The organism is Kitasatospora sp. NPDC057512, assembly GCF_042802135.1.
In the GTDB taxonomy this organism is placed as follows: domain Bacteria; phylum Actinomycetota; class Actinomycetes; order Streptomycetales; family Streptomycetaceae; genus Kitasatospora.
Window position 1 is genome coordinate 1 of sequence record NZ_JBHVET010000004.1, and the last position, 41,922, is coordinate 41,922.

Consider the following 41,922-nt stretch of genomic DNA (forward strand, 5'->3'; position numbering starts at 1 on the left):
GGGCAGGGGAGTCAGGGGACGTAGAGGCTCCGGGCGCCGGTGGCGCTCTCGTCGTCACCGGCGCTGATACGGCCGAGCTCCTCTCCGTCGCAGTCCGGACCCGAGTAGAGGGTCACGGCCGTGTCGGTGTTGTTGTCGACGATGCTGGAGTCCTCCAGGGGGTAGCAGCCGGAGGGGTCCGTGTAGACCTCCGCGTTGTTGAGGTAGAGGTTTCCGGTGGCCGCGGCGGCCGGGCCGACGGGCAGGACCAGGGCGGCAGCGGCCATCAACGGGACGCCGAGAGCGGCGCGGCAGGTGATTCTCATACCCTGCGCATATCCATTCCGGGCCGGTGCCGTGGCCGGGACGCGCAGGCGTCGCCCCTGGAAGGCGGGCCCGCTGGGCCGAATGCCGCGCGCCCTACCCCCTCCTCGTGCCGCTGCCGTACAACCTCCGCGGCGCCCTCGGCACGGTACGACGGTCTCCGCCTGGTGGCCTGACCGCCGCCGTACCCGCCGTACCCGCCGTCGTACCCGCCGCGGGTTCAGCCGAACAGCTGCCGCCGGCTCAGTACCTCGTCGGCGATCCCGTAGGCGACGGCCTCCTCGGCGGTGAGCACCTTGTCCCGGTCCATGTCCGCGCGCAGCGTCGCCACCTCGTGGTGGGTGTGCCGGGCCAGGACCTCCTCCACCTGCGAGCGGATCCGGACCATCTCCTTGGCCGCGAGGCTGAGGTCGGACACCGTCCCCTGCCGGCCGCCGCTGGCCGGCTGACCGAGCAGTACCCGCGCGTGCCGGAGCACGAAGCGCCGCCCCGGGTCCCCGCCGGCCAGCAGCACCGCCGCCGTCGAGGCCGCCTGGCCGACGCAGAACGTGGAGATCGGCGTCTGCACGAACGTCATGGTGTCGTAGATCGCCATCAGTGAAGTGAACGATCCGCCGGGCGAGTTGAGGTAGATGGAGATCTCGCGCTCCGGGTTCTCCGACTCCAGGTGCAGGAGCTGCGCGATGACCACGTTGGCGACGCCGTCGTCGATCTCGGTGCCGAGGAAGACGATCCGCTCGTTCAGCAGCCGGCTGAAGACGTCGTAGGACCGCTCGCCCTGCGCGGTGCGCTGGACGACGTAGGGAACCGTGTACGAGCCCATGTCACAGCCCCGTCCGTCGGCGGGAGGAGGCCGGGCGGATGTCGGCGACCGACTCCACCACCCGGTCCACGATCCCGTACTCCCTGGCCTGTTCGGCGGTGAACCAGCGGTCCCGGTCGCCGTCGCGCGCGATCGTCTCCTCGCTCTGCCCGGTGTGCTCGGCGGTGATCCGCTCGATGGCCCGCTTGGTGAACTGGAGGTTCTCCGCCTGGATCTCGATGTCCGCGGCGGTGCCGCCGATGCCGGCCGAGGGCTGGTGCATCATGATCCGCGCGTTCGGCAGCGCGAACCGCTTGCCGGGCGAGCCCACGGCGAGCAGGAACTGGCCCATGCTGGCGGCGAACCCCATCGCCAGCGTGGAGACGTCGTTCGGGATGAGCCGCATGGTGTCGTAGATGGCGAGCCCCGCGCTGACCGACCCGCCGGGGCTGTTGATGTACAGGCCGATGTCGGAGCGCGGGTCCTCCGCCGACAGCAGCAACAGCTGTGCGCACACCCGGTTCGCCGACACGTCGTCGACCTGGGTGCCGAGGAGGACGATCCGCTGGGCGAGCAGCTGCGCCGCGAGGTGGTCGTCGAAAGGGCTGGGCGGGGTGTCGCCCTCCCCCGCGCGGGGCGGGGGCGTGGTGAGTGGAGCCATCTGCTCTCCCTGGTCGGGACGGAGTCGCCGTCCACTCCACTGTCGACCCGCGAGCGCTCCCCGACGCCGTCCTTCTGCCCGCCGCAGATTCGCCGCGGGCAGAGCCGGGCCCCGACCCGCGTCAGCGCGCGTAGGTGCGGAACCTCGCCTTGCGCAGGCGGTACCACCGGGCGACCGGATCGCCCGGCCAGTCGTCGCCCGGTCCGCGCTGGACCAGGTCCTCGATCCGGGCGGCGACGGCCGGGACGGCGGCCGGCATCTCGGCGACGGCCGGGGTCTCCTCGGCGGCCGGCCGCAGGTCCGCCACCGCCGAGCGCACCCCGGCGGCCGCCGTGCCGACCAGGACCACCAGCAGCCACGGGAAGGAGCGCCGGCGCCGCTCCCACGCCCGGCCCCGGCCGCCCTCGCCCGCCTGCTCCCACAGTCGGGCGCAGGCCGCCGGCTGCGCCGCGGTTCCCTCGGTGCCGACCCCGGGGCGGTGCCGTTCGACGCCGGCGCCTGGCGGATCCACTGGACCTGGGGCCCGGGCACCGGCGCTGGCCGCCCCGAGCACGACGGCCAGGGGACGATGCGGTGCTCACCGTGCTGCTCATCGGCCCCCACCGTTGCCGCCGCCACGCTCGCGCGGCGCCGCTGCGGCGTCCGTGCCGCGGCACAGGCCTCTGCTGACGGAACCTTTCAAGTACCAGGTCAGCGCGAGCGGCTGAGCAGCTCGGCCGTCTCGGCCCGTCGGTTCCAGGCGATGACGGCCAGCGGCACCATGAAGATGAACGGGGTCCCCGCGTTCTCGCCGTGCATCGCGGTGAGCTGGGTGACGAACGCGAACGCCAGGAAGACGATCAGTGCCGTCGCGGCCGGCCCGGCCAGCCGGCGGACCAGCAGGCCAACCGCTCCGGCCAGTTCCACCAGCCCGGTCAGGTACATGAACCAGTGGCCTGCCCCGATGGCGTCGAAAACGGTCGTGGCGGCGGGGAGCGCGAGCAGCTTGGGCAGCGCGCTGGCCAGGGCGAAGAAGAGCGCGAGCAGGATCCGCAGCGTCCAGACCACCCGGACCACGGCCGTGCTGGACTTCGTGGAGGTGGCGGTGGCGGTGGCGCTGGTCGTGGTGGCGGCGGTGGCGGTGCTGGACATTTCAGGTCTCCCTGGTCGGCTGTCGTTGCTTTCTCAGGTTTGACCGCCGCTACCGCCTGAACTCATCGCTCTCGGGAGGAAAAGTCTTCCGGCAGCCCCACCTCCAGTGCCGGCGGCTCGCCGCTGACCCGCGCCACCCCGGCCTGCGTGCCCACCGCTACCACGCCCTGCCCGGCCACACCGGCCACCGCGTCTTCGACTCCTACGTCGAGAACGGCGCCGACGCCTGGCGGATCTACCGGACCTGGGGCCCGGGTGCCGAGGCCGACCGCCAAGTGCACCACGGCCGGGACGACGCGGTGCTCACCGTGCTGCTGATCGGGCCGCACCGCTGACGGCCGCTTCCGCCGCTGGGCCCACGTGTGTAGAGGGCGGGCAGCGGGTCGTCCGCGTTCGGGGTGTGGAAGGCGTCGTGGACGGCCCGTTCGACGTGGTGCAGCAGCGCCTCCCCCCCGGTGGCGGGCGCCCGGCAGCGCGCCGAGGCGCTGCTTGTCCGCTGGAGGAGCTGAGAACCCTCATCCCCAGGTCACGGGGTCAGCGCGGAAGAAGCCCGCTGACCCGGGCCCGGGTGAGGGTGGAGACGCGGTCGCGGGTGCCGAGCTTCCGGTAGATCCGCTCGATGTGCTTGTTGGCGGTGCGGGTGGTGATGCCGAGGCGTCGGCCGATCGCGGCGGCGGTGAGCGCGTCCGCGAGGAGAAGGAGGACGGCCGCCTCACGCGGCGTGAGCCCCGCGTCGGCGGACGGGGCCTGTTCCTCGGTCACCTCGCCGCCGGAAGACGGGGCCTGCCGCATGGCATGCCACTGGGACAGCAGTTCCCACTGCCGGTCGACAGCGTGGAGCAGCGGCTGGATCCGGGTTCCGTAGGCGCAGTCCGAGGCGGTGAACGCGCCGTCCGGGCGGAGCAGCACGTACCCGCGTACGGGGGAGTGGGTGCCCGGCAGTGGGATGCCGAAGGCGAAGCGGCGGCCGGGGGCGAACCTGCGGACGTCCCGTAGATCCAGTGCTCGGCCGATCTCCTGCGCGGTGAGCGGTACGGTGCCGGGCGTCGTCGCGTAGTAGTCGGAGAAGGGGCGTCCGGTCCTGATCTGACGGCACGCCCTCTCATCGGTGAGCGCGGTGGCCGCGCCGCCGCCGGTGGCGATGGTCATGGGCCCCGCGTCCATGCGCCAGTCCCCTTCTTTGAACACGACGATCTCGGCATCGCACGCGCTCAGCAGTTCGGCCAGGACGAGCTCGTGGAGCGCGGAAGGGTCCCGCTCGTGCAAGACCGTCAGGGCCAGGTCGTGCATCCGCCGGTAGAGGCGCGCGGTATGCCGGGCGTTGTCGGGCACTGTCCCTCCTGGCGTCGGCGTGCACGGCACAGGCAGGTGGCGGTGTCAATACGCAGAACTGCCACTGGGGGGAGCCTGCCCCGGCCTGGCAGGCTTACACGAGGACGAAAAGTACGTACACAACATTCACTGAATCCGTGTGGAACACCCGTTCCTCGAAGAGGAGTCCGAGAATGAAGTCGAACACCCGTCGTCTGGGCCGAGCCACCGCGCTGGCCGCCGCCGTCGGAACCGCCGTCGTCTTCGCCGCCGGGCCGGCCTCCGCCGCCGGCGGGTACTGGAGCGGTCAGTGCGACAACGGCAGGGCGTGCATCGCCCTCGCCAAGGGCGGGGCGACCCCGGTCTGGAACCTGGACGGCTGCGGCGTACACCCGATCCACGACTACTACCGGTTGGGCCAGGCCCACGGCAACACGTTCGTCGTTCACTACGAGAACCTCCGGACGGACACCGTCTTCGCGTGGCAGACCCGGGGGCTGGACCGGGATGTCCTGGTCACGTCCGTGGACGTGCAGTGCTGAGGTAGAGGGCCGGGTGGGGTCAGCGCCAGTCGAGTCCGAGCGCAGCGAGCTGCTCCGACCGCTCACCGGCCGGCTTCGCACGCCGGCTCTCGGCGTCCGACAGGAACACCCCGAGCTTCACCTCCGCCGTGCCGCCGCCCTCGGGGACCGGCTCGACGTGGCCGCGGGGCACGGTCGCCGGTCCGGTCCGCGCCTTGTACCGGGCGAGCGCGGCCAGGCCGCAGTCGAAGGCGCCCGGCTTCCCGGCGCCGGCCTTCCTCGCCGCCGCCCCCGTCGCCTCGGCTGGCCCCTCCTCGGCCGCCCCTTCCTCGACCGACCCCCTCGCCGCCGACCCTTCGAGCAGCCCGCGGGCGGTGACCGCGGCCGGGTCGCCGGGCACGTCCGGGTCGGAGCCGGCCGCGTGCACGACCAGGAGCTCCGGGTCCAGGGTCCGTACGTTCCCCGGCACGACCAGCCGGAACGCCCCCGGTACATCCAGGCGCCGACCGGCGGCCCGGGGGAGGGATGAGGTCGAGCCGGCCCGCCGACCCTGCGGCCTGCCCCTCTATCTCCAATGACCATTGTTCCTAGAATGGCCGCATGGAGCACATCGAAGCGATCGCCGCCCTGCACGACCCCGTGCGCCGCCGCCTCTACGCGTACGTGGCGGCCCAGGGCCGCGAGGTGGGCCGGAACGAGGCGGCGGAGGCCGTCGGGGTGGCGCGGACACTGGCGGCGCACCACCTGGAGAAGCTGGTCGAGGCCGGGCTGCTGGAGAGCGGCAGCCGCAGGCTCACCGGGCGGTCGGGGCCGGGGGCGGGGCGGCCGGCGAAGGTGTACACGCGGACGCGCGCCGAGCGGGTGGTCTCGCTGCCCGCGCGCGACTACCGGACGGCCGCCGAACTGCTTGCCGAGGCCGCCGAGCGGGCCGGGCTGGACGACGGGCTGCGCGCAGCCGCGCGGCGGCGGGGGGAGGCCGAGCGCGGAGCGGCCGCGCCCTGCGGGGGGCTCGACGAGGCCGTCGCGCTGCTGGCTGCCCGCGGGTACGAACCCCGCCTGGAGGAGGGGGCCATTCGCATGCGCAACTGTCCCTTCCACTCCGTCGCCGAGCGCTTCCCGCCCCTCGTCTGCGGCATGAACCTCGCCCTCCTGGAGGGACTTATCGGCGCGGACGGCGCCCTCCACGCCCGGATGGACGCCCGGCCCGGGGAGTGCTGCGTGGTGGTCGAGCCTTCTAAAAACAATATTGATTGACATAGAAAGAAGGCCCGTGCTGGGATGGCGCCATGACCTCCCACCACCTCGCCCAGTTCAACGTCGCCACGCTCCGCCACCCCGTCGACGACCCGCGCATCGCGCCGTTCGTCGACCTGGTCTCCCCGGTCAATGCCGCCGCCGACACCGCCCCCGGCTTCGTCTGGCGGCTCGCCGCGGACGGGAAGGACGACGCGACCGCCCTGCGCCCGGCGGGCGAGGACGTCATCGTCAACATGTCGGTGTGGGAGAGCCGGGAGGCGCTGTGGGAGTTCACCTACCGCAGCGGGCACCTGGAGGCGATGCGGCGGCGGCGTGAGTGGTTCGAGCGGAACGTCGAGGCGCACCTGGTCCTGTGGTGGGTCCCGGCCGGGCACCTGCCGGACGTCGACGAGGCCCTGGAGCGGCTGGCCGACCTGCGCGCGAACGGCCCCTCCCCGCGCGCCTTCACCTTCAACTCCCCCCGCACTCCGGACGGAGCCGCACCACACCCGGGCGCGTGAGCGGGCCGCTCCCGCCGACCTGGGGGCCGGTCCCGCGGGCCACTCCTCCGCCACCGCCGAGTGCACCCGCCCGGGCCGCCGCCTGCCCCGTCGAAGTGGGAGTTGGTGGCCGCGCTGGTCTGCGTTCCGGCGGATCCGTGGTGGGAGGACCAGGTGCTGCACGCGAAGTTCTGCCCGGCGAAGGGGTGCCGGGCGTGAGGCTCCCCGGTCCCCGCGGTGGACCGGGGGCCGGGGGTCAGCCCGGGATCAGCCCGGGATCAGGCCGTCGTCGCCGAGCATCCCGCGGACCTCGTCCATGGACGCATCGGATGCGGGCAGGATCAGCTCCGAGGGCTCCAAGGCGTCGTCCGGCAGCGTGGTTCCCAGGCGGCGTACGGCCTCCAGGAGGGCCCCAGAGTCCTCCGGAAGCCTTCTTCGTCGCCGTCCCCCATCTCCGCGAGCAGTTCGTCGTCGAGCTTGTTCAGCTCGGCGAAGTGGGCGTCGGCCGGCTTTGCTTGGCCCTCGCCCATGATGCGCACGATCACGGTGGTCTCCCGTCTGTGGGTGATGATCCCGGTCGGAGTGGTTGGATCGTTGCTCATCCCCGGACCACCTCGGCGGCGGCCGCGCGTTTCCCTGGACAAGGGCGCGTTTCCCCTGGACAGAAGGATCCGTACCGCACTGCTGCACCGCGGTCCCGACCCGCGATCCGACCTGGCGGCCCGGGACGCCCCGGCGGCTACGCGCGGTCGGCCGGCGCTCTGTGCGGTGGCCGTTCCGGTTCTGTTTCGGAGCGGAGCGGAACGGCTCCTGGTGGCCGAGGCTGATCTCGACTGTGCTCCCGTCGGCGAGTTGCAGGGTCTCCTTGTGTTCGCGCGGCACGTCGAGGTGCCCTTCCCGCTCGCGGTACCGGGTGGCTGCGGCGAGGTTTCGGGCCTCTTCCTCCGCGTGTGTCACCTTCGCGGCCGGCTTCTTCGGGCGGCCGGTCAGTTCCGGTCGGCGACGCCGGCCTCCAGGATGGAGACCACGGCGAACAGCGAGAAGCAGACGGCGCCGAGGCCGACCAGGACCCGGGCCGCGACCGTCACGTCCGGGTCGGCCGACTCGAACAGGAACGCCGACATGAACAGGCACAGCAGTGTGGTGCCGACCGGGACCAGCGCGGCGCGGCCGGCCGGCGGCGCGGCACGGCGCCAGCCGAGGGCGAGCAGCAGCACCGCGCTCAGCACCGTCCAGCACAGCAGACCCAGCCCGATCTGCACGTACCCGGTGGCCAGTTGACCGGGCCGGGGGTCCAGGGCGACGACGACCAGGCCCCCGGTGATGTCCATGGCGCCGAGCACGGCGGCCGGGACGAGCCACCAGACCCGCTCCCGCCGGGTGTACGTGTTCCGGATCTGCCGCAGCAGGGTGATCACCAGCCCGATCAGGGCGGTGCAGACGATCGCCTGGTCGACCACCACGTGCCCGGCCGTGAAGCGCCCGTCCGAGTCCCCGCCGCCCCCGTTGGCCAGCATGACGGTCGCCCACGCCCAGGCGGCGGCGGCCGCAAGGACCGGGACCACCACCAGCGCCCGGGCCGCAGACCGGCCGAACGGCGCGGGCGAGCGCGGCGGGGAACCCTCCGGCAGGACGGCGTTCTGCCCGATCAGCGTGAAGCGGGTGGCGACCGCGGCCACCGACGAGACGCACACGCAGACCAGGCCGATGCCGAGGACCACGCTGCCGGCCACGAAGTCGGCCACCGGCCGGTGGCTCTCCGCCAGCAGGCCCAGCCCGTAGCCGACGGCGGCCCCGGCCACCGCGAAGCCGAACGCCGGGTAGCCGATCCGGTCCAACGCGCCGAAACGGCCGATCAGTTGCCGCGCGACGGTCGCCGCGACGGCGAACAGGCAGAGACAGACGGCGGCCAGGAAGACCAGCGTCAGGCCCGCGACCCGGGCACTCGGCCCGGTGGAGCGCGCGAGGACGTAGCCGCCGAGCGCGGCCGACACCGCGCCCATGAGCAGCGGAATCGCCCGGAGCAGCACGCTCATTCCGTGGTTCACCAGGTCTCCTCGTTCCCTCGCGCTCGCCGGTTCCGGGCGGCAGTCAGTGTTCAGCCCGCCGGATCTCCGGCCGGGACCCCGGCGGCGGGTGTCCACGGATTTCGTCCGATCGGCTCACGGCTGCTCCGTCCCGGCTGTTTTGACCTGCCGGCGGTCACGGTGGTAGCCACCGCCGTCGTCCTGGGCGGGGAACGGGGCGAGGCGGTCGTCGACGCCTACCGCGAGATCACCGCCGCGTGGACGGCGGCCGGAGTCCGGCACTGACCCACCGACGGTCGGCCGAGCGAGACCCCGGCCGTCGCCAACGCCGGCTCTTTGCTGCTCGTTCTCGGTGGCCGCGAGCGTGCCGTCGTCCTGGTCCTGGGACGCCCGTTCGGCGCCGTCCGGTACCGGTCCCGCGCGGCTGCCATGCCTCCCGGGACCAAAGGAGGGGAAGCTGCCGCCGTCGTTCTGCGTCGGCGGCTTCGACGAGCGGTTGCCCTTGCGGCGCTCAGTCGTGAATCGACCAGGTGTCCCCCGGTAGCCAGTGGGAGAGGTCGTCGAGAGCCTCGGCCGGGTAGAAGATCGGCCGGGTGAGGAGCCGGTCGCCTTCCCGCTGCACGTTGACCGTCACGCCCAGGGACCGCGAGGCGGGCACGCCGGCGCTCATGTAGGCGAGCTCGGTGTCCGGCGGCCGCTGCTCGGCACGCTCGGTCATCCACCGCTCCACCACAGAGGGCACCTGCCCGACCAACGGCACGCCGTCCGCGAGGACCTGGGGCCCGCACAGGGCGTCGACCACGACACCCGTGAGCCGCTTGCCGTCGTAGTACAAGTGGAGACCGAACTCGCGGTAGGTGGCCTCGACGAGCTCCCAGGCGTTGCCACGGCCCGTGAACCTGCGGTGCCCGGCGTCCGCCGTCATCCCGCTGACCGTGTCCTCGACCTCCGCCGCACGCATCCCGAAGCGCAGCGGTCCCACGCTCACGTACAGGTCCAGCGCCCACTGCGGCCGCTCGTCGTCCGGCACCACGTGCCACCATCCCTTGAACATGATCACGGACCCTACGCGCGACCACCGACACCGACTGACCACCGCCACTTCCGCCGGTAGAGCCGTGGTGCCGGTTCCTGGTGCCGCGGTTCTGCTCGGGGCGCGGTCCACGGTGATCCTCACGGACGCGGGTGACGGTCCTGCGGTCAGCACGGTGCGGGATGTGCACGAGGAGGGCAGACCCGTTGTGGGACGGTCGGCCCGAAGACCGCTTCCCAGGACATCGGTGATCGTCTCCCGCGGCGGCCGTGAATTCGGTGGCCGGCGGTCGCGGCGGCGGCCAGACTCCTCCCTCATGGACCAGTTGATCGATGATCTCCTCAGGGAACTGGACGCAGACAGCAGCGAGGTAGCCGAGGACGCTCAGCATGCTTTGATCGCGCTCGGGCCACGGGTGGTCGTGCCCTTGATCAACACTGTCCCGCTGCTTGGCTTCTTCGGACAGCTGTGTGCCGTCGAGGTCTTCAACGCACTGGCCGATCCCCGGTCTGTGGGCGTCCTGATCGACCTGTCGGGAAGCGAGAGCCCCACCGTTCGGCAGTGGGCCGCCGAAGCGCTGGGTGATCTTGGGGATCGTCAGGCGGTGCCGGCTCTGCGAGCGGGGTACGAGGGATGGAAGGTTCGCAACGAGGACCCGGACGAGTCAGAGGGACAAGCGCTGCGGGACGCATTGACGCAGCTGGGGGCGCGGGAGCCGGTCCTCCCGCCGAGGGTGGTCGAACTGCAGGCGGGCGGAGATGGATCCGGCCGGTACTGGCAGAGTGCCCATCTTGCAGAAGTCATCAGGGAGTTGGCGGCTTCCCACCAGGCTGTACTGTATGTTCAGCTCTGGCGGGTCCGAGGTGACGGCGGGCTCTACTGGGCCGGCTCCCCGGAGATTTCCTGGAGCGTCGACCGGCTGCGGCTGTGGGAGACGACGGTGGAGGAATGTCGAGACTGGGCCTTGCTGGCAGTCGGCGACGTCCGGCCGACGGAGGATCTGGTGTTCATGATCAGCTGGATTGACTCCTCCGATCTCTGACCGATCGGATACCGGCACAGCGAGACAGCTCCGTACGGTTCGGTCCGACTAGAACTCCCAGTAGCGGGTGTCGATCAGCCGCTCGGCGTACGTCGCGACCGGCTGGTGGACGGCCACGGTAGCCACCGCCGGACTGCTGGAGGGCTGGGGCCGGATCAAGGAGGCGATCGAAGCGACCCGTGCCCGGATGGTGGCCGGGCACCCGTTGGCGCTGGAGTTCTACGCCCGGCTGCTCGCCCGGCACGGCGGGGCCGAGGAGGCGTTCACCCTGCTGGCGCCGCACGTCGACGACTGGTCCTTCGCCGAGGCCCTGGTCGACGTCGCCGGTGTCGCCGGCCGCAACGACGAGGTCGCCAAGCTGCTCAACTCCTGGGTCCGGGCCGGCCACCGCTGCGACGGTCCGTGGTGCTGCCGTGGCCTCGACCCTGACACGGCGATCGGCCTGCTCACGACGATCCGCGAGCGCCAGGGCCGCGTCGACGAGGCCGTCGCCCTGCTCCGCGGCCGGGAGACCGCCTCGGTCAACGGCCGCGACCTGCTGGCCGACCTGCTGGCCCGGCACGGTCGGATCGAGGAACTACGCCTCCACGCGGCGACCGAGCGGCACCACGGGCACGCCGCGCAGCGGCTCGCGGAACTGCTAGAGGTAGACGGCGACGTCGAGGGCGCGATCGCCGTCTACCAGCCGGACGGCCGCGCCCGCGGCCCAGGACCCGAACTCGGCCTTCGGGCTCGCGCGGCTCCTGGCCCGGCACGGCCGGGGCGGCGAGGCGATCGACGTGATGCGCGCCCAAGCCGACGCCCGCAACGGCGACGACTGGATCCTCCACGCCCTGGCCGAGCTCTGCCTCGACCAGGGCCGCCCGGAAGACGCTCTGGCCCACCTCGACGACGTCGCTGCCCGCCGTGGCGGCGAGGAGGAGTGGGACCTGTTCCGGGTACGGCTGCCGCTGATCGCCGCCGGCGCGGGGGTCGACGAGGCGCTCGAACGGGCCCGGGCCCACCCCGAGGGCGGCACCTGGTACGCGGCCGAGCACATCGCCAAACTCCTGGCCGGTGCCGGACGCACCGAGGAGGCCGTCGCCGTCCTCGAACAGCACCCGACCTCCAACAACTCCCTCCACGCCGAGCTACTCATCGACCTCGGCCGCATCGAGGACGCCGTGCGGGTCCTCCGGCAACCGAGGACCGGACGGACCGCGCCCGCCCGGGACGGGGCCTTCTTCGCTGAACCCCCGTTCTCCGGCCGCGGCCGTCAGGTCCGGCAACCGGGCTGACCCCGCGGTCTTGTCCGGTGGGGCTTCCCGCCCCGCAAGCTCCTCTCCTGTGCCTGATGACATCCCTGTTCCCGACGACCTGATCGCTCTGCAGCTGGCGGCCCGGGCCGCGCAGCGCGCGGCCGAGGAGTTCACCGCCGAGATCGCTGCGGAGGCCCGTACAAAATTCCCCGCTCCGGAGCAGTGGCTGGAGCGGCTGTGATGGCCGGCCGACCCGCTGGCGGGTGGCTTGCAGGACGGGCCCGCCGCCTCGTTCTGGCCTCCGGACCTCACCGAGCGGCTCCGGCAGCTGCGGGAGGAAGCCGCCACCGCCTGGACGAAGGCGGGTGAGCATCCGGCCTTCGGCGAGGCCAGGGCCGCCGGCCGGTACCCGAAGTTCCTGACCGCGCTGCACAAGCGCCTCGGCGAGGCCGAAGCGGCGACCGCCTGAGCGGAGGCCCGCCCGCCCGCAGCTGCCTCGCCCAAGTCCCGCCGCGCCCGGACACCTGGACCCGAGATGGCATGTCCGCAGCCGAAAAAACCCAGGTCAAAGCCCTGGCCACCCGCCGACCGGCGGGTCTAGCATTCCCGCCACGGCAGCCCCACCACAGCACCACCGGGCCGCCGAGCAGAGCAGCCGCGCCACCCCGGCGCAGCTGGCCTCCCACCGGCCGGGCCCGCGGAACACCCCCCCCTGTTTCCCGGGACCCGGCCGGGCTGCGCTCCGTTCCTGGACGCTCGGACGGGAGGCGCGGGTCTACGGGGCGGTGTGCCTGCGGCGGCGGGCTCGGGCGGCCTGCTGCATCTCGGCCTCGGCCAGGTGCCGACGGCCGGCGGCAAGGTCTCGGCGGACCTGTTCTTCCACGGCAGTGAACGCCTTGTAGTAGGCCTCGTCGTACGCCTCGATCAGCTGGTAGGTCCACATCCCCGGGACGACGTCCCGTCCGAGGAGCTCCCGCTCGACCAGACCGGCCTGCTCCTCGTGCCCGGCCCGGCGCAGCATCCGCACCGCCTCGGCGAGCATCCGGTCGGCGCCGCCAGTCATGTGGTGCACCGAGTCCAGGTGGCCGCGGGCCCGCTCGGTGTACTCCAGCGCCTTCGTCGGCATCCCCAGCGCCGCCACGGTCGCGTCGTCCACCCCCGGCGGCCGACGGTGCGCCTCGTCCCGTTCTTAGGTCCCGACGTCGTCTGCCACCGATACCTCCCGACGTGCTCGCCCGACCCCCCTCACCGTCGTCCGGCCGGGGAGTAAGCGCATACGGGAGAGGGCCGACCGGCGGTCAGGCCGCCGGCTCCTGAGTGGTGTCCGGGCGGGCGGCCTGCTTGAGCTTCATTTCAGCCTTGTGCCGGTTCTCGGCATCGCCCCAGTACGAGTGGGAGTACAGCACGGCGCCGACCGCGCCCCGCTTCTCGGCCTTTCCAACCTCGCCGCCACCCGCTACGTCCTGTCCGCACACCCGGAGAAGAAGAACGGCCCCATCGCCCCGTAGAGCTACGACCGTGGGGACCGACAGGGCAGCGAGGCGGCGGCGGACCGTGAGCGTGAGCAGCAGCCACTACGTCGAGTGGCGCCTGCCTGGCTATGACCCGATCCTGGAGTTGGGCGTGGCGCCCGCGTGGCTCCAGGTCAGCGAGCAGATTCCGACTACAGCACGGGGAACGATCATGGCCAACGTCACATGCTTTTCGGTCCACCCAGAACCACAGTCCATCCCGCCCGATGGGACGGTCTTTTTCTCGGTAGGCCCGGATGATCGTTTCGGCGGCGCCGCGATCACGGCCACTGTCCAGGCGGGCTCAGGCTCGGGAAAGACCGTGTTTGCCGAGGTGATACAGATGGCCACGCGGAGTCAGATCGACTTTCCTGGACCTGCGACGAGCCACTTCCTCGACATCGTCGTCAGGAACAACGGTCACGTCAGCGACGGCGCCGCGACCATCGACTTCTACGACGTTTTCATCGCCTCTATCACTCCGTAGCTCGCTCCGGCGGTGGTTTCAGATAGTGGCACCACCGGTCCGCCGGCCAGCGCAGCCACAACTGCGAGCCGCGCTGCGGGTCGGCTACGGCTACCCCGGCGACGCCGAGCGCCTGGACGCCGCACTCGCCGAGCAGCTGCTGCGCCGCGTGCCGGTCGACCGACTCGACCAGGTCGACCAGGTCCCCGCCGTCGTGGACCTGGTCGCGGTCGCCGAGATCGTCGCCGCCTACCGCGGCCGCGTGCTGCTCGCCGCCGACCCGGAGACATCCGACGCCGTCGACCAGGCCGTCGCCGACCTGCTGGCGCGGCAGGGCGCCGAGTGACCGACCAGCACCAGCAGCCGGACCCGGCAGACGCCGTGGGTCACCGACCGCGCCGCCCAGTGCGCCAAGGAGCTCGGCGCCACCGAGGCACTGGAAGCGCTGCGCGCCGAACTCGCACACCGGCCGCGGCTCGGCCGCCCGATCCGCACCGTCACCGAGGGCGGCCAGCAGGTCGAGCTGTACTCCACCCGGATCGAGGGCGACCGGGCCGAAGGCCGGCCCGCGCTCAACGTCGTGCACGCCTACGCCCCCGTCCCGCCCTGGCCGCCGACCGTGCGGATCGCAGCCGTCGTCCCCGAAGGCCCGCCGCACCCCGCGCTGTAGAGCCGGGCCGGCGGGCCGCGCCCGCTACGCTGCTGCCGGTGTCCGCCGGACCCGAGACGCACAACCGGGGCCATCACCGGCGGGCGCCGTCGCCCCGCCGGCGGCCTGGGACAAGGCTGAGACACCCCTGTCCCAGCACGCCCGGTATGCCCGATTCGCTAGGACGGTCCCACCCCTAAAACCTCAGGTCATGACGCTCTGCGTCCGGACCTGGGACAGGACGGGACAGCCGACCGCAACCGGCCGGCCTTCGTCAGGTCTGCCCGGAACCGGACCAGCGGCGGGTGCTCGACGGCGTCCGGGTCGGCCCGCGGGTCGTAGACGGCGAGCCCGGCCGCCCGCACCCGCTCGGCGATCCGAAGCCACTTCCGGTGGTCCGCCTCGGAGGTGAGCACCGCGTGGTCCGGGTGGAGCTCCAGCAGCCCGTTCTCGGAGCAGACGGCGGTCAGGTACTCCTTGCCGCGCATCGCGAACATCGCCAGCCCCGCCTTGCCGGCGTGCTCCAGGGCCTCGACGAGGAGGGCGTAGACCTTCTGGTATTCCCGACCGCGGTGGCCGAGCTAGTGCTGCTCCGCAGAAGTTCGTGGAGGGGTGTTGATCAGGCGGCCTTGAGTGGGGTGCCTTCGCAGGTCCAGCGGTAGGGCTTTGCGGTCTCGTTGTGCGCGATCGCGTATGCCTCCAGCTTGTCGATCAGGTCGTCTCGGTTGGCGAAGTCGCCGTGCCGCAGGACCCGGCGGGTCAGGACGGAGAAGAACAGCTCGACCTGGTTGAGCCAGGAGGCGTGCGGCGGGGTCCAGCGGACGTGCCAGCGTGGGTGCGCGGCCAGCCACGTCTTGGTGTGCTTTGCGGTGTGTGAGGAGCCGTTGTCGAGCACGACGTAGATCTCCTTGCCAGGTGGGACCGCCCGGTCGAGCTGGTCCAGGAAGGCGGTGAAGGTCACCGCGTCGTTGCGGCGGATCACCTCGGTGAGTACCTCGCCGGTGCGGACGTCCAGGGCGGCCGCGAGGGAGGCGGTGCCGTGGCGCCGGTACTCGAACTCCTGCCGGCCGGGCTCACCTGGACACGCTGGCCGCCCGGGATGGCGGCGCGAGCGGGCGGCGATCGCGGTCTTCTCGTCGATGGAGAGGATCACCGCGCCCTCGGGCGGGTCGAGGTAGAGGGCGCACACATCGGCGGCGCGCTGCCAGAAATCGGGGGTGTCCCGGCGGGTGAGCCAGCCGCGGACCTTGTGCGGCTTCAGGTCCAGATCCGCCAGGATCCGCCCGACCTGGGAGGCGGAGACCCGCGCGAAGCACGTGCCGGCCACCCGCTGGGCGATGGTCCGGTGCGACCAGGTCGCCTCCGGATGCGGCGGCGCGCTGGTGGCGGTGGCCACGATCGCCACGCGTACCTCGGGCCCGTACGATCTCGGCCGTCCCGACCGCTGGGCATCGCGCAGGCCGTCCATGCCGCGGGCCGCGAAGCGCCCACGCCACTTGCGCACCGTGTTCACGCTGACGTCCAGCTCCCGAGCGATGGCGCCGTTGGCGAGCCCGTCGGCCGCCGCGAGCACGATCCGGGCCCGCAACACCGCCCGCACCTCGGACTTCGCCGAAGCCACCGTCCGCACCAGCCGCCCACGGACCTCCGCCTCCAGCACCACCGCAACCGCCGTCCCCGCCCCCTGTCCGCCCCTCACGGCCAACGATCATGGCGGGCCCATGCCGCACCCGGCAGTATGGGGCCCGTGCCGAAGAACCCCCCGGAATCGATGCAGCACCATCTGCGCCAGCGCCTGAACCACCACGCCCGCGAGCGGTGGCCGCACGTGGAGGCCATCACGGTCCGCTTCCGCGCCAAATTCGCCTATGTAGCAGCCGAATTGCCCGGCGGCCACAGCCTCCCCCTGTGCCGCCTTCGCTTCACCGGCGTGCTGCACACCTGGGGTTTCGCGCTCTACCTCGCCAGCAGCGACAGCTACAAGGACAACTTCCTGCCCAGCGGACTGCCCGCCGGCTCCCCGGAGGAAGCCCTCGACTGTGCAGGCGACCTCTACCTCAGCGGATCAGTCATCTGATCAACACCCCTCCACGAACTTCTGCGGAGCAGCACTAGTAGGTGCGGTCGAAGAAGATCGGGTCGACGTCGGCGAGGTCGACGAAGTCGGCGATGTCGATGGTGCGGGAGCGGCCGGGGGAGATCTGCTCCAGCTCCTCCGGTTCCACGACCACGTACTCGCCGTCGGTGACCTCGTAGCCCTTCACGACGTTGCCGTACTCGACGTCCTTGCCGGTGCGCTCGTTGACGCGCTTGTCGCGCACCCGGTCACCGGTGCCGCGTTCCAGCTGGTGGAAGCGCACGTCGTGGGACTGCGTCGCGGTGTAGAGGGCCACGGGCAGGGTGACCAGCCCGAACGTCGGCGCCCCCGGCCACATGGGTCGGGCCACCTCTGGCCCTCCCTCCTCACAGCCGGACCGGCCGCCGCCGGCGGGCGACGGCCCCTACTACGAGCGTGCCCTCCCGGCGCGCACCCGTTGTTCGGCCGGCCGGAGTGGCTCAGGGCAGGGCCGTGGCAGGCAGACATCGTCCAGGCTGTGCAAACGCTGCCGAAATGCAGCTATTCAGGATGAAAGAAGCTCACTGAAGAAATCGAGCCGGATCCCTCACCTATGGCGTCACATCGAGACGCACGAGCGCGCCGATCTCGACGAGTTGGTCCGGCAGCGCCAGATCGGAGACGCCCATGACCGTGCTGGTGGGCCGGTGCTCCCCGAAGTACTCGGCGTGGAGGCGTGCTGTCGTGTCGAAGTTCTCGCGCAGGTTTCTCACCAGAACCGTGGTCTCGACTATCTGGCTGCGCTCTGCCCCGAACCGCTTCAGTACCAGGTCCAGATTCTCCAGCGTGGTGCGGACCTGCAGTTCGAAGTCGCCGGCGCCCACGAAGTTGCCGTGACGGTCATGAGACAGCTGCCCCGACGCATAAACCGTGTCACCGACCTGAACGGCCTGACTGTACCCGTACAACGATTCCCACGGCATGCCGAACCCGAATGTCTTCATCTGAGAACTCATGACTCACTCACTCCCTTGATACAGCTTGTGGGCCAGTTGCAGACAGGGCCCTTATGCGCAGAAGTTACGGGGCCGTGGAAGTGATGCTTGTCCAGTAGGGCCGTCGAAATATTCTCTGTGTGCACAGAATCGGCCGTGCGGGCGCCGGTGTGACGCATGGAACCATCTCCTCCGCCCTGATGAGCTCCGCCCCGGGGCGGCCGGTGAGTTTCGCCCCGCCGACCTCACCGCCGCAGGTCACGGCAGTGGCCCGCCGCCCCCAGGCAGAGAGCGACGGGCCACCGGGCCGCACGGCTACGACTGGAACTCAGCGCTCTTCACGCCGTAGAACGTGGCGTTCTCCGGCCAGTTCTACTCCAGATCAAGATGCTGAAGCGGCAGATGTTCGGCCGGGCAGGCCTGGACCTCCTGCGCAAGCGCGTGCTCCTCGCCGCGTGACCGCCACCCGCCGCTGGCACGGGCGGTGACCGTTCCTCGGTTTGGCACGGAAAGTGATCCAGAACCTGGATCCGAGTCAGCGGCCCGCACCGGATCATCGTCCTGCGGGCCCACCTTCTCACCCCTGAACGCCTGGATCGCCTCGCCGACCTGCGCGAACAGACCGCCTGCCACCTTATCCTGATCGCCGTCACCCCGCACGCCCGCGACGTCAGGCAGCTCACTGTCCAGCTGAAGGAAGCGGGCCTGGCTGGCGACCTGCAGCAGGTCACCGATACGACCGGGGCCATCGACCTGTTCGGCCCGCCCTCCCAACGCCGTTGGGGCCCACCCCCTCGCGACCACGTCCGCCATCTGCCGCCCCTGCCCGCCAGCGGCGTCACCCGATTCCGCGCCGACCTGCGCCGCCACCTCGACCTGGCCGACCACCACCACCACGCCGACAGGCAGTACCGTGCCGGCTTCCTCGCCGCCGGTACGTGGCTCAATCGCCCCACGCACACAGCCGGAGCAGACACCGCGCTCCCACCCCGCTCGTGGGACGAACCCGCACAACTGCGACTGTTCCTGGCCCGCCTCGCCGTCACCGGCCCCAGCCGTCGCCACACCCTTGCCCGCTTGCGGGGCGCCCAGGCGGGATTCCTGCGCCACGGAGTCTTGCTCGACCTCCCCGAGGGCCTTGCCCACCTGGGCGGACCCGGCATCACCACAGTTCCCTTCACCCCTCGCATCGCCCACCAGATCCGCACTCAGGTGCTCAACCCCGTCCGCGCAGCGGCGCTCACCGCACTCCTGGTGACCGGAACCTCCACGGCCTACCTTGGCCACGTCCCGATCGGAGGGGTGAGCCCCAATGGAAGTCGCCTGGCCGTCAACCCCGACGCACGTGCCACCGTCGGCGAACCGCCAGGCCCCGACACTCTCTACGCCGTCCCGCCGAGGGCCAGGCCCTTCCTCCTGGCGGCTGTTGACTACCGCAGGCGCGAGTCACGCACCGACGACACCTCCATGCTCTTCACCAAGTGCTTCGGGCACCGCCTCAATGCCCTCACCCTGGACGGCGGCATGCCAATTCCCGCCCTCGTCCATCCCCATCCCGGCAGGGACTGGCACGAACACGCCCGCTGCCACCGCCTCACCGAACCTCTGCCCCGACCCGTCCGGTGAACCCGCCGCCCGCCGCCCACATTGAGGATTACCGGTGATCGACCAGCCCACCACCGACGAACTCCGACTCGACATCCCCCGGATCCGTCGCCGCGCCGCCGACTGCGGGCTCAGCGACGACGACCTCACCCAGATCACCGGTATCAAGCCCTCCCACTTTGAGGGCCAACTCGACCTGCACACCCTCAGCGCCGCCCGCCTCCTGCACTTGGCAGCCGCCCTCGACACCGCGCCACAGAACCTCCTGCAAGACGCCCCCGAACCTGAGCCCACCACCCCACCGATCCCACCACGCTCCATGCGGCACTCCTGGACGGCACTCGCCACCAACCCGGTGCACTCGCCGCAGCCCTCGGCTGGGAACCCGGCCGTCTGCGGCGCGCCGTCAGTGTCCTGCACCGCCATCTCCAGAACTCGCCCACCAGCCCCCAACGGCTCCAACGCACTCACGAGTCCATCCAACTCACTTGCACACCCGGTTTATTGACTGACCAACAGCGCGAAAAGGCCGATGTCGCCGGCTACGCCCCCAGCGCCCTTACCCCCGCGGAAGCCGCCGCGGTCCTGCGCCTGCTGCACCACCACCTCGCTGGCTAGTGTGGACGGTCACGTAATTCCCGGCTCTGTCGAAGATCTTGTGATCAGACCCGTGTCCGCCGGGTGACCTGACGTGTTGCCACTGGTGTGGTTCGCGAAGTATTGAGGCCGTTCTTCCCCATCTATCTGCTGTTGTAGTCGAGTTCGTTCAGCAGTCGGCAGCAGAGATCGTCCTTCACGCCTATGCGCGTGCGGCTGGTGGTGTGTGCCCACGGTGCCGGAGGTCGTCGCGGCGCGTACACGGTCGCTATGTCCGTCGTCTGGCGGATGCGGCGATCGGAGGTCGGCCTGTGGTCGTCGAACTGCTGGTCCGCCGCTTCCGCTGCCTGAACACCGCTTGCGCTGCGGTGACGTTCGCAGAGCAGATCGAGGGGCTGACCACCCCGCACGCCCGCAAGACCCCGCCGCTTCGGTCGGCCCTGCTGTCCATCGCCTGCACGCTCGCCGGCCGTCCCGGTGCACGCCTTGCCGCACTACTGGGCATCCGAGTCGCGAAGGACACCCTGCTTCAGCTGCTTCGCTCAATGCCCGAACCTCCAGTAACTCCGGTGCGAGTGCTTGGGGTTGATGACTTCGCGCTCCGCAAAGGCGAGTCGTATGCCACCGTATTGGTGGACCTGGAGGCACGTCGTCCGATCGACGTGCTGCCGGGCCGGGAGGCCGAACCCCTGGCGGCCTGGCTGGCCGAGCACCCGGAGGTCGAGATCATTTGCAGGGACCGGGCCGGCGCCTACGCGGAAGGTGCCAGCACCGGTGCACCGCAAGCCGTCCAGGTGGCCGACGGCTGGCACCTTTGGCGGAATCTGGCGGAGACGGTCGAGAAGACCGTCGGCTCGCACCACACCTGCATCCGTTCCGCGTTCGCCACGACTTGGCCCGTAGAGCCGAGCCCGGCCGACGACGCCCGGCCCTTCAACCCTCCGGACGGGATACGCGATGTCCTCGGCCACCCGCGGCGCCTGGTCGCCCGCACCAGGGAACGCTACACGGCAGTACAGGAACGGCTGGCCGAGGGCAAGTCGCTGGCCGCGATCGGCCGGGAGCTACGGCTGGACCACTCCACCGTGCGCCGCTTCGCCCGCGCCAGCGGAATCGACGAGCTGCTCGTCAAGGCGGTCAACCGGCAGTCCATCCTCGACGAGTACAAGCCCCACCTGCACCAACGCTGGAACGAGGGCTGTCACGACATTCCCCTGCTCCACCGTGAACTCCGGGAACTCGGCTTCCCCGGAGGCGTCCAGACCGTCCGCCGCTACCTTCGCGAAGCCAAGCAGCACGGCCTCCCGGCGTCATCTCGGCCCGCCCCGAGGCCCCGCCGAGTCGTCCGCTGGATCATGACCGACCCAACCCGCCTCCGCGCCGACGACGCCCAGGAACTCAAAGAGATCCGGGCCGCCTGTCCGCACCTCGACGCCGCGACCGGACACGTCCGTGACTTCGCCGCCATGCTCCACGACCGATGCGGCGACCTACTGCCCGCTTGGATGACCCGAGTCCTCGCCGACGACCTACCCGCCCTCCACTCCCTGGTCGCCGGCCTCCGCCGCGACCAGGAAGCCGTCGTCGCCGGACTGTCCAGTACCTGGAGCTCGGGCCAGGTCGAAGGTCATGTCACGCGAATCAAGCTCCTCAAGCGCATGGCCTACGGACGAGCCAACCTCGACCTCCTACGCCAACGCGTACTCCTCGCCCCATGACCGTGCGACAGCGCACGTCCACAACACCCTTCAGATGTGGGCAGTGAGGCCGGTGACAGGGTCGTAGGAGATCAGCATCGGCATCCCCGGGTCATACCGGACAACCTCGCCGGTCAGCAGGGCCAGTCGTTGACTGGCCGTCGCCACCTCGACCAGGAACCGCAGCACGGAGGCCACCCCCGCCCCGTCGACGACGTCCTCGGGCCAGACGGAGAACTCGATCTCCTCCTCGTCGCAGGGCAGGGCAAAGAACCACACAGAGCCCAAGCGGGCCCGGAAGGAGAAACTCGTCCCCCGGCCCTCAGGCTCGTCTGCCCAGACGCGGAAGAGGTCGGCGAAGTCCGGACGCACGGGATCGAGCTGGGGGTAGGGGTGCTCGACCTCGGTCTCGTCGGCTACAACACGCAGGCGTTCGAGGACCGCGATCCACTCGCCGCGGGTCGTGTCGAGGACCCGAATGTCCCTCAGGCTGCCGTCGACATGGAAGACATCGCACATCCACGGCTCGGGCAGGCACCGAGCGCGGGTACCGTGCTCACCGGCGTGGACGTCCTCGTGCGTCAACTCGACCTGCCGCCTCGCGTTCATCTCTCCCATGACACCAAGGTAAAACGTCGCTACTTCAGGGAAGGACCTGCCCCAGCCGGTTCAGGGGTGGTGATCACCTATCCCGGGTCCTGCGTCATCACAAGATCTTCGACAGGGCCCGTAATTCCCCAGGTGCCGGGTCAGTGTCACCAGCAAAATGGGGTGGAAGATGCCCTCCAGACAGGCGAGGATCTCTCACGACTCGCCGACGAAGGGGCAGCCATGGACGACGAGGCGCCGAGGGACCTCATCTCCCTCGCTGATGACGAGGGGAACAGCGTCACGGTGAACATTCTGGGACGTAACCCCAGGTGGACGGCCGGACTCGACGCTGAGATCGTCGTCAAGACGCCCTTCGTGTCCGGCCGTATCGACCTTGCGTTGTATGTATCGAGGCTGAAGGGATGGGCCGACGCGCTGGATCGGCTCGATGCTGGCGAAGACGCGGCCTGGATGGAGATGAGTCGCGGGCCGTCTATCTTCATCCAGCTTGCCGGTGAGCGTGACTGCCCGGAAGTGGTGGTGGAGGACGAGTCCGGGTCCATGGTCACCGTGCGGGTCCCACTCATCCCGCCGGACAACTGGATTGCTGACCACCGCCAACGTCTGCGCCAGGTGATGGACTACTGGGTTCCGATGCTGTCAGATTAGGGGCAGCACCCACTTCGTCTGCGGCCGGTTCGTTCACCGCGTGTCCGTAGCCGCGGGCTCTGGCGAGGAGCCCGCGGGGCCAGCGGGGCTCGGAGAGGGTCAGCTCTGCCCTGCTGGCAGCTTCTCGGCGGGGCTCTTGGGTCGCTTGTTCGGGCGATAGCTGGGGCCGTTCATGATCACCTGGTGGCTGGTGTTGATCAGCCGGTCCAGCAGCGACTCGGCGACGACGGGGTTGGGGAAGAGGGGATACCAGTCGCTGGGAGCCCGGTTGCTGGTGATGATCAGTGAGCGCCCCTGCCGCTCGGAGACCAGTTCGTAGAGGTCGTCGGCCTGGGCCGTGCTCAGCTGCCGCATGGCGAAGTCGTCCAGGATGAGGACGTCGGGTCGGATCAGCTCGCGCATCCGCTTGTCCCAGGTTCGGTCCGCGTGGCCGCCGGCGAGCTCCGCCAGGACCCGGCTGGTCTTCGCGAAGCGGACGTTCGCGCCCTGCCGGACGGCGAGGTGGCCGAGGGCCTGGGCGACGTGTGTCTTGCCGACTCCGACGGGCCCGAACAAGATCACCGACTCGCCGGAATGGAGCCAACGCAGGGCGGCCAGGTCGCGGATCTGGGCCGCGGGCAGCTTCGGGGAGGCGGCGAAGTCGAATTCCTCCAGAGTGACCTGCTGCTCGAACTTCGCCTTCTGCAAGCCCCGTTGGAAGGCGACCGTCTCGCGGCGGGTGATCTCGTCCTGGCAGAGGACCTGCAGGAAGTCCAGGTGACCGAGTTCACCACCGTGGGCCTGGATCAGCCGTGCGTCGAGGGTCTCCAGCATCCCGGACAGGCGAAGGGCCTTGAGCGACTCGCGCAGGGCGGTGTCCATCACGCTCATCGAGCGGCCTCCTCGGCGTCGTCAGCGTGGCCCGGGGTGCCCTCGGGCTCGCCGGAGATCTGGGAGGGGATGCTCGTGGCGAACAGGCCCTCGGGACCGTGGAGGAAAGCCGCGGCCCCGGCGTCGCCGGTCTCCGGCTCGGGGTCGGTCTCGGTGCCCGCGATCAGGATGCCCTTGATGGTGCGGTAGGAGGGGTCACCGACCGTGATGGCCTTGGTGCAGGCGGCCTCCAGCCGCTGGTCGCCGTACTTCTTTCGCAGCCCGAGGATCCCCTGGGCCGCACGGAGCCGGTAGAGCGCGTTGACCTCCAGCAACTGGTTGATCACCTCGCGGCAGGCGTCGCCGACCTCGGAGGACTGGCTGCGGCACCAGATCGGCGTCTTCATCTGGAAGGCGATCTTCTCCGGCGGGTAGTCGCCTCTGTCGGTGCGTTTGCCCTGGTCGAGTGCGGCGTGGGTCTTGACCAGCTCGCCCTCGTGGAAGACCTGGACCAGGGTGGCGGTGGAGCGGACGTCGACCTTGCGGCCGATCAGCCTCCATGGCACTGAGTAGAGGGTGCGGCCGACCTTGATGTGGATGTCGGGGCCGACTGCGGCGGTGGACCAGCGGGCCAGCACGAACGGCTTGTCCGGCACCGGCAGCAGGGCCTTGGCCTCCACCGCCTCGAACACCGACAGCGGACTCGCGCCGCCCAGCGGTCGGCACTGCCTGCGGCCGGCAGTGCCGGTCGACCAGGTCAGGGCCTCGGCCTGCATCTGCTCGACCGAGGTGAACTCCCGCCCGCTCCAGAACGAGTCGCGGACATAGGGCATCGGCCGCTCGACCCGCGGCTTGTCCTTCGGCTTCGCCGCCCGGGCCGGGTCGACCAGGGTGCCGTAGTAGGCCGCGAGCTCGGCATACGACTTGTTGATCTTCGGATCGTAGAGGTCCGGCCGGTCCACCGCCGTGCGCAGGTTGTCCGGCACCAGCCGCCGCGGGACACCGCCGAAGAACCGGAACGCTTCGACGTGGGCCTGGGTCCAGGCGTGCTGGTCCATGTGAACCACCGGTCGGACGAACATGTGCCGCGAGCAGGGCAGCACCATCACGAACGCCCAGATCCGGTGCCGCTTGCCGGTCGACGGGTTGATCCACTGCCCCAGGAAGCCGTAGTCGATCTGGGCCTCCGAGCCCGGCTCGACGTCGTCCCGCAGCACCGTCACCTTCGACCGGGCCGACTCGTCCGGGAGGTTCTCGGTCACCCACCGGCGGAACGTCGACAACGACACCGCCAACTTCCCCTCGTCTCTGAGGCGTTGATGGATCGTGGTCACCGTGGTCGTCTCCAGCAGCCCCTTGACCAGGTCGCGGTGCGGCTCGATCTCCGCCCACGTGACCTGGTTCAGCCGGCGCCGGGCCAGTTCCGGGAACCAGCTCTTGATCAGCTTGCCCCAGTCCGCCTCGCTCATGGGCAGCCCACCCGGGACCATCCCGGACGCCTCCGCCGGCGCCAGATACTTCCTGATGGTCTTGCGGTCCACCCCCAGTGAGGCCGCGAGCTGGTTCTTCGACCGGCCTGCGTACCAGTGGACGTAGATCTCGACGATGTCGACCACGGTGAACGTTCTCCCTGCCATCCAGAGTGTCCGTCGACCTCTCGGCCCGTCGGTCGAGGGACGGTGACGACTCCGAGACGGTCAGGACCCTCAACCCGGCTCGGGGATGCCCAAGGGGAACCTGAACGATTCGGATGGAACCACAACTCGCAGGTCAAACCACCTGATCTGGGGTATTCGAGGCTTCCGCCGTGGTCAACTTCCCCTTGGGGACTCGTGACCGCGACCCTGGCCCATTCCGTGACCACGAAGCCCCAGAAGTGGGGGAAATCGCTGACCGTTCACAGACAGAGGTTCGCTCTGCACCTTCGCCGACCTGGCACTCCTGACCGAACGCAACCTCACCGATTCCGAGGACCACCACCGTCTCCATCCCGACCTGCTCTACGCCCTCGATGTCCTTGGCTCCGCACCGCTGCGTCCCCTCAACCCCGAAAGGCGCCGCAGCCATGGCACACACGGTGACGCATCTGCCGCGTGAGGACCACACACCCGCTGCCACCATCGGGCAGTGGCGGCCTACCTGGTAACCGGGACCAGGAAACCCGGACCTGCCCGTGCTCACCGTGGTGCACGACGACCACGCCTTCATGGCCGGCCGCGCTGACCGCCCACACCCCGGCGCTGGGCCGCATCACCGTCCACCCCACACGGCTCCGACCGCCGCCCGTCGACCGGTACCCCCGGTGGGAGGCAGCAGCCACGCACTTCCCGTCCCACGCGGACGAACCGGGCTTCATCCAGCCCACGACCGCCCGCTCGACCATAGCCAGCTGGAAGCTGCCACCCGCCGCCTGCGCCGTACGCTGCTCGCACTACCCGTCGGCGGCCGACTCCCACCCGAGCCCGACCATGCGACCGCCTTGCTCGCCCACCGGCTTCACACACGTGTCGCCCACCCGTTGCACGCCGCTGCGCTGGCACAGCGGGTTGTCCGGACGCCCCGACTTTCCGCTCCGGCTGTCCGCTGCCCCCGCCGACCGCAGCAGCGATCTTCCCGTACCGCTCTGGGCTGGCTGATCTGATCGCCGCAGCCAGCCGCTTCGCGGAGTCGGAGGGGCGGGAGGCCAGCCGGCAAAGCATGCAACCCGCCCCTGGTACAGGAGAGCCGTGGACGAAGCAGCCCGCATCTGCGGCCTGCTTGAGCACCAACTTCCCGGCAGGGGCCAAGCGCGCTCCCGCCCGCCGCGCACACGCGCTCACCCGAAAGAATGAACCGACCGGGTACGGTCCTACGCGCACCCCACTTACCTGATCCTGGGGTATGACAGAACGCTCCCAGGATTTGTGGTCCAAACTCAACATGGCGGTCACGCACATTGGCCTGACAGCGCCGGGCGCAGTGAGTGCCCAGCCTCAGGGTAGGACAACCGTCATCACGGGAAATCAGGTGCGCGCTGTCACCCTGGTGCTGTCCGGTCACACATCCGCCGCGACGGCCGCGGTGCAGGACCACTTCGGCTGGCCCGCATGGGAGGCACCCGCCGTACCCGAGCGAGACCTCGGCTGGAAGGCCGTCTTCAACTCGGCCAACCGCACCTTCGAAGGCTTCTACAACGAGTCCGGGCTGAGCGCCGACCCGGAGACCGTCCACACGCCGACGCCCGCCCGCCTCACCGACGACATGTGGCGCATGCTCGAGAAGACCGGAAGCGCCGTCATGTGCGTCGGCCTGACCGGAGAGCCGACGCTGCGGGATATCGCCTCCGCAGCCCAACGACGCGAGTTTCGCGCGGCTTTGGTCGAAGCCGTATTCCGCTGAACCGCCCCAGACAGGCCTTGTGGGTTGCCCGCCGATGACCTTCACGGGATGCGGGCGGGTGCCAACAGTTCGAGGCGCCGCGCGAGAACACTGCGGATCCTGATTGTCGAACCGGCGGATGACGTGAACAGCAGTTGCCCGGTGCTCGGCCAACTGCTGTTGTGGCCTCGTCCCGCTCGCTGGCGGACCGGACATGCTACCGGCCGAAGCTCATGAAGGCGGCCGGCGGAGGTGGGACTCTCAGGCCGCGCCGGGGAGCGAGGTGCGGCGGGGAGGACCGAAGACACGGTCGAAGGCGAGGGCGCGGTCGGCGGGGACGAGGAGGTAGGGCGCGCCGGAGCCGGCGGTGGTCCGGGGGCCGTGGGTCCCCAGGCCGAGGGCGTCGTTCGGGGTGAGGAGGTCGAGGTTGTCGAAGACGTAGTACAGCGGGAGCTGGGTCCAGGCGACGAGCTGGAGATGGGCAGTGACGGCGGCGTTCTCGAGGGCATGCCGCCTGCTTGTCCGGCTGGTCATCCGGCTCTTGCAGTCGATCAGGACGATCTGCCCCTCGCGGGCCGCGATGAGGTCGGGGGTCCAGCGAAGGAAGCTGTCGGTTCCGTGGAGGGCCAGGCGGATGGGTTCGCCCATGATTCCCTGGCCCCAGGGGCTGACATGCCAGCCGCGGTGATTGAGTTCCAGGGTGACGCGTTGTTCGTGGGCGTCACCGATCGCCTTCCTGGTGTGAAAGCTCGGCATGCTGGAAGTGTGGCGCGCTCTCGCCTTGACGAAACGGCGGCTGCTCCCGGCCCGCCTGGGTTAGGCCAGGCTCCTCCGTTGTTCGTGGAAGTCCGTGATTGTCCGCGGGTGTCCGCGTGGGTCCCATGCTGTCCCACGGTGCCCCGTCGTTACCCCTCTGAACATGGCTGGATCCAGTCCCTGCCGGTGAGCGGCTTCCCCCCGGCGATGGGGGTGAACGTGCTGGTGCGGTCCTGCGCGTTCACCCCGCGCATGTCGACGGCCGGGCTCCGGAAGCGTGCGAGGTGCCGGGTGCGATGGTGCGGGACCGCTGGAGCAGGCCGTTCGGGAGTGGCTGCCAGCTGTCGAGGAGGCCGATGGCGAAGACTTCAGCCAGGACCTGCCGGAAGGCCTGTCCTACCGTCCGGTAACCTGCTGGTCTTCCGCCCTCGCGGCACGGGTGCCGTTCTGATGAGCCTACGATGGTCACCTGCGGCGGAGGTGGCGTCAGAAACCTTATGCCGTGGGATGGTTGCTGCCTGCGATGCTGCATGGTGGCAGGGGAGAGCGGAGCGGCTGCAACTGTGCACCTGAAGGACTTCTCCGTCAGTGGGTTCCGCTCGCTGACGTTGGTCGAGAACATCCCCGTCAGCGCGCCGACGATCCTGGCCGGCCACAACGACGGTGGGAAGAGCGCGGTGCTCGCCGCCCTCGACTTCCTCCTCGGAGGGTACCGCCTGGTCGAACAGGACCGGACCTACGACAACCCGGCAGCAGCGGATGCCGCTCCGGCCCGCTGCGCCTCGACATGGGTTGAAGGCCGCTTCGCCCTGGACACCTCCGAACAGGAGATGGGCTTTGCGGCCGAGCTGAGGATCCGACGCCGAGTGGAGGGCGACAGCGCGCCCCTGCTCGAGTACTGGGCCCAGCTCCCGCGCGACTCCAGGCTGCGCGACTTCAGCTCGCTGCTCGTCCCCGCTCTCAAGGAGATGGTCGAAGTCTTCGGGCTGCAGACCGAGGGCAAGGGGCTCAAGGCAGACTTGCAGGCGGCACTGGCCGCACACGCGGCGCGGTCTCCGCAGGTCGCTGAATGGACCGCCCTGCCCAAGCAGTTGGCGCGACGCCTGCCCAGGCTGCTGTCGTTCAGCGGGAAGGACGAGAGCCCGGACCGGGCCATCCACACGGCATTGGCCGGCAGCTACCAGGCTCACCTGGAGGACGACGGTCTGCAGGGCCGCCTGCGGACGATCGAGTCCGAGGTCACCGGCCTGGTCAAGGACGACGCCGCCGACCTGTGCGCGCACATCAAGGCACACTGCCCGGACCTCGTGGAAGTCTCCGTCGAACCGGAGGTCTCCTTCTCCCACGGCTTCAAGCACGCGCACCTGCACATCTCACGCTCCCACGGCGAGCGGGTCGATCTGTCCAGGTCCGGCCGCGGCAGCAACCGCCGGATCGCCCTCGCCGTCTGGGAGTGGACCAGTAAGCTCCTGGAAGCCCCCCAACCGGACGACGACATGCCGCCCGTCCAGACGATCGTCGTCTATGACGAGCCCGACACCCATCTGGACTACACCCATCAGCGGACCGTGATGGACCTCATCCGCCGCCAGTGCACGACGGACGCCGTCAAGGTAATCGTGGCCACCCACTCGATGAACCTCATCGACGGGGTGGACATCGCCGACGTCGTTCACCTGCGCCTGGAAGCGGGCCGCACCGTCATCGAGCGCCTCGTCGACGACACGCATGAGGGCATCGACCTGCACCTCGGGCAGATCGCCTCCGCACTTGGCCTGCGCAACTCTGTCCTGCTCCATGAGCGCTGCTTCCTCGCCGTCGAGGGAGCCACCGAACAGCAGGCGATTCCGGTGCTCTTCCGCCTCTCGCAGGGGCTGTCCCTGCAGGCGGCTGGCATCGCCCTGTGGGCCTGCAACAACAACGAAGGCGCCCTCCACCTCGCCCGCTACCTCGCCGCCCAGCGCCGCACCGTCATGCTGCTGGTCGATGCCGACAGCCGCAACGTCGCCAAGTTCTTCAAAGACGACCGGCTCCGCCAGTTCGGCCTCGATCCTGCGACACAGGTGTCCTTCGTCGGCGAGGCCGAGAACTTCAACGAACTCGAGGAGCTCTTCGAGGACGAGCAGTGGGCCCGAGTGGCCAACCGCAAGTGGCCGCGCCGCGAGAGTGAGCAGCCCTGGGAGGCCGTGCACTTCAAGGCTCACCGGGGTGGCCGGAAATTCAGCAAGGACATTCTGGACATGATTAAGGATCAGGGAAGTAAGAGCCCGGACGGTAAACCTGAAATGGTCTACGAGCTGGCCACATCCCTGGGTTCCGCCTCCGACGTACCGTTGCAGCTGAGGAAGGTATTCGAGGCTTTGCGCGCCAGTGCGGGCTGATCATTTCCGGAGCCCTGCTGGAGCTGAGCGGCGCGTCGTGCCCTCATCCGGGCCTTGCGTTGTTCGCTGGTCGGGGAGGCCCAGGCGTGCCAGCCCGCCTCCTCCACCCACTGCCTTGCATGGACTCGCTCGTCGATGCCACACCACCGGCACCCGTTCGGAGCAGGGAAACCGCTACGCAAAGAGCCTTGCTCGGAAGTCATCTCTCCTCCTCTCTGGCCTCATTCTTTCCCGCCACACTGACAATCTCCTGCCCTCGCGCCCGCTGCTCACTCCCTTTCTGGCGGCGGCACAGCACTCCCGGGTTCCAGCGATTCCCATAGATCACCATTGCGGACCAAAACACCGAAGTCGGCCCGCACACCACACCCGAACGGTTACGGTCAGCGACCATGCGATTGCTCCATACCTCGGATTGGCACCTCGGACGGACGTTCTACCGAGAGTCCCTCATCGACGCCCAGCGCGCCTTCCTCGACCACCTGCTGACCGTCGTCCGGGAGCGGGAGGTGAGCGCGGTCCTCGTCGCTGGTGACATCTACGACCGGGCCATCCCGTCCCTGGACGCCGTCGCCCTCTTCGACCACGCGCTCAACAGCCTGGCCGACCTTCAGATCCCCGTCATCATGATCAGCGGCAACCACGACTCACCCCAGCGTCTTGGCGTCACGTCCCGTCTGATCGAACGAGCCGGCATCCACCTGCGCACCGACCCTGTCACCTGCCACACACCTGCAGTGCTGCACGACGTGCACGGACCCGTCGCGTTCTACGGCCTGCCCTACCTCGAACCGTTCCTGACCCGAGAGGAAATGGCAGCCGACAAGCCCACACACGAGGCCGTCCTCGGCGCCGCGATGGACCGCGTCCGCGCCGACCTCGCCACCCGCCCCTCAGGCATCCGCTCCGTCGTCCTCGCCCACGCCTTCGTCACCGGTGGCCACACCAGCGACAGCGAACGGGACATCACCGCCGGCGGCATCCCCACCGTCCCCGCCGCCGTCTTTGAGGGAATCGACTACGTCGCCCTCGGCCACCTTCACCGCCCGCAGAAAGTCACCGACCGCATCCGCTACAGCGGTTCCCCCCTCGCCTACTCCTTCTCCGAAGCCGGCTACGCCAAGACCACCTGGCTCGTCGACCTCGACGCCGACGCCAACCTCACCACCGAAGCTGTCCCTTGCCCTCGCCCCCGGATCCTGGACACCCTCACTGGGCACCTCGACGACCTCCTCAACGACCACCGGTACGAACACCTGCACGACGCGTGGTTGCACGTCACCCTGACCGACTCGCAGCGCCCCATCAACGCCATGGACCGCCTGCGCACCCGCTTCCCCGGCACCGTCCAGCTCACCTTCGAACCTGAGGACGGCGGCCCCCGAAGCAGCACCACATACACCGAACGCACCCGCCACCGCACCGAACTGGAGATCACCGCCGGGTTCGTCGACCACGTCCGAAACGGTCATGCCCCCACCCCCGCCGAACACGACCTCCTGCGCCGGGCGGTCGAGGCCACCCGCCTGAACGACACCGCGAAGGAAGCCCACTGATGCGCCTGCACACCCTTGCCCTGCAGGCATTCGGCCCCTTCCGCACCCGGCAGAGCATCGACTTCGACACGCTCTCCCAGGGAGGGCTGTTCCTCCTGCACGGCGCCACCGGGGCGGGAAAGTCCACCATCTTCGACGCCGTCTGCTACGCCCTCTACGGCAATGTGCCGGGGGAGCGCCACCAGACGGTGCTGCGCAGCCACCACGCCGACCCCGCCACGCTCACCCAGGTCGAGCTGGAGTTCAGCATGGCGGGGCGCCGCCTGAGGATCGTGCGCACCCCCCAGCAGGAACGGGCCCGGCGCGACAAAAACGGCACCACGCTGGCGCAGGCCAAGGCCAGCCTGGAGGAACGGCACGGTGAAGACAGCCTCGGCCGGGCCGTCTGGAAGCCCGTCACCTCCACCCAGCAGGAGGTCGCCCGCGAGATCGAAGCCCTGCTGGGCATGAACCGCGGGCAGTTCTGCCAAGTCGTCCTGCTGCCGCAGGGCGACTTCGCGAAGTTCCTGCGGGCCAAGGCCGAGGACCGCGCCACCGTTCTGGGACGCCTCTTCGGAACCCACCGCTTCCGTGACATCGCCCGCTGGCTCACGGACCACGCCAAGGAGACCGGTCAGCGCTGCGACGACGCCCGCAGGGCCGTCCTGCGCGACATCGACCGCATCCAGGACACCGCCGGCGCCCCGATCGTCGACTTCGTCGAGCAACCAGCCCCCACCCAGGACAGCATCGACACTACCCACCCCGCGGCACTCGCCTGGGCGCAAGCCGTGCATGACAACGCCACCGGCGCCCACCAAGCGGCTACCGCCGTACTGCGGGACGCCCGAGCGCACCACAGCACCCGGGAAAGCCGAGCCGCACAGGTCCGCATCCTGGCGGAGCGCCAGCGGCGCCACCGCACCGCCGCCGAAGCCCTCGCGGCCCTGCAAGCACAGGCCCCGGCCTTCGAGAACCTGCAGGCGACCCTGGAACGCGGTCGCCGCGCCGAGCAGGCCCGGCCCCTCATCCAGGCCCTCGACGACGCAGACCGTGACCACCAGCAGGCCCAACGTGCCGAGGCCCAGGCAAGGACAAGACTGCCCGACACGCAGCGTGACGCCACCGACGAGAACCTCACCGCTGCCGAGAATCGGCTTAAGAACGACCTCGGCCGCCTCGACGCCCTGCGCCACGATGAGCAGCGCTCCGACGACCTGGCAGGCTCCCTCGTCAAGCTCGAGGCCGAGCTGGGCCAAGCCCAGGCCGACCACGACGAGATCGCTGACTGGTTGGACCAGGCAGATAACCGACGCGCCGAGCACACCGCGCGGATCGACAGGGCCCATCTGGCGCAGATCCAGGCCGACGAACTCGCTGCGGCCTTGCCGCCCCTTGAGCGGCAACTCGCCGCAGCCCGCCGACGCGACGAACTGGCCACCGACATTGCCAAAGCTCAGGCCGACGTCGACAGGCTCAAGGAAGCCGTCATCCACAGCGCGGCGCACGCGAGAGGGATCCGCGACCGGCGCATCGATGGCATGGCCGGTGAACTCGCCAGCCGGCTGCGCCCTCAGGAGCCCTGCCTGGTCTGCGGCTCGCCAGTCCATCCCCGGCCGGCGACCGCCGCCGCCGACCACCCGAGCAGAGAGGACGAGGCCCGCGCGGAGGAGGCCTATCAGCAAGCCGACCAGGCCTGCAAACAAGCCGAACAGGACCTCGTTCGGCTCACGGCCGAGGCCACCGCAGCCCAGGAACTGGCCGACGGGCAGACGACCGCCGACCTGCAGCAGCGTCACCGCGCCGCCCAACAGACCCACAAGGACCTCCTGGCCGCCGCCGCAGACGCTGTGCCAGCGAACGAGGAACTGCGTACCTTCGACGAGACGCGCACAACCCGGACATCCGAACTCGCCAGCCTGGGCCGACGCATCGGCGACTATCGCGGCCGCCAGGAGACCCAGAGCACCGAACAGGAGATCCTCACCCTGCGCCTTTCCGACGCTCTGGCCGGATCCCCAACGATTGCCGCTCGCAGTGCAGAACTCACCGCCGAAGTGGAAGCGATCGCCCGGGCACGGACGGCGATCCAGCAAGTGGCAGTGACCGCGGGGAATCTGGAGCGCGCAGGCCGGGCCGCCGCAATCGAGATCGCCGCCGCAGGGTTCTCCACACCCGAGGAAGCCCGCCACGCCGTGATCACCGGCGCCGAACTGGCAGCGAAGGAAGGCGAACTGGACACCTGGCGGACAGCCCAGGCCACGCACACGGCGACACTCCAGGACCCGGAACTCGCCGAGGCCGCCGCCGCGGAACCGGCAGATGAGCAGGCCGCCGAGGCGGATCTCACCGCCGCCGCCGATCGGTCGGAAGCAGCGGCCATCGCCGAGAGCACCAGCCGCGCCCGCTGCCAGACGTTGCTCGACCACATCGGCGACCTCACGCAGAACATCGGGCAATTTGCACCCCTCCTGGAAGAGCACCACGTGGCCAAGCACATGGCAGACCTCGCCGCGGGGACTTCGGGCGACAACCAATACCGCATGCATCTGGAGGCCTACGTACTGGCGGCCAGGTTGGAAGAGGTGGCGAAGGCGGCCAACACCCGCCTGGGACGCATGTCCTCCGGCCGCTACCTGCTCTCCCACACCGACGCGCGCACGAGCGGACGAGGCCGCTCCGGCCTCGGCCTGGAGATCCTTGACCAGTGGACCGGCCAGACCCGTGACACTGCCACACTCTCCGGCGGCGAGTCCTTCTTCGCCTCCCTGGCCCTGGCCCTTGGCCTCGCCGACGTGGTCGCCCAGGAAGCCGGCGGCAGCCGGCTCGACACCCTGTTCATCGACGAGGGCTTCGGCAGCCTCGACGACGAGACCCTGGAGGAGGTCCTCGAGGTACTCGACGAACTGCGCTCCTACAGCCGCACCGTTGGGGTCGTCAGCCACGTTGCCGACCTGCGACGGCGCATCCCCACCCAGATGCAGGTCCGTAAGAGCCAGGACGGCTCGACCGTGAAGGCCATGGCCACCGCCCCGGCCTACTGACCTCCACAAATCGGCCCTGCCCGGTACGCCCCCGTCAGCAGGGCCGCCGAGACGACCCTTCACCACGAGCTCCTCGGCCATACGGTGCCACTGCGGTAGGACGATGCAGACACCTCCTTCACAGGCCAGGGGAGGTTCCTGCATCAACCTGCAGTGAAGCGGGCCCGGCCAACTGGACCACTTCGCAGCAGCAGAAAGAGAGGCACCACCGTGGAGACCGCCACCACCACCGAGTTGCCGGTTCCGGCGCAGCCGCTCGGCATGGTCAATCCGCTGCCGCTGCACGGGTTCCAGAAGGACGCTGTCGCGGCCGCGGTGCGTGAGGTGAAGGACGGAGGCCGCGCGACGGTGGTCGCGGCGACCGGCTCGGGCAAGACGCTGATCGCCGCCGGGTGCGCTCGGCGCTTGGCGGCGAGGGGCAGGGTGTTGGTGCTGGTTCCGACGATCGAGCTGCTGGAGCAGACGGCGGAGGCCTGGTCGTTGCGGGGCGGTCGCCGGGGGCTGGCGGTGGCGGCATGTTCGCGGGAGGAGGCGCTGGAGAGTGCCGAGGCTGGCGGCCGCATCCACGGCCAGGTGACAACGCAGGCTGCCCGGATCGCCGACCTGGTCGCCGTCGAGAAGGCGGGTGAGCCGGTTACCGTATACGCCACCTACGCCTCGCTGGAGCGGATTGTCCGGGCCCACCAACTGTGCGGCCTTCCGGCCTGGGACCTGGTGGTGATCGACGAGGCGCACCGCACGGCTGGCGCAGAGGGCAAAGCGTGGGCCGCGGTGCACGACGACGGCCAGGTCCTGGCGAAGCGCCGGCTGTACCTCACTGCGACCCCGCGGATCGCGGACGACCGGCGGGCCAAGGACGGCCTGGCCGATCTCACCGCCGACACCAACAGCCAGGCCCTGCCTGTGCTCTGCTCGATGGACGACGAACGGATCTATGGCAAGACCTGCTTCACCTGGACGCTCGGCCAGGGCATTGAACACGGCTACCTCGCCGACTACCGCGTACTGGTACCGGTGGTCACCGACGAGGACTTGCGTGAACTGCTCAAACTCCCGGCCGTTGCCGACCTGCGCTCCCAGCGCTCCAACGAAGAGCTCTTGAGACTGGCGTTGCAGATCGCGGTACTGCGCGCGGTTGCCGACTTGGAACTGCGCCGCGTGATCACCTTCCACTCCCGGGTGTCCGCCTCCCGCGACTTCGCCGCGACCATGCAGGCCACCACCGAGCTGCTACCCGACGCGGAGCGGCCGGAACGGCTGACAGCGCTCGCTGTGGCCGGCACCGACCGCCTCAAGGACCGCCGCGCCGCCTTCACCACGTTCAAGGCCTCCACCGGCGAGGACGGCGAGGAGTGTGGCATCATCTGCAACTCGCGCCTGCTGAACGAGGGCATCGACATCGCGGCCGTCGACGCGATCGTCTTCGCGGACCCCAAGAGCTCGGTCATCGACATCGTCCAGGCCGTCGGCCGGGCGCTGCGCCAGGCTTACCGGCAGGGCAAAGTGTCCTGGGTCATCATCCCGGTCTACCTGCCCACCCCCGAGATGGGCGACGACACCGCCACCGCGCACCCTGCCGAGGTCCACGACGCCGGCGAGGCTGTGAAGGCGGAGGCCGACGCCGAGATCGAGGCCAGCTCCTTCCGTACGATCTGGCGGGTCCTGCGGGCGCTCGCGGCGCACGACGCCCGGGTGGTCGGCCGGATCACCGAGCTGCGCGCCCACCGCTCCCAGGGCGCCCAGCACACAACCGCGGCCAAGACCTCGGAGGGCGGCAATGAGACCAGCGGTGAGGGCGAGCAGCTGGCGGCGTTGGAGTCGCCGATCGAGTGGCTGCGGATCAACGCCCGCCAGCACGCCTCGCAGATCCTTCAGACCGTCAAGCTGAGGGCGTTCAACCCGCGGGCCGTTGAGTGGCAGCGCATGCACGCCGTCGCGGCGGTCTTCCACCTTCAGCACGGTCACCTCGACCCCACCGACAAGGCGAAGCACGCGGAGCTGATTTCCTGGCTCACCCGCCAGCGGCACCTCAACGGCGCCGGCCTGCTCGACGCCGCCCGGGTCTCGGAGCTGGACGCGCTTGGCATGATCTGGTCGAAGAACGCCAACGCCTGGGAGCGCGGCTACGCCTACGCGAAGGCCTTCCACCACCAACACGGCCACCTTGCGATTCCGGCCACCACGAAGCTGGACGACTACGCGGTGGGCGCGTGGATGCGCCGCCAGCGCAAGGCCGACAACCTGACCAAGGAGCAGGTCGCTAGGCTCAACGAGCTGGACGAGCTGTGGTGTCTGGAGCCGGACTGGAACCGCTCCTACCGTCGTCTGCTCGCCTACCTCGCCGCTGGAGGCACCCTGATCGGCCCGGCCAACCGCACCGGCGGCGAGGTAGACCCGACGTTTCGGCCCGGCAAATGGCTGCGCAAACAGGACAAGGACCGCACCGACAGGAAGCTGGCCGACCAGCAGGCCGCGCTCCTGGACGCGCTCCACCGGCACGCCGAGACCGTCACCGGCTGACCGGCTGACCCGCCCCGTACGCCCGCCGTCTGCGCTCGTACCGTCGCGGCTGGCAGGCGTGGGTCGTGACGGCGGCTCGGCCGGCGCGGGCGGGGCCGTGCTCGTGTTCCTGCGTATCGGCCGACAACACGCATCGCTCTCCATTGCTGCCGCTTTCTCGGGGGCGGTCCGCCGGCACCATCGACCACTGCCCCCGCGATCACGGCTGCAAGGTCCCGCCCCTGGGCGGGCCCGAAAGCTCAGGACACATCGAGAAGTACCTGCAGGAGCAGGCCAGGGACAGTTTCGATCCCTTCGGCGAGTAGACGTTCGATGGCCGCCGCAACGGCATGCGGCTGGCAGGCTTCTTCGACGCTGCGAACGCCGTCCTGGTCGGCCGCCCCTCTGCCCGGGACACCAGCTCGCTCACCCAGCAGCAGGCTGTGCTTGACGCTCTCGGTCCGCTGGGCGTCCCGATCATCGCCGACGTCGAGTGCGGGCACATGCCGCCATACCTGCCTCTGGTGAACGGTGCACGGGCCCGCGTCATGCACAGCACGCAGTGTCAGGAGTTGATCCAGATCCTGGACTGACCCGGCAGGCCGGTCGGTGGGATGCGGCGGCTGCCCGGCCTGGGCCCGTCCTGACGGCAGGCTCAGCACGCAACAGGCCGCACTCCCTAGGCGGTTCGCATGGCCTGGTCGCAGCGTGGGCAGGTTCGGCTGCGCAGTTCGGGTGGCCACCAGTGTTGGCCGGGTTCGGTCGGTTGCCACGAATTCCTGACCATCTCGGCGGTGTCGAGGCCGCAGGCGGTGACCGGGCCGGGGCTGCTCGGCAGGTCCGGATCGGACGTGGCCGCGTGCACGACCACCAGGTCGGGCGAGCGGGGGTTCTCCAGGACGACGATCACGTTCACCGTTCCAGCCTCGGCGTACCGCGGCCGTGACGCACCCGCTCGTACGGCCGACCGGCCGGATCGATCGGGAGGTCATGACCTGCTTCTGATGTGGCCGGTCGGTGAATCGCTGGTTGGTCTTGTTTGTGAGCTGGTGGTTTGCAGGTTAGTTGAGAAGTGTGGGGTGGGGTTGGGCTCGTGTTTGGGGGCGGGGTGTCGGCCTTGGGCTCGGTCACTGCGCGTTTATGCAGGTCAGAGCGCTGTCAGGGGCTGAAGTGACCGAGATTGTGAGTTGGGGCGGGGCGGTGGGTTGTGGTGGGCACCTGAAGGTCGGCGGGCGTGTTACCGGTCAGCCGCTTCCAGTACCTGCGTGACCAAGGCGACGTCGGCTTTGGGTATCACGATTACGTGCTGCTCGTTGCCCGCCGCCAGGTCGAAGCGGGCCATCTTCGGGTGCGGGGTCTTCTGTTCTGACGGCGACAGACGGAACGGACCCTGGAGGGTGACGTTTTCGTCGGTGCGCTGGTTGCGCCAGGTCACTGTGTCAGCCGCGAGGTACAGGTGGCCGGACGCCGCGTGTGGGATGGTGCGCCCCTTGCCGATCGACAGCATCTTGACCGTGCCCAGCGTCGGGCTGGAGCAGAACACCTGCAAGGTGGTGCCTGCCTGAAGGTCGGCCAGGTCCTTGTCCGTGCTCGGCCGCCGGATGCCGAACATCGAAAGCAGGGTGTCGGAGATGGTTCTGGTTCCCGCGGCGCGGCGGATGTCGGTCGTCATGGCGCAGATCCTCCCAGGGACGGCCGGACGGCCCGTGACCAGGGTGGTCTCTCATCCTCGCGAGTCGCTTCCCGGCCTGGAAGCGCCGGGGGCGAGCTGGTAGCGGGCGGCATCGGGGCTGTCGGGTCAGCCGGGAATGAGTCCGTCGTCGAGCTTGTTCAGCTCGGCGAAGTGCGAGTCGGCGAGCTTCACTTGGCCCTTGCCCATGATGCGCGTGATCACGGTGGCCTCCCGTCTGTGAGTGGTGCTCCTGCCGGAGGGCTTAGAGCGCTGCCCATCCCATCGCTCTCCCACCGGTGGCGCTGGCGCACGCGGTCCGTGGCGGACGCCGTTCACCTGCGCGAGCTTCCTTTGTGACCTGTTGGCTTGTGTGGGCGTGAAATAGCCCTACGAGCAGAGTTGTCTGGACCTTTGGTTGGACCTGTTGGGGTGGTGGGTTGGTTGCTGGTGTGGTGACTGTGTGTGATGGTTGGCGGGGTCGTGGGTCGTGTCGGCCTGTTGGTGGGGGTGGCGGGGTATTTCGGGTCTGTATTCGGTGGTGAATTTCGCTGGGATTTCCGTGCGGTTGTTTTGGTGGATTGGCTGCTGGTGGTGTTCTTAATTCGGGTGGGAAATGGTGGGGTGTGGGGTGGTGGCGGGGTTGGTGTTCGGTTTCGTCCGGGGATGCCGCCCCTGGTGATCGGCGCCGCGCGCTTCTGGGTGGTGCCCTTCGGCGGGTGCTGCTGCGCCTCGTCTCGTCCTCGCCTGTCCGTCTGCTGCGCCGCCGTCCCGGCTGTCGGGCGCGGCCGTTGCTCGGGGCTGTGGGGTTGTGTCATTGGGGTGCCGTTTTCCCTGGTTGCCGGGCGTTCTGTGGGTCTGTGGGGCCTGTAGGGCTGCTGGGTGGCCGTCGTGCGGGTCTGGGCCGCCATCTCGGTCCTGCTGTGCCGCCGTCCGGGCCGGGTCCGTGTCCCGCTCGGGCCGGGCTGCGCCCTGCCCGCCTCGCTGCGCCTCCGCCAGCCTTGCGGTGCCGCCGCCCCGGTCGGGTGGCGGGGGTTGGTGCTGGGTGGCCGTCAGGCCGCCTTGGAGGACGTCCAGGAGGCCGTCCTGGCGTCGTCCTGGATGGCTGGTGGGTGCTGTCGCGTTGCCTGTCACGCCCCCTGTCGTGTGGGGTGCTGTCGTGCCGTGTGACGTGGGCGGATACCCCTCAATCCCTGTGTGTGGTGGGGGTGTGACAGGTGGGAGCGACAGGGTGCTGGGTGGGGCCGCGGGTGGTGGTCGTTGCTGGTGTCGCCGGCCGCCAGGTGCGGGCTGTTCTGACCACTGTCCTGGGCCCGTCCGGGGGTGCTGGTGCTGTGCTGTGCCTGTCTGGGGTGGTCTCGCCAGGGGGTGGCGAGGGCTTGGAGAGCTGCCCAGGAGGTGCCGGGCGGCGGGGCCTGGTTCGTCCTGGCCGAGGTGGTGCCACAACGCCTGGTAGAGGTGTTGGGAGGCGGCGAAGACCGCGTTGACGGCGTTGCTGATGACGGCGCGCTGCTCGTCCCTGAGAGGGGGTGTGGTGCCCGGGATGAGGATGATGGGGCCGAGAGCGGCGTAGGCCTGACCGTCGATGAAGTCGTGCAGGTCTCTCAGCTGCTGCCGGGTCGGCAGCGTCGGCTCGGGTATGGCGGGAGAGGTCACGACGGCACGCTACCGGCCGTCACTCGGTCCGCCGGCCCCGGCTGCTGCCCGCCGCCCCGTTGCTGGGCCTTGGCCGCCGTGCTGGTCGGCCGCCGGGCCGTCCCGCTGCGCCCGCGCTGCTCCCCGCAGCCCCGCGGTCCGGGCTGTGCCCGTGGGTGTCCTGGTGACCGGCTTGGTCCCCGTCCGGGCCGCGTGGCCGGGGTGTGTGTCGGTGGGGGTTTCTAGGGTGGTGTGTGGGTGGGGCGGGTACCGGAGTGTCCTGCACTGGAGACGGAACGGCAGACCTCCCGGTCTGCGCGGGGGCGGTTACGGCCTAACCGGCGTCCGGGGAGAAAGGGCCTGGGGACGGCTCGTCAGCACCGGCCCCACCCATCAAGCCGCCCACACTGCTGCGCCGCCCTGGCCGCCGTCCTGGCCCGGTGTTCGGTTTGGTGCCGTGTTTCTGGTGATTTCTCCGGGGCCGCCCTCCTCGTATTTCTCGGCTGGGCTGGAATGGTGGGTGCCGTGCCGGTGGAGAGGTCCGTAGGCCCCTTTCTGGCGCGTTCGAATCCGATTTCTGGGCGCTGCGCCTCGCGCGGCTTCCTGTTTCGCTTCGATAGTGGGCTGGATTGCAATCCTGATTCTCACCTATGGTGAAGCCGGATAGGGCTGTCGCGGGCAGTCTCCGCGAGGTTGCCTATTCGCGTCTCGCGCCCGGTTGCGGCAGGATGGGATAGGGCTGTACGGTGCTCCTGGAAACAGGCTCGGAACGCCGCCGGAATCGCTCTGGATGCTGGTCCGTGATTTGCGGTTGAGGGCTCGTCAGGGCCCGTCGTCGGGGCGCCTGTGAGGGCCCGCCACAGGGGCCCGGGCGGGTACGCCCGGGGACAGCGGTCCGGGAGCCGGGGGTGAGGGCCGCAGGCCCGCCCCCAGGGGCGGCGGTTGGGCCGTCACCCCAGCAACCAGGCGGTGGAACCGGCCCCGAGCACCACGCCGGGCGAGTTCGGGGAGGGGCCGGGAGGGGGAGGTTGTGACTGATACCCGAAGTCCGCGTCACATCGTGAACGCCCGGGGCCGCAGGCCCGGCCGGCACCCCTCCCCGGACGGAGGGACGGGCTACTACCTGAATTTCGCGTCACATCGTCAACGCTCACCCCCGGGCGCAGCCCGGGAAACAATGTCAGAAAATCTGTCCGAGTAGGTCCGTGAAAGCACTAGCCGAACTCGGCGGGAATGCCGACAGATTGACGGGCCGTAGGCCCGTGGAAAAGCCACCGAAAGGCGGAGCGCAGCGACGCCCCATACCCATCCCAACAAGCCTGCACAACCCCATGTATTCGCCGCAGGCGAATACTCCCAACCACCCACCCGCCCGCCGAGGCGCAGCCGAGGCCACACTACGCATGGTGACGGCGTAGCCGGCACCTCTTAATTCTATAGTCGCTTCATATTAATAATGATATTCGCTGTTTCTTCTACCGCTTTATTTGTTACATCAATGACATTACATCCGATTTTTGAAACAATTGAATCGAAATAATTCAACTCCGTTTTAA

The 41,922-nt window shown here is 69.8% G+C and carries 41 protein-coding genes and 3 pseudogenes; 20 read left to right on the forward strand and 24 right to left on the reverse strand.

Translation table 11 applies throughout. The features are described from left to right. Positions 1-11: 11 nt before the first annotated feature. The 6 genes from ACFU6K_RS00560 to ACFU6K_RS00585 all read right to left on the reverse strand — a co-directional run bounded on the left by ACFU6K_RS00560 (position 12) and on the right by ACFU6K_RS00585 (position 4,229). Entirely contained in the window at positions 12-305 is a 294-nt protein-coding gene (locus ACFU6K_RS00560; RefSeq protein ID WP_049649250.1) for a hypothetical protein, read from the reverse strand. A gap of 218 nt (positions 306-523) precedes the next feature. Further along, positions 524-1,126: a ClpP family protease gene (locus tag ACFU6K_RS00565; protein ID WP_380660051.1), complete on the reverse strand. Its 603-nt coding sequence runs from the start codon at positions 1,124-1,126 to the stop codon at positions 524-526. 1 nt (position 1,127) lies between these two features. Next, positions 1,128-1,766 (reverse strand): ATP-dependent Clp protease proteolytic subunit, encoded by a 639-nt coding sequence (locus ACFU6K_RS00570; protein ID WP_380660052.1) that lies wholly within the window; start codon positions 1,764-1,766, stop codon positions 1,128-1,130. A gap of 121 nt (positions 1,767-1,887) precedes the next feature. Beyond that, positions 1,888-2,277 (reverse strand): hypothetical protein, encoded by a 390-nt coding sequence (locus ACFU6K_RS00575; RefSeq protein ID WP_380660053.1) that lies wholly within the window; start codon positions 2,275-2,277, stop codon positions 1,888-1,890. A gap of 179 nt (positions 2,278-2,456) precedes the next feature. Further along, the gene (locus ACFU6K_RS00580; protein WP_380660054.1) at positions 2,457-2,897 is read right to left on the reverse strand and encodes a DoxX family protein; all 441 of its coding nucleotides are present in this window, start codon (positions 2,895-2,897) and stop codon (positions 2,457-2,459) included. Positions 2,898-3,431: 534 nt separating this feature from the next. Next, positions 3,432-4,229: a LuxR C-terminal-related transcriptional regulator gene (locus tag ACFU6K_RS00585; RefSeq protein WP_380660055.1), complete on the reverse strand. Its 798-nt coding sequence runs from the start codon at positions 4,227-4,229 to the stop codon at positions 3,432-3,434. Between the two features lie 173 nt (positions 4,230-4,402). Here ACFU6K_RS00585 and ACFU6K_RS00590 point away from each other — a divergent pair, with 173 nt between their 5' ends. Continuing rightward, positions 4,403-4,750: a hypothetical protein gene (locus ACFU6K_RS00590; protein ID WP_380660056.1), complete on the forward strand. Its 348-nt coding sequence runs from the start codon at positions 4,403-4,405 to the stop codon at positions 4,748-4,750. Between the two features lie 19 nt (positions 4,751-4,769). Here ACFU6K_RS00590 and ACFU6K_RS00595 read toward each other — a convergent pair whose 3' ends face one another. Then, the gene (locus ACFU6K_RS00595; protein WP_380660057.1) at positions 4,770-5,198 is read right to left on the reverse strand and encodes a helicase associated domain-containing protein; all 429 of its coding nucleotides are present in this window, start codon (positions 5,196-5,198) and stop codon (positions 4,770-4,772) included. Positions 5,199-5,329: 131 nt separating this feature from the next. Here ACFU6K_RS00595 and ACFU6K_RS00600 point away from each other — a divergent pair, with 131 nt between their 5' ends. Both ACFU6K_RS00600 and ACFU6K_RS00605 read left to right on the forward strand, forming a co-directional pair. Then, positions 5,330-5,983: a helix-turn-helix transcriptional regulator gene (locus tag ACFU6K_RS00600; RefSeq protein ID WP_380660058.1), complete on the forward strand. Its 654-nt coding sequence runs from the start codon at positions 5,330-5,332 to the stop codon at positions 5,981-5,983. A 32-nt stretch (positions 5,984-6,015) separates the two neighbouring features. Next, entirely contained in the window at positions 6,016-6,486 is a 471-nt protein-coding gene (locus ACFU6K_RS00605) for a DUF3291 domain-containing protein (protein ID WP_049660689.1), read from the forward strand. Positions 6,487-6,732: 246 nt separating this feature from the next. Here the strand turns inward: ACFU6K_RS00605 and ACFU6K_RS00610 are convergent. From ACFU6K_RS00610 to ACFU6K_RS00620, 3 genes and pseudogenes are all read right to left on the reverse strand, one after another. Then, positions 6,733-7,010: pseudogene (locus ACFU6K_RS00610) on the reverse strand (hypothetical protein). Positions 7,011-7,451: 441 nt separating this feature from the next. Continuing rightward, entirely contained in the window at positions 7,452-8,513 is a 1,062-nt protein-coding gene (locus tag ACFU6K_RS00615; RefSeq protein WP_380660060.1) for a DUF2776 family protein, read from the reverse strand. Between the two features lie 490 nt (positions 8,514-9,003). Beyond that, positions 9,004-9,546 carry a hypothetical protein gene (locus ACFU6K_RS00620; protein ID WP_380660061.1) on the reverse strand — a complete coding sequence of 181 codons (543 nt, stop codon included), beginning with the start codon at positions 9,544-9,546 and terminating at the stop codon, positions 9,004-9,006. 295 nt (positions 9,547-9,841) lie between these two features. On the opposite strand from ACFU6K_RS00620, the gene ACFU6K_RS00625 reads away from it, so the two are divergent. From ACFU6K_RS00625 to ACFU6K_RS00640, 4 genes are all read left to right on the forward strand, one after another. Next, positions 9,842-10,567: a HEAT repeat domain-containing protein gene (locus ACFU6K_RS00625; protein ID WP_380660062.1), complete on the forward strand. Its 726-nt coding sequence runs from the start codon at positions 9,842-9,844 to the stop codon at positions 10,565-10,567. Positions 10,568-11,349: 782 nt separating this feature from the next. After that, entirely contained in the window at positions 11,350-11,844 is a 495-nt protein-coding gene (locus ACFU6K_RS00630) for a hypothetical protein (protein ID WP_380660086.1), read from the forward strand. A gap of 49 nt (positions 11,845-11,893) precedes the next feature. Further along, a complete protein-coding gene (locus tag ACFU6K_RS00635) occupies positions 11,894-12,046 on the forward strand; it encodes a hypothetical protein (RefSeq protein WP_380660063.1) in 153 nt (50 codons plus the stop codon). A 27-nt stretch (positions 12,047-12,073) separates the two neighbouring features. After that, positions 12,074-12,274: a hypothetical protein gene (locus ACFU6K_RS00640; RefSeq protein ID WP_380660064.1), complete on the forward strand. Its 201-nt coding sequence runs from the start codon at positions 12,074-12,076 to the stop codon at positions 12,272-12,274. A 306-nt stretch (positions 12,275-12,580) separates the two neighbouring features. Here ACFU6K_RS00640 and ACFU6K_RS00645 read toward each other — a convergent pair whose 3' ends face one another. Then, complete coding sequence (locus tag ACFU6K_RS00645; protein ID WP_380660087.1) at positions 12,581-12,931, reverse strand: hypothetical protein; 351 nt, start codon at positions 12,929-12,931, stop codon at positions 12,581-12,583. A gap of 434 nt (positions 12,932-13,365) precedes the next feature. Between ACFU6K_RS00645 and ACFU6K_RS00650 the strand changes: the two genes are divergently transcribed. Then, positions 13,366-13,803 carry a hypothetical protein gene (locus ACFU6K_RS00650; protein WP_380660065.1) on the forward strand — a complete coding sequence of 146 codons (438 nt, stop codon included), beginning with the start codon at positions 13,366-13,368 and terminating at the stop codon, positions 13,801-13,803. A gap of 25 nt (positions 13,804-13,828) precedes the next feature. Beyond that, on the forward strand, positions 13,829-14,128 hold the full coding sequence (locus tag ACFU6K_RS00655) for a hypothetical protein (protein WP_380660066.1): 300 nt from the start codon (positions 13,829-13,831) through the stop codon (positions 14,126-14,128). Between the two features lie 512 nt (positions 14,129-14,640). On the opposite strand, the gene ACFU6K_RS00660 is transcribed toward ACFU6K_RS00655, so the two are convergent. Further along, complete coding sequence (locus ACFU6K_RS00660) at positions 14,641-14,928, reverse strand: hypothetical protein (RefSeq protein WP_380660067.1); 288 nt, start codon at positions 14,926-14,928, stop codon at positions 14,641-14,643. Between the two features lie 122 nt (positions 14,929-15,050). Then, positions 15,051-16,130: an IS630 family transposase gene (locus ACFU6K_RS00665; protein WP_380660068.1), complete on the reverse strand. Its 1,080-nt coding sequence runs from the start codon at positions 16,128-16,130 to the stop codon at positions 15,051-15,053. Between the two features lie 48 nt (positions 16,131-16,178). Here ACFU6K_RS00665 and ACFU6K_RS00670 point away from each other — a divergent pair, with 48 nt between their 5' ends. Beyond that, positions 16,179-16,508 (forward strand): hypothetical protein, encoded by a 330-nt coding sequence (locus tag ACFU6K_RS00670; protein WP_380660069.1) that lies wholly within the window; start codon positions 16,179-16,181, stop codon positions 16,506-16,508. A 34-nt stretch (positions 16,509-16,542) separates the two neighbouring features. Here ACFU6K_RS00670 and ACFU6K_RS00675 read toward each other — a convergent pair whose 3' ends face one another. The 3 genes from ACFU6K_RS00675 to ACFU6K_RS00685 form a co-directional block, all read right to left on the reverse strand. Continuing rightward, positions 16,543-16,878, reverse strand: a complete 336-nt coding sequence (locus ACFU6K_RS00675) for a Ku protein (RefSeq protein WP_380660070.1) — start codon at positions 16,876-16,878, stop codon at positions 16,543-16,545. A 220-nt stretch (positions 16,879-17,098) separates the two neighbouring features. Further along, on the reverse strand, positions 17,099-17,503 hold the full coding sequence (locus ACFU6K_RS00680; protein WP_380660071.1) for a RidA family protein: 405 nt from the start codon (positions 17,501-17,503) through the stop codon (positions 17,099-17,101). Between the two features lie 351 nt (positions 17,504-17,854). Then, positions 17,855-18,592 carry a hypothetical protein gene (locus tag ACFU6K_RS00685; RefSeq protein WP_380660072.1) on the reverse strand — a complete coding sequence of 246 codons (738 nt, stop codon included), beginning with the start codon at positions 18,590-18,592 and terminating at the stop codon, positions 17,855-17,857. A gap of 6 nt (positions 18,593-18,598) precedes the next feature. Between ACFU6K_RS00685 and ACFU6K_RS00690 the strand changes: the two genes are divergently transcribed. The 3 genes from ACFU6K_RS00690 (at position 18,599) to ACFU6K_RS00700 (ending at position 21,402) form a co-directional block, all read left to right on the forward strand. Further along, a complete protein-coding gene (locus ACFU6K_RS00690; protein ID WP_380660073.1) occupies positions 18,599-19,108 on the forward strand; it encodes a hypothetical protein in 510 nt (169 codons plus the stop codon). Positions 19,109-19,142: 34 nt separating this feature from the next. Further along, positions 19,143-19,595 (forward strand): hypothetical protein, encoded by a 453-nt coding sequence (locus ACFU6K_RS00695; RefSeq protein ID WP_380660074.1) that lies wholly within the window; start codon positions 19,143-19,145, stop codon positions 19,593-19,595. A gap of 211 nt (positions 19,596-19,806) precedes the next feature. Further along, positions 19,807-21,402, forward strand: a complete 1,596-nt coding sequence (locus ACFU6K_RS00700; protein WP_380660088.1) for an ISL3 family transposase — start codon at positions 19,807-19,809, stop codon at positions 21,400-21,402. 30 nt (positions 21,403-21,432) lie between these two features. Here the strand turns inward: ACFU6K_RS00700 and ACFU6K_RS00705 are convergent, their stop codons facing one another. Beyond that, positions 21,433-21,999: a hypothetical protein gene (locus ACFU6K_RS00705; protein WP_380660075.1), complete on the reverse strand. Its 567-nt coding sequence runs from the start codon at positions 21,997-21,999 to the stop codon at positions 21,433-21,435. 213 nt (positions 22,000-22,212) lie between these two features. On the opposite strand from ACFU6K_RS00705, the gene ACFU6K_RS00710 reads away from it, so the two are divergent. After that, a complete protein-coding gene (locus ACFU6K_RS00710) occupies positions 22,213-22,641 on the forward strand; it encodes a DUF5959 family protein (protein WP_380660076.1) in 429 nt (142 codons plus the stop codon). A gap of 99 nt (positions 22,642-22,740) precedes the next feature. On the opposite strand, the gene istB is transcribed toward ACFU6K_RS00710, so the two are convergent. Both istB and istA read right to left on the reverse strand, forming a co-directional pair. Beyond that, positions 22,741-23,511 (reverse strand): IS21-like element helper ATPase IstB, encoded by a 771-nt coding sequence (istB, locus tag ACFU6K_RS00715; protein ID WP_380660077.1) that lies wholly within the window; start codon positions 23,509-23,511, stop codon positions 22,741-22,743. Then, positions 23,508-25,106 (reverse strand): IS21 family transposase, encoded by a 1,599-nt coding sequence (gene istA, locus ACFU6K_RS00720; protein ID WP_380660089.1) that lies wholly within the window; start codon positions 25,104-25,106, stop codon positions 23,508-23,510. The genes istB and istA overlap by 4 nt, the downstream gene beginning before the upstream one ends. Positions 25,107-26,409: 1,303 nt before the next feature. On the opposite strand from istA, the gene ACFU6K_RS00725 reads away from it, so the two are divergent. After that, the gene (locus ACFU6K_RS00725) at positions 26,410-26,868 is read left to right on the forward strand and encodes a hypothetical protein (RefSeq protein ID WP_380660078.1); all 459 of its coding nucleotides are present in this window, start codon (positions 26,410-26,412) and stop codon (positions 26,866-26,868) included. A 240-nt stretch (positions 26,869-27,108) separates the two neighbouring features. Here the strand turns inward: ACFU6K_RS00725 and ACFU6K_RS00730 are convergent, their stop codons facing one another. After that, positions 27,109-27,603, reverse strand: coding sequence for a hypothetical protein (locus tag ACFU6K_RS00730; protein ID WP_380660079.1), 495 nt, complete (start codon positions 27,601-27,603; stop codon positions 27,109-27,111). A 563-nt stretch (positions 27,604-28,166) separates the two neighbouring features. Here ACFU6K_RS00730 and ACFU6K_RS00735 point away from each other — a divergent pair. From ACFU6K_RS00735 to ACFU6K_RS00755, 5 genes and pseudogenes are all read left to right on the forward strand, one after another. Then, entirely contained in the window at positions 28,167-29,984 is a 1,818-nt protein-coding gene (locus tag ACFU6K_RS00735) for an ATP-dependent endonuclease (RefSeq protein WP_380660080.1), read from the forward strand. A gap of 392 nt (positions 29,985-30,376) precedes the next feature. Continuing rightward, positions 30,377-31,540: an exonuclease SbcCD subunit D gene (locus ACFU6K_RS00740; protein WP_380660081.1), complete on the forward strand. Its 1,164-nt coding sequence runs from the start codon at positions 30,377-30,379 to the stop codon at positions 31,538-31,540. After that, positions 31,540-34,563, forward strand: coding sequence for an AAA family ATPase (locus ACFU6K_RS00745; protein ID WP_380660082.1), 3,024 nt, complete (start codon positions 31,540-31,542; stop codon positions 34,561-34,563). Before ACFU6K_RS00740 ends, ACFU6K_RS00745 begins: the two co-directional genes overlap by 1 nt. A gap of 210 nt (positions 34,564-34,773) precedes the next feature. Further along, entirely contained in the window at positions 34,774-37,083 is a 2,310-nt protein-coding gene (locus tag ACFU6K_RS00750) for a Helicase associated domain protein (RefSeq protein WP_380660083.1), read from the forward strand. A 323-nt stretch (positions 37,084-37,406) separates the two neighbouring features. Next, a pseudogene (locus ACFU6K_RS00755) lies at positions 37,407-37,655 on the forward strand (LD-carboxypeptidase); the annotation flags it as partial. Positions 37,656-37,741: 86 nt separating this feature from the next. Here the strand turns inward: ACFU6K_RS00755 and ACFU6K_RS00760 are convergent. From ACFU6K_RS00760 to ACFU6K_RS00775, 4 genes and pseudogenes are all read right to left on the reverse strand, one after another. After that, positions 37,742-37,978: a hypothetical protein gene (locus ACFU6K_RS00760; protein WP_380660084.1), complete on the reverse strand. Its 237-nt coding sequence runs from the start codon at positions 37,976-37,978 to the stop codon at positions 37,742-37,744. A gap of 321 nt (positions 37,979-38,299) precedes the next feature. Beyond that, the gene (locus tag ACFU6K_RS00765; RefSeq protein ID WP_380660085.1) at positions 38,300-38,734 is read right to left on the reverse strand and encodes a hypothetical protein; all 435 of its coding nucleotides are present in this window, start codon (positions 38,732-38,734) and stop codon (positions 38,300-38,302) included. Between the two features lie 135 nt (positions 38,735-38,869). Beyond that, positions 38,870-38,956 (reverse strand): annotated as a pseudogene (locus tag ACFU6K_RS00770) (hypothetical protein); the annotation flags it as partial. Positions 38,957-41,800: 2,844 nt separating this feature from the next. Further along, complete coding sequence (locus tag ACFU6K_RS00775) at positions 41,801-41,911, reverse strand: kinase/pyrophosphorylase (RefSeq protein WP_380660090.1); 111 nt, start codon at positions 41,909-41,911, stop codon at positions 41,801-41,803. Positions 41,912-41,922: the final 11 nt, after the last annotated feature.

What these genes read in the sequence shown, in the direction of transcription:
- ACFU6K_RS00620 (WP_380660061.1), bottom strand. Translation starts at nt 9,546, where the DNA reads ATGTTCAAGGGATGGTGGCACGTGGTGCCGGACGACGAGCGGCCGCAG.
- ACFU6K_RS00745 (WP_380660082.1), top strand. Translation starts at nt 31,540, where the DNA reads ATGCGCCTGCACACCCTTGCCCTGCAGGCATTCGGCCCCTTCCGCACC.
- ACFU6K_RS00590 (WP_380660056.1), top strand. Translation starts at nt 4,403, where the DNA reads ATGAAGTCGAACACCCGTCGTCTGGGCCGAGCCACCGCGCTGGCCGCC.
- istB (WP_380660077.1), bottom strand. Translation starts at nt 23,511, where the DNA reads ATGAGCGTGATGGACACCGCCCTGCGCGAGTCGCTCAAGGCCCTTCGC.
- ACFU6K_RS00730 (WP_380660079.1), bottom strand. Translation starts at nt 27,603, where the DNA reads ATGCCGAGCTTTCACACCAGGAAGGCGATCGGTGACGCCCACGAACAA.
- ACFU6K_RS00645 (WP_380660087.1), bottom strand. Translation starts at nt 12,931, where the DNA reads ATGCCGACGAAGGCGCTGGAGTACACCGAGCGGGCCCGCGGCCACCTG.
- ACFU6K_RS00570 (WP_380660052.1), bottom strand. Translation starts at nt 1,766, where the DNA reads ATGGCTCCACTCACCACGCCCCCGCCCCGCGCGGGGGAGGGCGACACC.
- ACFU6K_RS00705 (WP_380660075.1), bottom strand. Translation starts at nt 21,999, where the DNA reads ATGGGAGAGATGAACGCGAGGCGGCAGGTCGAGTTGACGCACGAGGAC.
- ACFU6K_RS00560 (WP_049649250.1), bottom strand. Translation starts at nt 305, where the DNA reads ATGAGAATCACCTGCCGCGCCGCTCTCGGCGTCCCGTTGATGGCCGCT.
- ACFU6K_RS00625 (WP_380660062.1), top strand. Translation starts at nt 9,842, where the DNA reads ATGGACCAGTTGATCGATGATCTCCTCAGGGAACTGGACGCAGACAGC.
- ACFU6K_RS00580 (WP_380660054.1), bottom strand. Translation starts at nt 2,897, where the DNA reads ATGTCCAGCACCGCCACCGCCGCCACCACGACCAGCGCCACCGCCACC.
- ACFU6K_RS00660 (WP_380660067.1), bottom strand. Translation starts at nt 14,928, where the DNA reads ATGTTCGCGATGCGCGGCAAGGAGTACCTGACCGCCGTCTGCTCCGAG.
- ACFU6K_RS00565 (WP_380660051.1), bottom strand. Translation starts at nt 1,126, where the DNA reads ATGGGCTCGTACACGGTTCCCTACGTCGTCCAGCGCACCGCGCAGGGC.
- ACFU6K_RS00630 (WP_380660086.1), top strand. Translation starts at nt 11,350, where the DNA reads ATGCGCGCCCAAGCCGACGCCCGCAACGGCGACGACTGGATCCTCCAC.
- ACFU6K_RS00725 (WP_380660078.1), top strand. Translation starts at nt 26,410, where the DNA reads ATGGCGGTCACGCACATTGGCCTGACAGCGCCGGGCGCAGTGAGTGCC.
- ACFU6K_RS00765 (WP_380660085.1), bottom strand. Translation starts at nt 38,734, where the DNA reads ATGACGACCGACATCCGCCGCGCCGCGGGAACCAGAACCATCTCCGAC.
- ACFU6K_RS00605 (WP_049660689.1), top strand. Translation starts at nt 6,016, where the DNA reads ATGACCTCCCACCACCTCGCCCAGTTCAACGTCGCCACGCTCCGCCAC.
- ACFU6K_RS00680 (WP_380660071.1), bottom strand. Translation starts at nt 17,503, where the DNA reads ATGAGTTCTCAGATGAAGACATTCGGGTTCGGCATGCCGTGGGAATCG.
- ACFU6K_RS00740 (WP_380660081.1), top strand. Translation starts at nt 30,377, where the DNA reads ATGCGATTGCTCCATACCTCGGATTGGCACCTCGGACGGACGTTCTAC.
- ACFU6K_RS00710 (WP_380660076.1), top strand. Translation starts at nt 22,213, where the DNA reads ATGGACGACGAGGCGCCGAGGGACCTCATCTCCCTCGCTGATGACGAG.
- ACFU6K_RS00600 (WP_380660058.1), top strand. Translation starts at nt 5,330, where the DNA reads ATGGAGCACATCGAAGCGATCGCCGCCCTGCACGACCCCGTGCGCCGC.